We start from the raw sequence: 55,829 nt of genomic DNA, 5'->3' as shown, positions 1-55,829 counted from the left end.
ATTCATCAACAAAACATGGTTGCATTTCACCCTCCTGTTTGACTTGGCTCAAGGCTGGGCGCCCGCGAAGCATCTAATAGATTTGATATGGGAAAGTTATCTGCGTGATTTGCGTAGACCCGTTGTCGATGCTCCTCCCTCTTTGCAAAGCAACGGTCTTTTCCAAAAAGTTTGCTACCACCGTCCGGTAGCAAAGCCACGTCGGTCCTTGAGTCCCTCCTCTTCAATGCCGACGTCATAGCCCGCGTCGCCCCCGTCCGGTGGCGCGGGCCATTATCATCGCAATCTGCCCCTGAGATCTTTCAAAGCTGCGCACATCCTGTGTCGCCACATTTATTGTGACGCTGGGCTGCGTGTTGCTCGCATTCATGGCAACACCCAGACGACCATCGTTGCCGCGCTGCAAAGGCAGGATAGCCTCTGCCCCCGCCTCTCCCATCACCCCCAAGCCTGTATTGCCCGCCGCAAACATGGTTGGACTGGAAACCACACCACCTTTTGCAAAGGGCGTTACGCCAGCCACATTGCCAATGGCTGATGAGATTCCAGCAGAAAGCAGGTTTTCAAGCGGCTTTAAAGCACTGTTGAGAGCAGAGCTGGACATGTTGAGCCCGACTTGTGAGAGGATCGATTGCAGGTCTTTGCCAGAGGTGACTGCACTTTGCAGACCTTTGCCAAGCTCTGAAGAGAATTCTTTGGCAAGGGTGTTGACCTCCTGCATGGTTGTTTCCAGCTCACGCGCGTCTTCTACGTTCAGCGGTTCATTAAAACTATCGGTCATGGTGTTTGTTGATCCTCTTTGTCTGGGAACTGGGCCAGCAGCCCTTCCAGTACACCTCGTGTGATCGTGCGGGCATTACGGTTTCCCGGTGGGGTGAAAGCCATTTCCAGCTCAACCAGTGTTGATTGCCAGAAGGTGCGCGGTGACCAGCCAAGCTCCCGGCAGGCTTTGTGCATCAGGTCATGCCAAGGCACAGGCTGGTTTTCAGATTGCCCGGGCTTCACGATTGAGACTGCTGAGGTGGAGAGAACGTGGCGACCAGCAGTTCCCCTGCCAGCTTGGCAAGGGCTGCAACGCCGCCTTCATGGGAGAGCTCTGCAACCTCTTCGTTCTCAATGATAAGTCCACCCCCGCGAAGGCCTGCACCGAGCACTTTGATGATGTCGGCAGCACTCAGCTTCCCAGAGGAAAACCGCTCGGTCAGCTGCTGTAATGTGCTGCAGCTGAGCGCGTCTTCCAGCTCTGCCAGAGCCCCGAGTGTGAGCACAAGAATGTGCTTTTGACCGCCAAGGTCTGCGAGGACTTCACCGCGCCTGCGATTAACACCTCTGCCATAGGTTTTAGGTGGCATCCTGTACTCCTCAGGTTAGCGGGGTGAACGTGAGAGCACCGGCGGATTCCAGCGAGATCTCAAAGGTAACTTCAGATCGGTAGTCGCCGGAGTATTCCAATGCAGACAGGTGAAACGGGCCTTCCAGTGTTCCAAAGCCGGGCAGGATGACCTGCCATGTACGCAGCTCTCCAGCAAAGAAGGCGGTGCGGACTTTTTCTGCGGAGGCTTTGTCGCGAAACAGGCCACTGCCAGAGAGCGAGGCGTGGCGTGTGGAGGCTCCTGCCAGCAGCTCTCGCCAGCGGCCAGTGCTTTCGGCATCGGTGATATCAATGGGTGTGGCGTTGAGGGCGAGGCGTCTTGAGCGCAGGCCTGCCACGCTTTCAAAGGTGCCATCTCCCACTGTATCCAGTTTCAACAGCAGGTCTTTTCCGGCCTGAGCGACCATCTGTTTTCCTCTCAAAGGTTGGTGTTAAGCAGTCTTTTGCAGCAGGACGGAGAATTTGATGCGTCCGTACCATGTGCGACCATCGCCCAGACGGCGGCAGCTTGTTTCAGTCATGGTCAGGCCTGAGGTTTCAAGTCCGGCAGGTGGCGTGACACCCATCTCCAGCAGTTCGTTGAAGATCTGCAGGATTTCCTGGGTTTGAGCCCGGTCCGCATGGCGGGAGTAGATGCCGATTGAGCCTGTGAGCCTGCCGCCGTCATCCAGATGACCTGTCAGCAACTGTGTGGTGACAGCCTCCAGTGTTGCATAGGGCAAGGGTGCTCCCCTTGGCACGCCGTCAAACACCCGTATTGGATCTCCCAGATAGGGTTTTAGCGATGCCTTGGCGTGGATTGCCTGAAACAGGGCTTTGCGGAATTCAAGCTCCCCCATCATCGCCCTCCTCCTGTTCACAAAGGATTTGCATGAAGGGCGCCTGCTCTGAGTGCGGGAGAACTGCTTTTACCCTGAGGCTCTGTCCATCCCGCTCCACCCGCCAACCCTCCGCCACATCTGTGCGGCGGCGGAGGGTGAGCGTGAGCGGGTAAGCGCTGGCAATGCGGCCTGCCGCAGTGCTCTGTGAGCCAGTGGATACCTCTACCAGCCCCCAGACCATGGCGACTTGCTGATAGCTTTTGGTGATAGAGCCATCCGTGCCGTTGGTGATCTCAGGTCTAAGCAGCAGCAGTGGCTCGTTGAGAGTGCCCGCCGCCCTCATATTCTGAGCACCTTGTAAGGGGAGAGTGCTGCCTCAAAGCCGTGGGGCATGAGGCCTGTGAGGCGGTCTTCTTCCAGCATGGTGCGGCGCTCGTACCAAAAGCCGACCAGCATCAGGATGGCGGTTTGCAGACCAGCGGGAACCGAGGTTGCCGCTGAGCCATAGCCAGCTTTGAAGTCAACCTCGATGCCGTTGAGGTCTCGCAATGGCCCAACCGCACCTGCCTTGAAGCGCAGGCGGGCGGGATTTCCGGCCAAATCCACCTGATAGTTCGACGCTGGTACCAGATGCTGGTTGCCTTCCCTGTCATAGGTGTAGACCTGCAGGACTTGTGCGACCGGTGCGACAGGCAGGCGGATCAGGCGGTCTGGTGACAGATCATCCAGAAGAAGTCGCCATTCCTGTTCTATGAGAGCCCGCCGTGTGAGGGTCTCCACCTGTTCCCGCGCAGCTTTGATCAGACGCTCGATCAGATCATCCTCGTGGGTGTGGGAGACCCTGAGCTGCGCATGCGCCTGGGCGAGCGAAACCGGCTCCAGAGCCGGTGGCACTGTGAGTATAGCCGTCACGGCGGCTCCTCCTCGATTGTTGATGAAGATGATTAGGCGCTGAAGTTCAGCAGTTTGTAGGCGTCGAAATCCATGATGCCGCCGCCGACGCGCTTGGTGATGTAAAACAGCACGTTTGGTTTGCTGGTGTACGGATCACGCAGAACAGAGATGCCGACGCGGTCCACCACCATGTAACCACGGTGGAAGTCACCAAACGCGATGGCGTATGGATCAGAACCTGCGGTCATGTCCGGCATGTGTTCAGCTTCAGTGACCGGGAAGCCCATGAGGCTTGGGTCTGCGCCTGCAGCTGCAGGTGGTTGCCAGATGTAGTTGCCCTGCCCGTCCTTCAGCTTGCGGATGGCAGCTTGCGTTCTGCGATTGAAGAGGAAGCGGGCGTTGCGGCGGATGGCGGTTTTGACCCCGTAAATCAGCGAGATCAGCAGATCGCTTCCGTTGGAAGAGGGAAACGCCCCTGCCTGTCCTGTCTTGATGGACCCGATGGAAAGGCCCGTATCATCCAGCGAGCCGTGAATTGTGCCTTTGAGCAGTCCTTGCGGCTGACTGGTGCCGTTGCCATTGAGGAAGGCGGCGGATTCCTTTTCTGCAAAGACCGTTTCCACCTCTTCCGCCAAAATTTCCCCGATGTTGACCGCTGCGTCGTCCAACAAGGTTTGGGTGACGGCTGGCAGAGCAGAAAGCTCGAAGATCTTTACCTCCCGCATCTCAAATTTCATTGCGTTTGTGGGCGTGCTGCGGACATCGGTTTCGCCTTCCCAGTCCGCATCCGGGTTCACCGTCACAACGGGACGGCGGTAGGATGCGCCTGAGATTTTGCGGTTGGACGCGATAGAGCGGATGGGGGACAGGGCCGTGATGCGGCGCAGGATGTCCGTTTCCAGCTGCTCCGGCACCAGATATCCGCCATCGCCAGCAGTGCCGGAGGACATGGCCTTTTGCTCCAGCGTTTTAAGGCGGGTCTCCTGCCCGTCACGCATGTAGGTCTCAAACGCAGATTTGTGCTCCACCTCAGCTGATGGGCCGCCGGTGGTTTCTGGCGTTGAGCGCGGCAAGCGCTGGGATTTGAGTTGAAGCTCATTCAGGTGGCGCAGCTGACCGTCGATAATCTCGTCCAGACGGGCCAGTTTTTCGTCCAGGAGCACATCCGAGCCGGATTTTTGCTCCAGCTCAGCCAAACGCATTTCGTTGGTCTGGGTGTACTCAGAATAAGCGTGGTTCAGCTGGTTAAAGCTGCCAGAGGCCTCCATTCCGGACACAAACTGCCCTGTTGCCGGGCCAGAAAGTGCGGGATGAGCTGATTTTCCTGCAGCTTCCCTCGCGAAGTCTTTGGTCTCTAATGCTGGATTACATGTATTTTTCATAGGATTGTTTTCCTCGTAAAACATATAAAAAAACTGCGGCGCCGATTGGAACCACAGATCGTAGTTTCAAATAATCAGGAGCTTCAGGAGACCACAGTCAGCCGTGCTGATGGCAGCAACGGGAACGTGACCAGCGAGATCTCCCAGAGATCTACCGCCAGCACATCCCGTCTGCCCGTTTTGTTGTTGCGCTGGGCGCGGCGGGTTTTGAAGCCGATGGACAGTCCGTCCAGAATACCCGTTTGCACCATGGCGATGGCTTGCCGGCCCTGTGTGATACCTGGATAAAGCAAGCCCTTTACAAAGAGGCCGATGCTGTCTTCCTGAATGTGCAGCCACTTGCCGATGGGGTGAGATGGATCGTGCTGCCAGAGCATTTTTACATCCGTGAGTTTTTGCTTTTGCAGCGTGTTTTGAAATGCACCTTTGCGCATCACGTCGCCGCCCTGATCGCTTAGTTCAAACCGGCTGGCGTAGCCCTCAATGGCGATGGGGTGATCTGTGTTCAAATTGATTGCCTCCCTTAGCGAGCTTTCAATTGTTTTTTCTGCCGGAGTTTGCTCCCTCCGACTTTGCCGCGCGTCGTTCCACCAATGCTCCGGCGAGTGCCTTGGTGAAGTTGGCGAAGGTCTGTACGGGGGCTTCATTGCCGCGCTGAGTTGGCTGTTGTTTTTGCTCAACGGGCACGGCTTGTGCTTTGTGTTTTTGGATCAAGGTTTCACCTTCAACCTTTCAAATTATCTCAATAGTCTGAGTGCGCAATTTTCAAAGATCCATGCGGAGCAGCTGGTTGAGTTTTTCCAGTTCACTCATGAACTCCTCGAACCTGCGATTGAACCGGATGACTTGCTTTAATGCCCACAAGAGCAGTGATGTGGAGGTGCCTGCCCATGCGCTAAGCGCCACATGGGCGAGGTCCCCTTTTGCAGCGAGCGCTGCCAGCAGCTCATTCATCTTTGCCCTCCGCCCCATATCCAACGGCGATGCGTTTTTCATCGCGGGAGAGGAAGTCCGCTGCGGTGATGCGATCCCACAGTGCTTTGCGTTCCAGCGCCAGCGCTTCGACAGCATCGAGATCCAGCTCCAGCGTAACCTGCTCATCGTAAGCAGCTGAGAGCCAATTGGAGAGCTCGGAGAGAACCCGCGCGGCGAGCGGCACAACCGTCAGGCGCCAGAAGGCGCGGTTGGCTTCCTGATAGTTGGCGTAGGTGTTGTCTCCCGGAATACCGAGCAGCATGGGCGGCACGCCGAAGGCCAATGCGATTTCGCGGGCAGCGACATTCTTCAGCTCAATAAAGTCCATATCCTTGGGCGACATACCCATCTGCTTCCAGTCGAGCCCACCTTCCAGCAACATGGGGCGGCCTGCATTTTTCGCACCCTGATAGGAGCTTTCCAGCTCTTCTTTGAGGCGGTGGAACTGGTCGTCCGTCATGTTCATCGCATCGCCTGCACCATAGACCAGCGCACCGGTTGGACAGGCGGCATTATCGAGCAGAGACTTGTTCCACTCTCCGGCTGCGTTATGAATGTCGAGGGCAATTTGTGCGGCTTCAATGGGGGCGAAGCCGTAATGGTCGTTGAGCGGGTTGAAGAGCTTGATGTGCAGGACGGGTTGGACCTTGTCACCGGGGGCTTTGCGCAGTTCTACTTTGCGGCCTGCCACCTGATACTCGTAGGCCTCCACCCAGCCTACCTCATCCACCAGCACCTTCATGCGGTCGGGCCTGAGAGCGTGGAGCTCACGCGGTGCGCCTTCCAGCGAGACGGCCTCTATATACGCGTTACCGGAGACCAGCAGGAAGCCGTAGACTTCTTCCAGAAACGAGCGCCGTGTTTGCATGGGGGTGGGCTTGTTCAGAAGTTCCATCAGGGGATGGGCTTCCAGCTCTTCATCGCCCACTTTCACAGTGAGGGACACGTTTGCGGCGGCTTCGGAGATGAGGCGTACGCATCTGTAGGCGATAGGATTTCGTAAATACCCTTGGTTTATAAGTGATTCATAGTTGCGCGGGGTCCAGACGGCCCCTTCACCAAACCGCATGAAGGCGACTGATTTTGCCCGTGATGCCTTTTGCTCAGTTACTGGTGAAAAAACTGAATCAAGAAGTCTGCGTAACCCCATGAGATCAGAGTCCTTTTCGCTCTAACTTAATGTTTTGATTCATGTATTTGAGTGCACAAAGCTGTTTGCTTTTGGTCTGCCTTGATAAACAGCTTTAACTCATTTTCTCGCGTATCCTTATCCGAAAACCGGTTCCCACTTTTCGGCGATACACGGAGGGCTAATCCTCACAAACAGATTCAAGTTTGCGAGCTAACCCTTCAAATTATTGGTGTTTTTACAGTTTGCGCAGGCGTGGTTTGCCTGCCGGGCGTCGGTTGAGTTCTGTTATGGCCCAGACCAGTGCATCCAGCCGATCTGGTGATCTTCCGTTGCTCAGGCCACCAACCCCAAAGTCGGAGAGTTCATCTTCCAGCTCAGGAAAGACACCGCAATGATGAACTCGCCCCTGCTCATACAACAGGGCGACAGGCTCTGCTCTGCGGCGTTTGCTTTTGGTTGCGTGGACGGACTTTACCGGCACGCTGGCATCGACACTTTCAATGACCTCACGCACCATCTCGCCACCCTGATTGACCTCTGCCAATAAGCAGTCCGCCTCCAGCTCATGATAGAGTTTGATGGCTTGCTCAGCCCATGCAGCGGGGCGCAGGCCCTGGGCGGTTCTGTCTCGCAAGACATGCAGGTCACCTGCCTCTGTGATACCTGCAGCGACGATGCCACAGGAATCTGCAGTCCTGCCTGATGTGGCTGGCGGGTCCACGGCAACAACAATGCGCTTCAGTTCGGGAGCATCCCGCACCCGGCCCATCTCGAACCATTTGCGGGCGAACAAAGCGTCTTCCCGGTCTTCAATCAGTTCGCCGTCCAGCTCCTGCCTACCTAATCGCGTGCCACCATACCGCTCTGCCATTTGCAGCAGAAACACCTCTGCCAGAAAGGCGGCATTCGCTTTCGTTCCGGCCTTGGTCATCACGGTGCCTTTGTCTTGCAGCAGCAGTTTTAACAGCGGCGTGGACTTGGGTGTTGTGGTCACCAGTTGTTGTGGTTGCACCCCAAGACGCAGACCAAACTGGAGCATGTCGAAGGTTTCTGTCGCGTTGCTCCACTTGCCTGCTTCATCACACCAGGCGGCGTCAAATTGAGGACCGCGCAGAGCCTCAGGATCTTCTGATGAAAAGGCCCGCGCGACCGCGCCGTTCGCCCATTCCAAACGGCGCCGTGATGGGTTCCACTGAGGCTTGTGGCCTGCTGGGTGGACGGTGAGCAGACCGGAAATGCCCTCGATCATCACCTCCCGCACATCTGCATAGGTTTGCCCGACGAGCGCAATATTGCCAGCCGCCGGACCAGCCCATGCTTCTCCTGCAACCTTGCCTCTGACCCATTCTGCCCCTGCTCTGGTTTTGCCTGCACCGCGTCCGCCCATGAGCAACCATGTGGTCCAACGGCCCTCAGGCGGGCGTTGATGGGCGTGTGCGAACACCTGCCAGCTATATTGAATATAACTCAGTTCATGCGCATTCAAAGAGGCGACAAAATCATGAAGTTTGCCCTGCGCCACACAAGCTTTCAATGCGCTGCGAAAGCTGTTGCCGCATCTGGTCATCACTCACCTCTTCTGTGTTGTCCTCACCGTGTGCTTGCTGCAGGTCGATCAACATATCCAGCGTCTTGGCGAGGCTGGTGATGGCTTTTGCTGTGGCATCCATCTCTCCCGCTGCTGATTGCGGATCGCCGCTTAGCTTTTTCAGTTTGGCTTCCAGTGCGCTGACCTGCTTTTCAAAGGCAGCATAGAGACGGGCGATCAGGCGCCTGCGTTCTTCTGGCTGAGAGCTTGCAAGCTCCTGCGCCAGCTCCCACTTGCGTAGCCATCCTTCCCGTTTGATCTTGGTGGTGATGGTGCTGCTTGGCAGGCCAGTCTTGCGAGCGATATCAGCAATTGAGATGGCCTCTTCTTCCACCATGCGGCGGACGACCTGCCAGACCTCTAATGGCACACGCAGTCGTGCTGCCTGCTCATCCTCCTGTTGGGGCTCTTGCTCCTCCGCCATCGTTCCTCCTGTCGCTAAAGCTGTTTGTGCATCTTGATCCGAAAACCGGGTCCCACTTTTCCGCGATACGCTGTAGGCACAAAAAAAGCCGCCCATTGAAACAAGGAGCAGCTGGTCAATTCTCTAAAATGTAGTGCAGATAGAAAGAGTAAGACTGCCTCTGCAGGCACCGTCACACTTTCTCTAGCATGCCACAACCCTATCAAAACAGCGGTGCGCTGTCAAGATTATATTCCTAAGGAAAGTCGTCCAAAGAGGCATGGACACTTATCCCCGTTTCACGTTAGGATTGAAACTCGTTCAACTTTAAATAAAGAAAGCTGTAAGGCTTTGATGCGACATTCAAAAAAGCGCAGGCCCTGAGGCACTGCGCTGGCTTTACAATTGCTTTGAATTTTGACTTATACCCGCTTCTCACCTGTGGAGAAGTAATTGAAAATAAACATATTTTGCAGGATCAGTCTTTGGTGTATTCCTCATCCGGCCAGTCGACGAGATAGTTTTCGAACTCTTCTGGCTCCATTCCATCTTCGCTGATGGTTTTGTCTTGGACTGAGATTCCGGCGTCATGCACGCTTTGCGGATCTTTGGACACAAGCGGATGCCACCAGTACAGATCCCTGCCCTCACGGATTAGACGATACGCACATGTTGGCGGTAACCATTTCAAAGTTCTTACAGTTTCCGGCGAAAGCTGTACGCAATCGGGCACTGTGTCGAAGCGCTGTTCATAGTTTTTGCACCTACATGTGGTTCCATCCAGCAGAGTGCACGCGACGTTTGTCCAGTAGATTGCGCCTGTGTCCCAATCTTCAAGTTTGTTCAGGCAGCAGCGTCCACATCCATCACAGAGTGACTCCCATTCTTCATGGGTCATCTCATCAAGGGTTTTGGTCTGCCAGAAAGGGCGGTGACTCTCAGAGTTTACGGATACCATTTTTGTCGTTCTCATTGCAAAATTCCGATGGGAATATCGCGAGGATGTCGCTTAGCTAGTTCTTCGGTTTGGTTCATTGTCCCCCTTTGCGCATTCAGGGGTGTGACCGGTACTACGGGTAATCAGTTTGGAAGAGAACTCTGATAACAGCGAAAAGCAGAATGTCACGGAAAATTCTGCTGAAAATGTGAAAAAAAAGGGCAAGGAGCGATCTTTTACCCTTCAGGATCTATCTCAGCGGATGCTTGCAACCGATGCATGGCTGGATTCTGCGCTTTGGCACACCTCACAGTTTTTGGGGGTGTTCTTTCGTGAGTACTCGGCCTTCATGCGCCGGTTCTCCCTGCGCGGCCCCTCCAAGTTTATTGCTGGGCTTGCTTCCGAAGGGTTGACCTATTGCGCGTTCGGCTTTCTGATCGTGCTGACCTTTGCGCAGCCGGCCTTTAAAGCAACGGAACGTTCTGACTGGAAGACCACCTCCGACTTTTCCGTGAGCTTTTTTGATCGGTTCGGAAACCCGATCGGCAAACGCGGCATTTTGCTGAACGACAAAATTCCACTGGATGAAATTCCTGATCACGTGATCCAGGCCACCCTTGCTACCGAGGACAGACGGTTTTTTGATCACTTGGGAATCGACTTTGTTGGTACCTTCCGCGCCATGGTTGCCAACGTGAAAGCCCGCTCTGTTGTGCAGGGTGGCTCGTCGATTACACAGCAGCTGGCAAAAAACCTGTTCCTTTCAAACGAACGCACATTACAACGCAAAATCAAAGAGGCTTATCTCGCTTTATGGCTTGAGATGAACCTGACGAAGCAAGAAATCCTCAAATTGTACCTCGATCGCGCTTATATGGGCGCGGGGACATTTGGTGTTGCCGCTGCTTCTGAATTTTACTTCGGCAAAGACGTGCGCGAAATTTCGCTGGCAGAAGCTGCAATGTTAGCAGGGCTTTACAAGGCTCCTTCCAAATATGCGCCGCATAAAAACCTGCCTTCTGCCCGTGCTCGTGCCAACGAGGTGCTGACGAATATCGTGCAAGCGGGCTTCATGACTGAGGGACAAGTTATCGGCGCGCGGCGTAACCCGGCAGAAGCGATTGACCGGACCAAGAGCCGGGCACCAGATCATTTTCTCGACTGGGCGTTTGAACAGGTAAAAGACCTTGCCGAACAGTACCCAGAGCTCAGTAATGACAGGGTTATTTCTGTTCGCACCACGCTAGATCCGGGCATGCAACAGGAAGCCACCAACCAAATCGAGAGCACCTTGCGTCAATACGGTGACCGTTACGGCGTTGAAGAAGCGGCCATGACAGTTATCACCACCGAGGGCGCTGTGCGCTCCATGGTTGGTGGACGCGATTATGATGAAAGCCAATTCAACAGAGCCACTGATGCGCTTCGCCAACCAGGTTCCTCGTTCAAACCGTTTGTGTACATGACAGCCTTCCTGAATGGATATGAGAGCGAGAGTGTTGTCCCCGATCGTCCAATCAGTATTGGCGGCTGGAGTCCACGCAATTATACCCGCAGCTATGCAGGTGCTGTGACGCTCAAGACGGCGTTGACCAAGTCAATCAATACCATTCCCGTTCGTCTGGCACAGGCCATCGGGCGCGATAAGATTGCAACCACCGCCTACATGATGGGGATCAACAGCGAACTGCGTATTACCCGTGCTATGCCGCTTGGAGTCTCTGAAGTTACGGTTCTTGATATGACAAGTTCCTATGCGGCCTTCGCAGCTGGCGGGAAGAAAATTGACCCCTACGCCATATTAGAGTTGCGCAATTCAAAAGGTGAGTTGCTTTACAACCATGATCGTGACGCTGGCCCTTCTCTGCGGATTCTGCCGTTTGACAAGGTCTCGATGATGAATGATATCCTGGTGAATGTGGTGGAACGTGGCACTGGCCGACGTGCCCGGCTGGATGGGATTACTGCAGCCGGTAAGACTGGTACGACACAGGCTTATCGCGATGCCTGGTTCATTGGCTACACGGGCAACCTTGCGGCTGCGGTCTGGTACGGAAACGACAACTTCTCCTCCTCACGCCGCATGACCGGGGGTAGCTTGCCTGCGATGACCTGGGGCAACTTTATGAAGTATGCGCACCAGGGGTTGGAGCTGAAAGCTATGCCCGGTGTGGAGCCGCCTGAAGGAAAGGATGTTATTGCCGCGAATGGTCTCAGTGATGTTGAGGTGACTGGCCCGCCAGAACTGCTCAACAGAACATCACAGCAAGTTCTGGAAGCGCTTGGGAAGCGGCTGCGTGCGCTTCCATTCAACAGTATTTCTCAGTCAAACGTGCAGGCCCAACTGGGCTCTGGCGCAAAGGCGGATGTGACTTATACCCGATGACCCACACCCCTCACATGCCTTTGGTGGCGGTTCGCGAACCAGAAACCACCCAGATTTTTGATGGAGAAACCTCCTGGCAAAAGCCTTGGCCTCATATTTCGCCATTGCTTTTCAAAGCCCCGTTTTTCTCGTTCGGACCGTTTTTATTCTCCATCATGATTGCTTTGATTGTGGGGATAGGCAGTGCTTATCTGTCGCTCAACAGAGGCTCTCCGTTCAGCGCATTGGAAAGCGGCGTGTGGGTTGCGCACCCGCATGCAGGGACGATTGACAGTGATCCTTACAGTACAGCCATTTTTGCACGAACCGGGCGCGTGCCGCTTGGAAGCGGTGAAGGCATTGCATTTTACGCTGCCTTTGATGACAGCGGACGGGCGCTAGACCCTCAGTGCAATTACCGAATTGCCGGTAAAGTACCAACTACACGGCTTTGGACCATTACTGCTTTGAACAACGCCCTGGAGCTGCTTGCGACTGATGCTGGTCGCGCCTCCTTGCATAGCCATGGCATTTTAACGGATCACACAGGCGCGTTTGCAATACAGGTTGCTCCTGAAGCCCGGCCGGCGAACTGGTTGCCAACCGGGGGGAGTAACGGGTTGGTGTTTGCCATGCGTCTTTACGATATCCCCTACACCACAGGTGCCGGATTGAGTGCCCCAGTGATGCCTGCTGTTGAATTGGTGAGCTGCAAATGAATGATCTCCTCAAAAAACTGCAGGACCTTTACATTTCCCCCCGCTGGATCTTATGGGGTGTCGGCGGATTGCTCGTCGCGGGGATAATTCATGTGGCCATTGTTTTGAGCGTTCCTGCTTATGTTCCGCATTCCCCCTATGAACGCGTTGGCGGCTTTGGTGCGGATCGCAGTTTTCAGATGCTGCCACCGATCCTGCCACGCAGTGAGCCTTTGCCGGATCTTGATCCATCTATGCGCCATGCGATCTGTCGTTATTCCCTTGAGAACGGCCCATTGATAGTGAGCGCGGTTGCTCCCTCTCCGTTCTGGTCTCTTGGCCTGTTCAACGAAAAGGGACAGGTGACTTACAGTCTCAATGACAAGACATCTGAGGGTGAAGCTGTGCGCATGTTGGTGCTGACACCACAGCAGCTTTCGATCCTGCGTGAGAACCCGCCTGAAGACCTGGAAGAGATGATTGTGGTTGAGACGAATGAGCTGAGGGGGTTTGCGCTGTTCCGTGCCTTTGCACCGTCCAACGCGTATCTGCCACAGATCTCCGCCGCACTGCGATCTGCAACTTGCTCTGATCTGCCAAAGATTTAGAGCACCACTCGGCTATTTTTGCGGGACAGCGCTCTCCAAGCCCCATCCGGTAAAGATGCGGGACGGTTTCTCGACCTGTTCTGCCGGACGTTTGACCTCAGCATAACATTTGGAGGGCAGTTCTTCGTAGGTGCGACGCAGCTGCTCATAGCCTTTGCTCGCGTCCCAGATTTGCTGGGCAGACGGGGTTTCCACTTCCAGCGCGTTGATGGCGATCTGATAGGCCTGCAGGCGGCGGCCTGTGGCGCGGAGTACCCAATCCACAAAGGACTTATTCTCGCGGACCCTCGCCTTTACCCCCGTTGCAAACTGCGGGTTCACCTGAGTTTGGCGGCTCAGTGCGTCCAGACGCTCATGATCACTCACCAGAACCTGACGGGCAATTTTGCAAAACGGCAGGAGGAGCTTTTGATCAGACCTCATGTCGTCAATCAGACGGGTATAACGGGTTTCGCTGGAGCGGTACTTATCCGAGCGCAGATAAACGTAATAGTTTGACGGATTGATCGCAGCATATGGATCTTTCAAAAAACCCTGACGTTCCAACTGAGCCTTGTTAGCTCCAATCCAATCCTCAGAGGCCGGAGGAACAACCAGTGTCCATCCGCGATCGCGCAGTTCATTTTCCTGATCTGTCAAATTGAGGTTGGAAACGTCTTGCTTCTGGGAATAACGATAGAGCATGCCCAGATCTTCCGCGACGCGGTCATGGAGGAAATTTGGCTTTACTCGGCCAAAATCTCCAGTGGGTTTGGCGCAGGCAGACAACAGCAGGCTGGTTGAAGACACAAGTAGGAGACAAGTCGCAAAGGCCCGACCTTTGCTGATCAATTCTGTTTTCCCGAACTCGCCCATGACTCACAATCCCACTGCTTGCAGCAATGGAGATACAGGCAAAGAACGTAGGAAGCTAGTCCCTCTCGTATTCCGAGTGCTCTTCTACAACGCGAATAACGCCAACTCTGCTGCGGCAGCCTAATCCTGACGGCATTTTGTAGACACCCGGGAATATATGGATCTGGGCTGATGAAAGCTGACGATCAAAGCCTCTGCGTATCTCTAATGGTTGCCTGCGCGAGCGCTCAGTCACGAGATCATGAAGTGTACCCATCGTTTGTCCTCTGGCACATTTACCGGTCAATTCCGTGGTTCTTCCAAGCCTCAGTTAAGCGGAGTTTCAGTTAATGAGCTGTAAAGCATTTGCTTCTAAATTTAGCTAGTAATTATATTCGATGTCATATGTATCGCTGCGTATTTCTGGCGACTGCGAAAAGCATCGATAAATCATTGTTTTGCGTATACAGGTTCCTTCACTCATGGAAGACAGGTCTCAACTCCTAATTGCAGCAACAGAGGCTTTTGCTCAAACCGGCCATTCTCATGCAAGCTCTCATATGTATGAGGAGTTAGCGCTGCAGCACCTGTCATCAGCCACTGCGGCAAGTCGATTGAAGGTAGCGCACCTGTTGTGCCCGATCTCTCATGCTCCGGAGGCCGTGATGAAAGCTCTTGCAAATGACCATGACCAGATGATTGGAGAATACGTTGCTCTCAATTCCAGGAGTGCCGTTGCCCCTTCACATCCAGCCAGTTCCTCTGATGAGCTTGCAGAAGATCTGCTTGGTCTCTTCCTGCAGAGCGCGCCGATCTCATCATACAAAGACCTCTCAGCAAGCCTGTCAGATGCCTCTGCTTCAGATGACACGGTTGACGCTTTGACGGAAAATGAGGCGCAGGAACTAACACTTAGAGGGCTAAAATTTGGCCACACGAGCATGGTAGGCCAGCTGGCGCATGCCTGCCGCATGACTCCAGATCAGATCCATCAATGCTGTACGCATTCTTCTCCGGACGGATTCATTGTCATGCTCGTTGGTCTTGGGTTCTCTTCCCGTCTTGTCGACCAGCTGCTCGTCCGGTTTTGGGGCACACTCATTGAGACGGATCGCATGAGAGACCTGCAAAAGTCTGCTGCTGGTGTTAGCAAGAAGATTGCGCGACAGTTGCTCTGCAGCTGGAGTGGAGAGATTTCTCCTCCTCGCTATAACACGATTTTTGAGGCAACCGAGACAGTTGTGCGGGAACTCAAAGCCCAGGGCACATCTTTAACGCGGCCCTCACATTACCATTCAGAACTTGCGACCCTTAAAGCCTGAAAATAAATCTTCAGGCCCCGGCTCTTTTGGTAGTGACAGGAAGCTTCTGGCTTCCTTATCTTCAACTTCGACAACCCAGAAGTCAGGGTCCATGCGCTCTTCGCGTGTGAGTTTGGCTTCAATTTCCTCTCGTGAAGTCTTTTCCATCAAACATTCAAACTCGCGATCGAGTGTTTTTTCCTCTTCAAAGAAAGACTGCGGGACAGGACCGTAAAAGTCGTAGGTCGTGTCCAACCGATCAACAATAATGAAGATGGCCCCTGCTTCCAGCGCGCCTTTGCGGCGTATGCCTGCGAAAGCACCTTCCCCGAAGCACCGGCGTGTGTAAGCAGCGACCCAAAATTCAGAGGTTACTCGCATCAAGTTGTCTTTCTTATTGAAGAAGTCGCGCTATCAGATCCGCGTGCCACTGACGGTAGCAAGCTTAGAGAAGAGAGCTTCGCTCATTTGCCCGTCTATCTGCAAAGCATTATCGCGTTGGAATGCGGCAATTGCAGAAGCGGTCTGGCCACCCGGAATACCATCAATTGTAAGCGGGCCGTACCCTAGATCTGCCAATGTTTTTTGCAGGCGCTTGATACGCTCAGTCATTGCATCCGTTTGACCCGAGACTTGTGTCAGATTGGAGCCACTTTGCGTCAATGCTTCAATTTCCTCAGGACTTGCCCGAGGAATAGGAATCTCAGCCCCTTCAGCAGACGCGGTGTTTGGAGACGGCGCAAACGCGGCAAAGTCCATTGTCAGCCGTGCGAGCAGCGCTTCGGTCACCTGCCCGTTTTCACTCATTGCGCGTTGTCTTTGATAAGCACGGACTGCCCGTTCTGTCGCGGGACCGAACTGGCCATCCAAACTGCCCGGATACACCCCTAAACGGCGCAGTTCTTTTTGCACTTCAGCAACCAGCTCTTGTTGTCTCAATCTCTGAGTTGCTCTTACAAGTTCTGAGCTATCTAACTGGCTTTGAGAAACCCGAGTGGCGACTATTGGAGAGGGATGCTTGGCATCTTGCAAAAAGGCAGCGTTCACCGCGATCAGCGATGCCATGCCAACGAAGCCTAACAGCACCAATGTAGAGAGCTTGTTCATGCCTGGAGACTTTTTGGAGGCAGCGTTAGCAACGGCAGCATGATCGACTTCGCCATTTTCATAGAAAACACCGTCTTCGTCATAGTCCACATGCATTTGGTAATCACCATCAGGCTGCGTATGTGCAGAACCCCTACGGGCTCCACCTTTGCTCGCTTTTTTGCCGTTTGGCTTTCGCCCCACCATCAAGCACTACCTCTTTCAACGCAATTTGTGTGTTACCCGAGTACTCGGTCACTGCTAATTTAAACTGGTGTCTTCCTGAGAGGTTAGAGATATCGCCCTCACCTCAGCAAGTCCACTTTGAATAGCTCTCTGCCCACCGAGAACCACCATAAAACCTTGGGTTAAATTGGGCTGTATTCTGGTTTTCCAGTCCTACTGTTTCTATCAAGTTTTGCTTAAAAAAACTCTTATGTGCACTTTTGAGTTTTAATTGTGAGCCTCTTCTGGTGGCATTTCAGTTCAATAAGATACCGCTAGGATACTTTTTCTACACCTTTTATTAATCATAGATACGCTTCGCCAACTTTTCGAAAGACGAAAAATAGCCATAAATTTCAGTAGTTTTCAAATTTACATAAAATTTGATTCAATTTTATTGAGAACAATATATGTTATATTTGAGAGTAAACCCTATAGTTTCAACAAGTTAAACGACTATCTAAAAATTGTCAGCCTATTCGGCGCACTTGAAACCCACGGGCGAAGCCAATGTTCTTTTTGCTTAGAACTACATTTTGGATCGGACTTGTACTGCTTCTGCTTCCAATTGGAACTGGCAGTGATGAGGACGCACCATCTATTGGGATCGTTCAGGTTTACCTTGCTGCTCAATCCACCGTGAAGGACCTTGGCGGTTTTTGTGATCGTAATCCCAATGCTTGCGAGATGGGCGGCTCTGTCATCACACTCGTCGGTTTAAAGGCAAAAGAAGCTGCTCGCTTGACCTACAATTACCTCAGCGACAGTGAGGCAGAAGATCTGCAACCCACCAAGTTTGCTGCTCTGCCTTCAGCCCAGGATGCTATCGAGGCAATACCATTTGATGAAGTTGCAGCTGGCCAGTTGCTGCCGAGCCTTACAAGCCCATCAGACGAGCCTGCACATTCCGGTACACTTAGTTCAGCTGATCGGGACATTCCATGGCAACTCGATCAAGACCAGCAACAGAACAGCTCTGCGCAAGCAGATCCATCTGAACAAGGTCTGTTTGCTGAAGTTCAGCCAATCTATGCAACTCCAGTTGCTGCTGTTCCGTTACCGCGTCCTAATCCGCTGTATTACGGTCGGAATTAAGGTCAATTTCCATAAATCTGAGCTATTTATGGCCTATACTCTCATCTGGAGTGTGGGCCGTTATACATTTTGAATCCAATCGTATTGCCCCTAACCGGTTGGCGCGGTAGAAACGCCCTCAAAACCCTGAGTGAGAGAATAGTATTATGACCACTGCGATCGCTGATATTCTGGAAGGCTTTGAGTTCCTCGAAGACTGGGAAGACCGCTATCGCTATGTCATCGAGCTGGGTCGAGAACTTGAGCCCCTGACAGATGATGAACGCAGTGAGGAAAACCGCGTTCATGGCTGTGTTTCTCAGGTCTGGCTTTCGAAGAACATTCAGGAAGATACCGATAAAGGCCCGATCCTGTTCTATAAGGGCGACAGCGATGCACACATTGTTCGCGGTCTTGTTGCTATCGTTCTTGCGCAATATTCCGGTGTTTCAGCAAAGGAAATCCTTGCAACGGACATCGAGAGTATATTTGGCAAGATTGGCCTCAAAGAACACCTGACGCCTCAGCGTTCCAATGGCTTGAGTTCCATGGTTCAGCGTATCAAGGATGATGCGTCCGCTGCTCTAACTCCGAATTAGACGCTGCCCAACTCGCCATCCGAGCGTTTTCGGGACCGATCGCACGACTGCGAGACGCACCGTAATGTGTAGCAAGTCGGTCTAGCGCCAACCCCAGAACAATCTTGGCTGTTCGTTGTGGCCATTGACGCTCGCTCTCAACCTGTTTCAAAGGCTTCAAGAAACAACACACATCCATGAGAACGCCGGAGAGCTCTGGTCCGACAGTTGAGAGAGCTCTTTGAAGGCGATCTCTGGCATCGTAAACGCTGTCGGATACATCATCTACCTTAGTACTCGATCTTAATGATTGCTCACTGCGCCAGTTCGATCTAACGGTTCCCCAAAGTTGCGCGTAGGTGAAATCTTCTCTTAATCGCTCACCTGCTTCAAACTGGAGCTCCGAGAGGTATCCTCTCCCCGTTTTGTCTTTTCTACTCCTTAGCCAGGCCAGTGGGCTTTCTGAGTTGATGGTATTGATTTGAGATTGCTCCGTATTAGATTGAGTTTCCAACCCTCCATAGCTCAATTTTCGCCGCAACCAGCTTTTGCCCTTTTTGGTCAGCTGGTAGCCCTGCGCACAGGAAGCAACCAGCGACAGGGCTATTGCACGCGATAAGACAGCTTTAGCTTCCCCCTCAGGTTCCGCATGCTGCTTTGCAACTGCGAGCCCTTTGCATAATTTGATGAGCTGCATTTCAGATACTGCTTCCTCAGGCTGGGTAGGCATCAGACTGACCTCCGGAGCTTAGGGAAGAATGCATGCGCGCACTGGCAATAGACGCAGACAGCTGCCCCTCAATCTCGGAGAGGACAGCATCAAATTTCGGATCTTCTCTTAAATCTTCAACCACCTTGCAGGCATGGGCTGCTGTTGTTCTGTCACGTCCAAAGACTGCACCTGCTTGGGACAGGGTCATGCCCATTGAGACGTGAAGAATATACATAGAGACTTGGCGGGCCTGTGCAGCTTTTGCATAACCGCGGGAGGCAGAATGAAGCTCCTCTGGCTTCAATCCAAATGCAAGCGCGACACGGCCTGTCGCCATCCAGTCCACCGCTGACAGAGGCTTTTGGGACAGTCCAGAATGAACCGAAGACTCCGAACACGGACTCTTGGACATTTCATTTTTCTCCCCCTCAGAAAATCTTGGCATTTAATTACTCCAATGAACTGATTGGTTATCGTCAAAGAACAATTGATTGTTGCCCTAGCGATACTCGGGGGGGATAAGATTGGTACCTCGCGGTCTCAAAGCATAAATTTTTCTAAACGACTGGCAGACTTAAGCGATTTTTGAGTCCAGCTTCGAAGTTTCGAAAGCTGCCCTTAAAACCTTATCGAATTATTTTTTTGAATTAACTCTTGAGACTTGCAGGTGTTTTGAGATCACAACTTAGTAAAGCACAAGAAAATTAGAACTTAAGCTCTAGTGTCAGATGAACTAATTTTACCTTTACGGAAGGTCGAAGAAGGCGTGCCAGGGCACTATGCACAACACGTGCACCCTTAAGGGAAATTCATCAATAATGGGGGGATAAGAAACAGCAGAAGGGGAATAAAAAAAACCAGCCCCGATTGAGGCTGGTTTTCTGTCAGGATATGTCCTGAAATTACTTAGCGCGTTTACGCTGCTGGCCGAGACCCATTTTCTTAGCAAGCTCAGAACGAGCTGCCGCGTAATGAGGAGCAACCATTGGGTAGTCTGAAGGCAGACCCCATTTTTCACGATATTCTTCAGGTGTCATATCGTAATGCGTGCGTAGGTGACGCTTCAGGGACTTAAACTTCTTACCATCTTCAAGACAGATGATGTAATCGTTCGTAACAGACTTCTTCACCGGCACAGCTGGCTTGAGTGGCTCAGGCTCTGGCTCGGAAAGATCACCACTGGTTTTCTGCAAAGCGACGTAAACGTCGTTGATCAGCACAGGCAAATCGGCAGAGGCCACAGTGTTATTACCAACATAGGCTGACACGATATCAGCAGTCAGTTCCATCAAATTATTATCTGCAGGGATCTCGCTCATCTCTAACCTGTCATCTTGTGGATCTAAATTTCGTAGGTGTGCTTACTTACTACAGAACTAATACTTCAATCCGAAGATTAAACGTTAGATCCGTACTTATCTCAGCTAAGCTTCGACTCTAAACAAGCAAAAACCATAGGAGGCTTTTATAGAGACAGGAAATAAGGATAACAAGTTAAATTCGGTATGAAAAAGCAGATTTACTATGGTTTTTTGTGCATTGTGATTTAGAAGGACCTTACAGACTTCCAACAAACTTGAGAAATCATAGAAGTAAACTAGATAAACTGCTTGCCCTAATGTACAGGTAAAAGAATGAGACTTTGCTGTGTAATTGGCTGTTGGCAAGGCGATGCCGGTGAAACTCACGTTTCTAGTCAACCGCCTTCCCAAAGGGCATTGTCGATTATTTCTGGTGATTTGGCTGCACTAAACCCCAGAAACTGTGATCGAAGCTGACATATTATTGCGGTGTTTCAGGCTCCGCAGACTTCTTCGTCACACTCAGCTCGTCCAATTTGGTTTCCTTACAAGGTTTGTAGCCCACGACATAGGCTGCGCGCGCGATGAGGTGTGCAGAAACCGGAGCCGTCAACAGAAAGAAGCAGACGGTCGCGACAGCGCGCATGAAATCATCCCACTGCTGCGAATAGAGGCCAAGCGCCAGCACCATCAAGCCAGACCCCAAAGTTCCCGCCTTGGACGCTGCGTGCATGCGTGTATAGACGTCTGGCAGACGATTGATGCCAAGCGCTGCGCCAGCTGCAAAGATTGCTCCTATAATGAGCATAATCCCAGTCAGGATGGAGATAACTGCTGACATCATTTCTGCTCCTCCTGCTTTTCGGAATCTTTGATTTCCTGCATGATAATAAAGTCTTTGGCCTGCCCTCGATTTAAGATGAAGCGGGCGAAGGCAACGGTTGCCAGAAAGCCGACAAGACCGAGTGCAAGCGAGATATCGATATAGAGCGTGTATGATGACCCAACACCCACAGTCGCTATCAGGCCGATGGCGACAACCACCAATAGATCCAGTCCAACAATGCGATCAGGCAAGGTTGGGCCTTTGATGATGCGATAGACAATCAGCAAGAATGTCAGGCCGAGAATAAAGAGCGCGATGCTCACACAGGCATACAGAAAATCTGATGCGAAAGCCTCAAATCCGTTCATCGAAACGCCTCCAAGATCTGACGTTCAAAACCATTCTTGATGCCATCAATTGTTTCTTCCGGATCTGGCACGTTGAGGCAATGCACAAACAAGACCTTTCGATCTTCCGAAACATCGACGGAGAGCGTTCCCGGTGTCAACGTGACCATGTTTGCCAGCAATGTGATCTCAAAGTCTTCGCTGACTGAGAGCGGCACTGCGATGATGCCTGGGTGGAGATTGATCTTCGGTTTGATAACAATCATCAGCACCCGCCAAGAGGACAGCACCAACTCTTTGAAGAAGCTGCCAGCAAGAATGAGAATCTTCCCACCACGCTGAAAGTAGTCTCGAAATGCGATCTGTTCCCGGATCAGGAACAACGCAATACTGGACAAGATAAAACCGAAAATCAGATTCAGCGGTGTGAATGAGCCGGTAACAGCGCCCCATGCTGCTGCAAGCAGCAGGTTCATGAGAAAGACCGTGTTGTTCATCGGATGCCTCCAAATACGGAACCGATATAGGCTGTCGGATCAATCAGCGTTTTTGCTCCATTCTCAGTTATGGACATCATGGTTTCCGGCAAGATTCCAATTATGAAGATCAGCGCGGTCAACACGACGAGTGGCAACCAGATGCTCCACGATATCTCAGAGGCATCAGAGCTACCGGCAATGGGGAGAGCTTGAATGCCATCCACCGTGTGCTCGTTCCCGCCTCGCCAGAATGCGAAGATCCAAAGACGTCCTACAGCAATGGTCGTAAACAGCCCAGAGACCAGAATACCAGCTGCGACCCAGCCACGACCAGCTTCTAGCGCACCAGCTACGAGCAACAGTTTTGCCCAGAAACCAGAGAAAGGTGGCAAGCCTGCGACTGCGAGCAAGAGGATCAAGCCTATTCCAGCGCCCAGAGGCGTGCGGATGTAGAGACCTCCGATTTCCCGCAGGGAAAATGTACCGCTCATCTGGAACATAAAGGCGACCAAGAGATAAAGCGCAGTCATGATGAGAACGGAATGCATGGAGTAGAAGATCGCACCAGATACAGCAACTTCATTGCCGACTGCGATACCAGCCATCATGGCACCGATACCAGCGATGACGAGATAGGCCATCAGGCGTCGGATATCTGTTTGAGCCAGCGCACCAAGTGAGCCGGTCAGCATCGTTGCGATGGCGACTATTCCAATTAGAGAGGCGAGCCAGTCACGACCTTCCGGCATCAGCAGAAGCATCACTCTGAGCAGCGCATAGACACCGACTTTGGTGAGCAAGCCTGCAAAGATTGCGGCCACTACCAAACGTGGTGTGTGATAAGAGGCCGGAAGCCAGAAATTGACTGGGAACGCTGCTGCCTTCATTGCAAACGCAAGGAAGTACAGGGTTGCCAAACCAAGCATTGGACCAGAGCTATCAAAGGCTTTTAGCTTGCCAGCAATATCCGCCATGTTCAACGTACCAACCAGACCGTAAAGCAGGCCAGTCGCGGCAAGGAATAGCGTTGTCGCAATCAGGTTCAGCACTGCATATTTTACAGCACCGTCGATCTGCACCTTTTCATTTCCAAGGATCTGCATACCGAAGGACGAGATCAACAGGACTTCGAACCAAACATAAAGGTTGAAGATGTCTCCTGTCAGAAATGATCCAGTGACACCGCAGAGCAGCATCAGGAGGAACGGATAGAAACCGTAGCGTCTTTCGTTTTCAGCAATTGAGTTCATTGCGAAGACGGCGACACACATGGTTGCTACAGAGGCTGTCAGCGCCAGCAATGCGCCGAGCGGATCAGCTGTAAAAGCGATACCGAAAGGCGGGAGCCAACTGCCCATCACCATTGTCACAACACCATTGGTGAGAACGTGGTTGAGCAAGCCGATGTTTGAAAGGATCACCAGTGCGATTGTTGTGATCGCGATCCAAGGTTGAGTAGCCGATTTCTTTCGAAAAATAATTGAAATTGCACCGCCTGCCATGGTGAGCAGGACAGGAGCAACCAATAGCCAGTCGGCAAGAGGCACCGCCTCCGTCACCATTGCCGCTGTAATATCAACCGTCGTTTTCGTTGCAGCCATCTACTTAGTACCCCAGCGGCGGTTCAGAATGTTCTTTGGGTTCTGCGACGCGCATATCAAGCAAGTCATCTGTTCCCAGCTCCTGATAGGCCCGGTACCCGAGGACCAGGAAGAATGCCAGGAAGGAGAACGAGATCACAATTGCGGTCAGCACCAATGCCTGAGGCAGAGGGTTCGCTGTTGCTTCTACGGGGAGATAGCTTTGAAGCGGAATAATTGGCGGTACATCCCGTGTCAGGCGTCCTGCCGTGAAGATCAAGAGGTTCACGGCATTTCCAAGAATGGCAATGCCCAGCAGGATCCGCACGAGTTTTCGAGACAGAAGCAGATAAATGGAACCTGCAAAAAGGATCCCGACCAGAACAGAGAAAAGCGTTTCCATTAGTCTGCCCTTTCTTCCAGAGAAAGAGCGATCGAAGAAATCGCTCCTACCACCACCAGATACACTCCAATATCAAAGAACAGCGGTGTTGATAGATCAATCACCGTGCCCAAAAACGGGAGTGCAAGCCACTGACTTGTCATTGCTGGCTGACTGAAGAACAGGCTCGGCAACACAGAGACAACCGCGAGGAGCAGGCCTGACGCAGCAATGGACATAGGATGAAACTTCATTGCCCGGCGAACTGCAGAGACACCGCAGGCAATGCCATAAATTGCGAAGGCGGAAACGGCAATCAGCCCGCCGATGAAACCTCCACCGGGCTCGTTGTGCCCACGGAGCAATACGAAGACGGAAAAAAGCATCATCAGGGCAGAGAGATACGGAGCGACCGTTCTGAATATAAGCGTATTCATTAGCGATTTTTCTCCGAGTTCGAGTTTCCGTTTGATTTAGGTCGCACTCGGATAAGTGCAAGGACCGCCAGACCCGTTACCATCACAACGGAGATCTCTCCGATCGTATCGAAGCCGCGGAAATCAACGAGAATAACGTTCACGATGTTCCGACCGTGCGCAATCGTCCGACTGTACTGTGTGAAGAACTCAGAGAGTGTTGGGTCAAACGGCAGTTGAATAATGGACATCAGCAACATGCTGATACCCGCACCGCAAAGCACTGACAGGCTGATATCAAAGGCTTTGCCACGCGATGACCGGGCATCGGTTGGCTTCAGATTCAGACGTGTCATTACCAATGCAAGGATCACAACCGAGAGTGTCTCGACCATAAACTGCGTGAAGGCCAGATCCGGCGCTCCAAAGAGCAGGTAGATCAGTGCCACTGCAAAGCCTTGAATACCAAGCAGGACAATCGCCGTTACTCGGTAGCGTGCTGTCAGCACAGCATAAACGCCAATCACCGCAATCGCGGCAATAAACCACTCATAAGCGTAGAAGCTGCCTATACCTTGCAGTTTTGGCCAATTGCCTGTGAGGATCATTGGTACAAACAGCACCAGCGCGATTACGGTAAACGTTGCGCGCATATAGGTGACCATACTGCCAGTTTGAACTGTTTGTGTCAGCGTGGTTGCAAAACGAATGATGATTTCCAGGGCCTGGTCGAAGCCTTTATCCGGTCCCCACCCAATGGTTCGCAGAGCATCTGCAACAATCACACGGAGCTTATCCATGTACATGAAGATGATAATACCAAGGGCAATTGTCGCTAAAGACAGGTAGAGCGCTGGTGACAGGTATGTGGGGAATAGATGCAACTCTTCATCAATTGGTGTTCCCAGAATTGCAGAGGTCATTGGTGACAAGAGCTGATGACCAACTGATGCGATGAATGCACCGGCTGCCAAGCCCAGAACCGCAAGAGTGATTGATCCTGCAACAAGTAGGACAGTTCCTTCATGAGCAACTTTTGGTGTTTTCACCTTGGCGCCGAAGAACGGTTTAATGGCAACGGTCGCGGCCAGAGCAAACATCATCGCGTTGCCCAGTACGGCAAAGCCAGTCCAAAGCCCACCGTTCACAGCGTGCCATGTTCCGTCATAAAGAACTTCTTTCGCAACAAAGCCGACCAGAGGTGGCAAACCTGCCATTGACAACGCAGAGAGGACCGCAGCTGTACCGGTGATCGGCATCAGTGAGAACAAGCCCCCTACTCTGTTCAGATCGCGTGTACCTGATTCATGGTCGACTGTTCCGACCACCATAAACAAAGAGCCCTTAAAGAGTGAGTGCGCGAAAAGGTATATAACGGCGCCTTGGATCGCCACCGGGTCAGATGTGCCTGTTAGCATCACCAGCAACCCGAGAGACGCAACTGTTGTGTAGGCCAGAACAAGTTTGAGGTCTGTCTGCCGAATGCCGAGAATGGTGCCAACGAGCAGTGTGATGCCACCAAAGATCGGAAGTACGGTCATCCAGAGTTCTGTATCTCCCAGAACCGGATGCATGCGCATGAGCAGGTAAACACCGGCTTTCACCATGGTGGCAGAGTGCAAGTATGCAGAAACAGGTGTCGGAGCTTCCATTGCGTTTGGAAGCCAGAAATGGAACGGAAATTGAGCTGACTTTGTGAAAGCGCCCAGCACCACCAAAATGAAGATCGCGGTGTAATATGGGCTTTCGCGTAAAGCGTCACCAGAATTGAGCAACTCACTTAACTCAAAACTGCCAGCCTGGTAGCCAGCCAGGATCAAACCAGCCATCAGAGCCAGACCACCGCCGCCAGTTACAACAAGCGCTTGCACAGCAGAGCGGCGAGAGGCGCGGCGCAGGTGGTCAAACCCGATCAACAGGAAGGACGTGATAGACGTCAACTCCCAGTAGACGAAGAGTGTGATGACGTTGTCAGCAACAACAACACCCAGCATGGCTCCCATGAAGAGGAACAGGTAGGACAGAAACTGCCCAAGGTTCTCATGGCCTTTCAGGTATCCACCTGCATAAAGCGTAATGAGCGTTCCTATTCCCGAAATCAGAAGCGCAAATAAGACAGACAGGCCATCCAGATAAATCGAGAAATTTACGTTGAAGGTGGGAACCCACTCCAAGCTCGCCTTGAATGTTTGCCCCTCGGCAATGCCTGGCACAAATGAAAGAAACTGTAGGAACGCCAATGCAGGAATAACAGCGAGAAGCCACGCAGCATTGTGTTTCAGAGTCTTTGCCAGAAAGGGACTAAGCGCAGCGGCAACAAACGGGCCTAATAACGCCCAGAACGTTGCCTCGACACCGAATAAAGGCATGTAGCACTCCGTAAATTTATTAGTGTGGTTAACCTATAAGACCGAGTCGAATTTGCCAAACACGCTCCCCCGACCACTCCAAAGACATAATCTGCCCACCCATGCAGGGCAAGTTCATCACATTCTAGTTTTGTCAGGATCCAATAAACTTTAACCTCACCTAATTGTAACTTGCCTTATAGGCATTGGCTGTTTGTTTATGTCTTGGTAAACTTAACATGGCCCTACCATTGAGCCCGGTGAATAAGGATTTCTATCATGTTTAACAAAAAATCACCTAAGGACATGACCGAGTCGGAATGGCGGGAACAACTGACCCCTGAGCAATATCGTATCCTTAGAGAAAAAGGTACCGAACGAGCCTTTACAAGCCCTTATTGGAATACCTTTGAAACAGGCACCTACAGCTGCACAGCATGTGGCTCTAAGCTATTCAAATCAGACACAAAATTTGATGCAGGTTGCGGCTGGCCAAGTTTCTTTGAGGCGGTCTCTCCCAATGCTGTGACAGAACATAAAGACGCTACGCTTGGCATGGTGCGCACAGAGATTTGCTGTGCAAGTTGTGGAGGACATCTCGGACACGTTTTCCCTGACGGTCCACCACCAACAGGACTTCGCTACTGCATGAATGGTACTTCGATGACATTCACACCTGACACGTAGTTTTGATCAAATCCAAGATAGGTGTTATCGCGAGGCAAAAGAGCGACGTTTTGAAGCTGTGGAAGAACAACTCTAATTACATTGAAATAATATTATCTGCTCTCTTCGAAAGACATATGAGCATGAAAATTATCGGTGTAAAAAGCTTCAGGTTCAAATTTATACCTTCGATTCAGCGCATATCTTCTCAGGGATAAGTTTTAATCGGGAACTGGCTTTATGCCCGTTCCCGATTAAAATGCTGAAGAATAGAATTCAGATTTCAAAATCATAAGCGTAAACTCAGTCAGGTATAATGAAAAAGTCAGCTCCACCACGCGCGCAGATGCGCACTCATGAAACCAGCCATCATGGTTTTACTCGCAACGAGCCTTATGCCTGGCTGCGCGCAGACAATTGGCAGGAGGTAATGCGAGACCCCACTCTGCTTGATCCTGAAATCCGTGCCTATCTTGAAGCAGAAAATGCTTATACCGAAAACGAGATGGAAGACACTGAAGAGCTGCAAAAAGCACTTTTTGCAGAGCTTAAGGGTCGTATCAAAGAAGACGACAGTTCAGTTCCTTCTCCTGATGGTGAGTACGCCTATGCGATGAAGTTTGTTGAAGGTGGCCAACATCCCAAATTTGTGCGCAGCAAGCGTGATGGAAGCGACCCCATAGTTCTTGTCGATGGAGACCTTGAAGCTGATGGCAAAGCATACTTCAAATTTGGCGGTGCATCTCACAGCGATGATCATAGGTATCTGGCCTGGGCCTACGACGACAAAGGCTCCGAGTACTACACACTGAAAGTGCGCGACACGACGACAGGACAGGATCTGGAAGACACCATACCAGACACTGGTGCAGGCGGTGTTTGGTCTACGGACGGTCAGTATCTGTTTTATGTTCAGGTAGACGCAAACCATCGCCCTTCCAAGCTCTTCCGCCACAAGCTCGGTACAGCACCGTCTGAAGATGTTCTTGTTTATGAAGAGCAAGATACAAGCTTCTTTGTTGGGCTTGGCAGAACACAATCCGGACGCTTCATTTGTATTGGTTCAGGCGACCATGAAACCACCGAGGTTTGGCTTATTCCTGCAGATGAACCTTTGGCAGCCCCTACGTTGGTTGCCAAGCGTGAGACTGGCGTGGAGTATTCCGTTGAAGACAATGGTGACCGCCTACTGATCTTAACCAACGCTGGTGAGGCTGAAGATTTCAAGATTGTCAGCGTACCGCTCGTCGCTCAGCTTGCTCTTCCGGGTAAGTCACACTGGGTTGATCTGATTGCTCATAAGCCTGGCCGTCTGATCCTATCGCACGATGTTTACAAGGATTATATGGTGTGGCTTGAGCGCGTTGATGGCTTGCCGCGCATTGTCGTCCATCGTTTCATCGATGGTATTTCACACAGCATTGAATTTGATGAAGAAGCCTATAGCCTCGGTATAGCCGCAGGGTTTGAATATAACACCACAACCATCCGGTTCACGTATTCTTCCATGACAACACCAAGCGAGGTATATGACTATGACCTTGCTACGCGCGATAGAGTGCTGCGCAAGCGGCAGGAAGTGCCATCTGGTCACGATGCTTCTGAGTACATTACGCGCCGCCTGATGGCTCCTTCACATGATGGCACACTGGTTCCGGTTTCTCTGCTCTATAAACGCTCGACAGTTCTGGATGGAAGTGCTCCTTGCCTGCTTTACGGTTATGGGTCCTATGGCCTTTCAATTCCTGCCAGCTTCTCCACCAATGCCCTGTCGCTTGTTGATCGCGGATTTGTTTATGCGATTGCGCACATTCGTGGTGGCAAAGACAAAGGCTATGCCTGGTACAAGAACGGGCGTCGTGAATTCAAGAAGAACACCTTTTATGACTTCATCGCAGCCTCGAAGTTTCTGGCTAGCGAAGGCTTCACCGCTCACGACAGGATCGTTGCGCACGGTGGCTCTGCCGGTGGCATGCTGATGGGTGCATGTGCAAACATGGCACCTGAGGCTTTTGCTGCAATGATTGCTGAAGTGCCATTTGTGGACGTGCTAACCACCATGCTCGACGACACGTTGCCGCTGACACCGATTGAATGGCCGGAATGGGGTGATCCGATCCGCGATAAGAGCGCATATGGATATATCGCCTCCTATTCTCCCATCGACAATGTGGAAGCGAAAGACTATCCAGCGATCTTCGCACTTGGCGGCCTGACTGATCCGCGCGTTACCTATTGGGAGCCTGCCAAATGGGTTGCAACACTGCGTGAGAAGAAGGCCAATGATAGTCTGGTGATGCTACGCACCAACATGGATGCCGGCCACGGTGGCGCATCTGGTCGTTTCGATCGCCTGAAAGAGGTCGCCTTGGTCTATGCCTTTGCCTTAAAGCAGACCGGCAAGGCCTAATCTAACTTCACTAAGTAATGTAAAAAGGCGCCTCAAACGGGCGCCTTTTTTAATTAATATAGCTGCAAGTTTGCCTTAACCTTATTCTCAGTTCAAAAACTCCGTTAAGAATACTGGAACCAACATAGGACTAAGATTATTTGGTCGAATGAGGAGCTTTAACTCCTCTTGGCGCTCAATGTTAAAGACATAAACAACAAAAAAGTCTGGAACATCCTGTGCGTGCCATTCTGGTTATCTTGCTTCTTATCCTTATGCTTCCTGCGTCTACAGTCGCTCAGGTCAACAATAAGCTTTATCCGTTCAATCATCTGATCCCGAATGACTTGCGGTCGGCGCCGCGGATTTATGGGTCGCAGTATGATTGTCGGATCAGGGTGAAAGAGGATGGGGCGGAGAATGTTTATCAGGCGTTTGTAACTGGGTATTTCAGCGATCCCAGCCGCAATATCTCCAGCGTTGCCTGTTTTCGGACAATGAAGAAGTGTCAGGCTTATCTGAACTTCATGCGTGGGTACTTAGAGCTTACCCGTAGTGCCAGTTGCCAGCACGGGTATTACAAAGGACTTTTTGGCTGGTTTTAAAATACACTTTTGACAGAAGAGGCCGATAAGGCCCGAAAGCGTTGATTAAATGAAGACAATTGCCCCACTCGCCTGCTTTGCAGCGGCGTCTCTGTTTCTAGTCAGCTGCAGTCAACCACCAAGCACCAATTACCTGGAACGGCAACTGATACCTCGTACAGGGCCAATCATGCCGCGTGTGAAAGGCACTCAGTATGATTGTTCCATTGCGACTGCTGAACATGGCGCGTCCAATATCTGGCAAGCAAATGTTGGCGGGCGCGTCTTGAGCGATAATCAGCCCTATAACGTCTCAACCGAGGCTTGCTTCACAACTCAGAGCGAGTGCGAAGCATTCCTCTATCTGATGAACGGGGTCTTAGACCAGATCATCACATCCCGTTGCCAGCTTGGATATGAAAAAGGCTTCTTCGCCAAACTGTTCGGATCTTGAACTACTTAAAGCTGATCGATAGTTCTGCGGTTTTTGCATAGGATTGGCAGGTCAGAATTGCCCCTTTGGCGACTTCAGAGTCTTCCAAAGCCATTCTGGCCTTCATGTTCACCGCACCGCTCTTGATCTGCGCCCGGCATGCTCCGCAGATTCCTGACTGGCAGGAATAAGGTGGCTCCAAGCCCGCTGCCCGGACAGCATTCATAATCGACTGCCCTTTTGCAACTTCCAGCTCAATGGCCTCGCCGTAGTAGTCGAGCTTCAGCAGAGCTGACACGCTGGCCACGTCTTTGGGCGTATCAAGGTTCCCGCCAAAACTCTCCGCATGGATACGATCTGTTGGAACATCGCAGTTTCGAAGAGCCTCGCGCACATCTGCGTTCATGGTACCGGGACCGCAAATAAAGTATTGCGTATTCTGAGCAACCGGGCGGCATTCAGACAAATACTCCAAGGCCACATCTTTGGTTATCCGGCCAGATTTCCATGGTGAGAACATAGACCACAAGGATGGTTTGGATAGAATATGCCTGATTTCCAGTTGAGACGGGAAGCGCTCTGCCAACAGCTCCAATTGTTCCTTAAAGATGATGTCATCAGCTGTCCGGTTCGCATAGAGCAAGAACAGTTTTGAACGTGGTTCTCTTTGCAATGCAGCTTCAATCATTGCGACAGCCGGCGTAATTCCGCTGCCACCGGCAAAGAAGTAGAGCGTTCTTTGCCGGTCTTTTAAAGGCTCAAGCGTGAAACCTCCGAAGGGTGGCATCACATTTAGCTGCTGACCTGCCTTCACCTTTGTACAGAGGAACTTGGAGACGATGCCATCTGGATTGGATTTGACCGTGATCTGTAGTGCGTTGCCGTGACTGGGGGTCGCTGAAATCGTGAAGGGACGACGCACTCTCTCGCCGTTTACATCCAGCTCAATCGTGATGTGTTGTCCTGGCTTCCAGAAAAACTCCTCCTTCAGCTCTGCAGGGACGTCAAATCGGATGGTTTTCACGTGCTTTGTTTCAGTGATAACCTCTGAAACCCTTAGCGAATAAACAATATTTCTCACGGTTTGCGCTCCACCCATTCAGCCACGACACGCTGATGATCGCGAACGGGCTTTTCACCGTGTTTGGAGGATGGGCCGTGTTCAAAGAAGGGACTCTGCAGGGACTTCTGCTGCTGTTCGCAGGCGTAAATATCTTCCTGCATAAAGTCACCAGACGACATCGGATCTACTTTGGGGTCTTCGTTGTATTTGGCACCTAAATGTTTATCCCAGAAGGAGGCTGATGCCATGGCCGCTTTTGTGAAGGCCCAAGTGGATTCATTCGCCACACGGGTCCGTATCTCAACTACGGATCTGTCCGGGGCGATTGGCGTTATATGGAAGGTGGACCATGAATTCTCAGATTCACCCAATCCAATCCCCGGAAACAACATTGGCACCCAGGCTCCCATCTTGTCTTTCGGGATGCCCGGAATGAGTGGCATTGGTGTGACCTTTTCCACTTCAGCTGCATAGAAGTCTGCAAGAGGCTCCCAGAAGGCGAAGTGCGGGCCGATGAACTCGCACTCAATCTTTGAGTGGTCATACATGTTGAGCGTATGAGAATGCAGGTGTGACAGATGATACCCGTCGATGTAGTTCTCGACGATAATCTTCCAATTGGCCTTGATTTCGTGCTTTGAGTAGCCCTCTTCCGTCTCAATTAGTCCAGCTGGATCATATGGCGCAAGATATGGCTCTACCTCTCCAAACCAATTGATGATGGATGGAGCGTTTTCATTAGGGTGCACCCAGAGCATTCCGCGCCAGATATCGACAGATGCCTTTTTCAAACCATTGCAGGACAAATCTATCCCGGGAAACTCTTTTTCTTGTTCCGGGACAGAAATCAGGTTGCCTTCAAGATCATATGTCCAATCATGATAAGGGCATGTGATCGCCTTTTGCGTCTTGCCTTCAGCTCGCAAAAGCTGGGTGCCTCTGTGGCGGCAGATGTTGTGAAACGCACGCAAGCGATGATCACGACCCACTACGATAAAGATATTGTTCAAACCAGCCTGAACGGAAATGTACTGGCCAGGTTCAGTGATATCTTCCTGAAAGCCTGCGAGTGACCAGGTTTTGGAGAAGATTTCGGCCTGCTCTCGATCAAACCATTCTTGTGAGGTGTAGGCCTCTTTGGGGAGAACGGGCATACCGTTGCTATGAGTAGACATAGGGAACGCCTCCTAGCTTCATTATTAGATCTGCGAGGATGAGATAGAGCGAAAGCGTCGCCCACAGGATGATTGTGATCCAGAACAGGAAGGGGTTATCACCGCGAGTGAGAGTTTCGACAACATAGACGGATTGACTCCGCCACGCTCTAACTGTCCAGAGGAGGAAAAGCGCACCCCAGACCCACTGCCAGCCGTAGTAAAGCGAGGCAGCAATCAGGATCAGAGCAAAAATGGTTCGCCACTTGCCGTAGCTGATTATCTTTCTAAGGAGCTCTTTGAGTACCTGCATTATCTTCCAAGGACCTCAGCAGCAGCAATGCTGCATTTTTTGCATAACGCCTCCACGCGTGTGGCGGCTTGAGGGGAGCCAAGGAATCAACGTTGAAGTAGAGTGCCACGATGCCATGGGCAACGGTTTCGGCGGCTTCACTCTCCACTTCAGGAAAGTCTCGTTTAATTGCCTCGACGACAACTGCTGTAAAATCACCAACCCATTTCAGAAGAGCTTCTGCCTCAGCAGGAAACCTGTCTGCTGCTGCAACAATGGATTGGAACACCATCATCTCAGCTGGATCAGAGTGGCCGTGATCATCAAACAGATGATCAACGGCAGTGTAGGAACCACGTTTTGCTGGCAATGCGTTTGCGAACATTGTCGTCAACTCACCAAAGCCTGACAGAACATGGGTTACAACAGCGTTTATTATCTCTTCCCGATTACCGGCATGGTGCCTGATAAGCGGTCGTTTCAGTCCGGTTTCTTCAGCAATGCGTTCCAGCGTCACGCCTTCCAAACCATATTGAGCAACGCATTTCGCAGCAGCTTCAACAATTTCATTTAGTCTGGCGGATTGAACACTAGGACGCGGCATGGGTATGTGCTTTCACTCATCGGACACGAGTAGAGATAGGCTTCAAATAATTAACTGTCAATAGTGACAATTTAAAAAATCAAAGCCATCGAGACAAAAAAGGCGGCACGAGGCCGCCTTGATTATAATCTGTCTTTGGGATTAAACAGCTGCAGAGTACAGCTCTTCCACGTATTCCCAGTTGATCAGGTTATCAACGAACGCTTCCAGGTACTTAGGACGCGCGTTGCGGTAGTCGATGTAGTAGGAATGTTCCCATACGTCGCAGCCAAGAATTGGGGTTGCGCCGTGTACGATTGGGTTTTCACCGTTAGGTGTTTTCATCACTACGAGCTTGCCGTCTTTAACAGCCAGCCATGCCCAACCGGAACCAAACTGGGTTACACCAGCGTTGATGAAGTCAGCGCGGAACTTGTCGAAACCACCGAGGTCTTCGTCAAACTTCTTAGCCAGAACGCCCGGCAGAGAAGAACCGCCGCCATTTGGTTTCATCCATTTCCAGAAGTGCAGGTGGTTAAGGTGCTGACCAGCGTTGTTGAACAGGCCTGCATTTGTGCCGTAGCTTTCCTTGACGATCTCTTCAAGGCTTTTGCCTTCAAGACCAGAACCTTCGAGCAGCTTGTTGCCATTGGTTACATAAGCCATATGGTGCTTGTCATGGTGGAACTCGAGAGTTTCAGCAGACATATAAGGGGCCAGAGCGTCGTATGCGTATGGCAGGTCTTCAAGAGCAAAAGACATGGTATACCTCCATGGGAAAGGAAATTTTGGGCGCAGTACTTTTCAGTTTTACAACCGAGCAGCGCTGCAACTCATGGTGCAAAATAGTGATGTTTTTCCGTATGAGCAACGGGTGAAGAGCATAATTTGCAAATATTTTTCTTGTTTTTTTGTAAGTAGAACTTCTAAGTTGGAAATTACAGGAGCTGTGAGGTCACATTATTGGCTGTATTCTGCGGCTTGTAAGGAATCAATTTGTGTCAGATGCCTCCGAAAAACTCATGAAAACATCCACTACGACCGAAAAAGACCAGTTTGCAGTCCTTTCTGCGGTGGGTGGCTGCCTTGCTATGGCTGCAGTCATGGGTATCGGAAGATTTGTCTATACTCCGGTTCTGCCGTTCATGTTGCAGGACGGAACTTTGAATGAAGTCAACGCAGGATTTGTCGCCTCCTCTAATTATCTTGGTTATCTGCTCGGAGCACTGCTGGCAGCTCGCGCTCCCCTGCCCGGCGGTCCCTATCGTATCTTCATGATCGCGTTGATCACGAGCACTGTAGTCACTTTTTTCATGGCGTTTAGTCTTGGCGTCTACTGGTTTGTTGTCATTCGCTTTCTAGCTGGGCTGGCAAGCGCTTATGCATTTGTTTTGGTCGCAAATATAGTCATGCAGCGGCTGGCAGAGACCCGTAGCCTTCATCTCTTTCCGATCCATTTCACTGGTGTTGGCATCGGCATTGCAGGTTCGTCCCTTATGATTGAATGGCTCGGCACAAGCTTAGAAAGTTCATCACAACTTTGGATCGCAAGCGGTGCGCTCAGCCTGTTGCTTTCGTTGTGCGTGCCGTTTCTTCTACCCCCAAGAAAAGAGCTTGCTCCTCAAGCAGCTTCTCACGCCACCCAAACGAAGACCACGACCAAGCCACTGAACCTGAGCGCGTGGCGGTTGATCTTTGCTTACGGTTGCTTCGGTTTTGGCTATGTCATCACCGCCACATTCCTCGGCGCATTGGCTAGTTCGACGCCTGAACTGGCTCCAATGAAATCCCTTGGCTGGCTGCTGGTTGGACTTGCGATCATCCCTTCCGTTTTCTTTTGGGAGAAGCTGGCAGTTCGTATCGGGTATGGCCGTGCAATTGCAGTCGCATGCACACTTGAAGCCATTGGCGTGGCTTTGAGTGTTCTGACACCGACTATCGCCGGGCTTTCCGCGGCTGCGATCCTATTGGGTGGCACATTTGTTGGTATTACATCGATCGGACTTGTTGAGGCGCGTCGTCTTGCAAGTTCTAACCCTCGCCAAATTGTCGGCCTGATGACCGCTGCCTTCGGTTTAGGCCAGATGTTTGGCCCGAGCTTTGCCGGTTATCTCTATGAGCTGAACGGCGACTTTTTGCTTGCCTCGCTTGTGGCTGCAGGTGCTCTCATTCTTGCTGCTTTGCTCACGATCAAGCGTTTCACACCGGCATAAAAAAGGGAGGCGACAGCCTCCCTTTAAAACAAACAATCCCTATGGGGTTATGCAGGCACTTTAGCGTGTGCAAACTCCCAATAGAGTTCTCTTGCTTTTGCAGCAACAGGACCATGGTCCATTGTACGATCTTCCAGTTTGTGGACTGGAACCACCTTGCCATAGTTGCCGGTTGAGAAGATCTCATCTGCCTCAAGGAAGTCCTTAAAGGTCAGCGTTGTTTCATGCACATTATAGCCAGCGCTGCTGAGCAGTTTGATAATGCGCTGGCGGGTGATGCCATTCAGGAAGGTGCCGTTCCAGTAAGGGGTGAGCACCTCACCATCCTTGACCATGAAGATGTTGGCTGAGGTCAGCTCTGCAACATTGCCCAGAGCATCCAGCATGATCGCATTGTCAAAGCCACGGGACTTTGCTTCACGCGATGCCCGCGCATTGTTTGGGTACAAGCAGCCAGCTTTCGCATTCACTGGCATGGATTCCATTGTTGGTCGGCGGAATGGAGACAATGTCAGGCTGTTGGAAGCACCTTTGGGCGGCATTGGAGCTTCAAACAGGCACATGCAGAAACGAGTAGATTCCGGATCACCGTCAATGATGCCAGGACCATCGTGTTCAGCCCAGTACATCGGACGGATGTAAACTGCTTCGTCCGCTTCAAACTTGGTCATACCTTCTGTCGCGAGTTCAACCATCTCTTCAAAGCGCATGGTTGGTTTCATACCAAGGTTTACGGCAGACCGGTTTAGACGTTCACAATGCAAGTCAAGGTCAGGCATAACGCCTTCAAATCCACGGGCACCATCAAATACGTTCGAACCCAACCAAAAAGAATGCGTACGCGGACCGATCAGTGGCGGATTGCCCTCGTACCATTTGCCTTCAACCCATGTCCGAGTCTTCGACATTTCGGCCATAATTAATCTCTCCTCAAAAGTCGGCTTATGAGCCTGAAAGGCCCCGCCCAATTATCTATTGTCAGTCGACCTGAGAATTCAAATGGGGTCAACCATACTCTCGACAAAGAAGACAAAGCACCAAGGTGCGGTCATCACGCCCAACACAAACGTGCTCAAAGTTATATCCCGCAGCTATTTTAGCTCTGAAGCGCAACTAAATGTCACTGCACGCGAATAAATAGTGAGAAAACGCAATTAGATTGCGGCTTGTGACTTGCGTGTAGTTTTCAGGCTTGACGCCTCTTCTTTGTTCTTTTGCACAGTTTTAACGCAATCATGTTTTGAGGACTTTTGAGATTGCCGCAACCTTCGTGAGAGCTGGCTAAAGATTCTGGCCGTGTTTTGTGCGTGTACGAGCAATTTTGGAGTGAAATGTTGTTTTCATGGAACAATTGTTAAATTTTTGCGTCCAAAGCATAGGGGGCACGTATTTACCATGCCTTGACGAACACGCATGACATCGCTTTCTTAGAGGTATTGGAATTTGCCAATCTTGACGCTTGGTGCAAAGCCGGAGAGCAGAGATGAGCCACTCAGTTTATGTTTTTGATGCCTATGGAACTCTTTTTGACGTGCATGCTGCCGCCAGAAAACACATGGGTGCTGTGGGTCCTGAAGGCAAAAAGCTCTCATCCATCTGGCGTGAGAAGCAGCTGGAATACTCCTGGGTTCGTTCTCTTATGGGGCAGTATGTAGATTTCTGGGAGCTGACAGTTCAGGCTCTGGACACTGCATTTGCGCTTGTACCAGAAGCAAACAAGAGCGCACGCGATGAGCTGTTGGCCGCCTATTGGGAATTAGATTGCTATCCGGAAGTTCCTCAGCTGCTGAAAGATCTGCGCGAACGCGGTTCCAAGCTTGCGATCCTGTCAAACGCTCCTATGAAAATGATGGATGGCGCTCTTAAAAACGCTGGTATCACGGATTCCTTTGACGAGGTCTTCTCGGTTGATCCGGTGCAAACCTACAAGCCGCATCCAGATGTTTATGATCTTGTGACTACTCATTTCCGTATGTATCCGGAAGCGATTTCATTCCAGTCCAGCAACCGCTGGGATATCGCAGGTGCAACAAAGTACGGTATGCGGACGGTCTGGATCAATCGCTCTCAGATGCCAGATGAATATACAGACCTGGCGCCATCTGCTGTTTTGAAAGACCTGAGCGGGCTTCCTGCACTGGGTTGAACCTTGAGTGCACCTGACCCGAATTGGCATAAACCTCATTACAGGCCTATTTTCTGTGGCCATCTGAGCTCAAACTCAGCTGGCTCAGCGAATAAACTTGCTCTTAGTCCGTGCAGGTTTCATATTTGTGGCGGCTTTGAGGCCAGAACCTATTTCAGAGTAGAAGCAATCGGCGTTACTTAGACTTCATGTTTCATGGATTTAAAAGTGGAGGCAAAGGCCACAAGCTTGTGAGCCTGATTGCATTGGGTTTGGGCGCCGTCTGCTTCGGAAGCATCCCGTATTTTGCAAAGATTGGTTTTGAGGCCGGCATTTCACCTGGTGCCGCAGTTCTCTTGCGTTACATTCTGCCAGCCGTGTTGCTTGCTCCGTACCTGCCACAAGCGCTTAAATCCGGCCCAAGCAGCCGACATTATGTGCTGTTCGGAATGATTATGGGTCTTGGGGCATGGAGCTATTTTTATGCTCTGAGCATGCTACCGATCTATCTGGCAGCTAGTCTGTTCTTCTCCTATCCTGCGCTTCTGGTGACCCTGAGAGCTCTTGGCGGCGAAAAATTGAGAAGCAGTGACAAGCTCACGCTTGGACTGGTGTTTGGCGCACTGCTGATCATCATTGCCTCAACACCTTTGCCTGATGTGGATTTTGTCGCCGTTGCAATCGGGTTGATTGGGCCATTGTGCTATGGCGGTTTGCAGATGGTTAGCCGTAAAACGCCGAGTTACCTGCCTTCTTTATCCATTGCTGCCTGTATTTTTGCCGGGGCAATTTTGACAGCAATTCCCTTTGCTCTTGTCGAACTCAAGGTGTGGCACGGTGAAGGTTCCATGCCGAGTACCCTGCCAATTCTAGGGCTGGCACTGATTGCAGGATTGTTACCGCAGCTTTTGCTTGCCTATGGAAGTTCTGACAAGTCTGGCAGGAAGACAGCCTATACCACCGGTTTCATTGAGTTCGGACTGGCAATCATGACAGGGTATTGGGTTTTTGCTGAATCTTTAGGTATTGGGCAGGCCGTTGGCTTCGTCTTTTTGCTGGCTGCGCTTTACCTGACAAACGAACCTTCACGCCTTCCACGGTATCTGCAGGACTAGAGCACGTTGCGCTTATTTTCATTCGCACATCATGCTTTAATCAAGTGATATTCAGTCCTGCAGAGTGTCAAACCGTCAAGTTTCAGCGCGCGTGATCCACTTATGGCCGATCGGGGCCTGATAGTTTTCAATCTGATCCAGCAGCTGGGTCGGATTGTCACCAACCAACAGCATCTCACGGTGTGTTTTCTTCATGAACGCTTCTTCTTCCATGAAGTCCAGAAATGCCAGCATGCGCCCGTAAAAACCGTTTGCGTTGTATAGACCACATGGCTTGTTGTGGTAGCCGAGCTGCCCCCATGTCCAAACCTCAAAGAGCTCTTCCATGGTGCCGATGCCGCCTGGTAGTGCCACAAACGCATCAGACAGATCAGCCATCATCGCTTTACGCTCGTGCATAGAGCCGACAATGTGGAGATCCGTCAGGGATCTGTGTGCCAGTTCTTTTGCTGCAAGTGCTTCTGGCAAAACGCCAACGACTTCACCGCCAGCTTCCAGCGCTGCATTTGCAACGACACCCATCAATCCAACTTCAGCACCGCCATAAACGAGACGATTGCCACGCTTTGCAATTTCGGTGCCCAAAACGCGGGCAGCAGCTTCATATTCCGGACGTTTCCCGATTGATGATCCGCAAAACACGCAGATAGATGCCATTTCAATTCTCCAGTCGGCTGAGCCCAAAATACAACTTCAATTCAAACATGCTGGCTCTGAACTAGACAGTCCAGAGCCAGAAATTTTCAATGGCTGATTACTTCGCCAGCTCTTCCAGAACACGCGCCCAGGAACGGATGCCTTTGTGGAAGCTCTTCAGCTCGTACTTTTCGTTTGGTGAGTGAATCTGGTCTTCATCCAGACCGAAGCCGATCAGCAGGCTGTCCATGTCGAGCGTACGCTTGAAGCTGCCAACAATCGGAATGGAACCACCGCAGCCAACCAAAGCCGCTGGCTTGTCCCATTCAGCAGTGAGCGCAGCGCGGCCTTTGGCCAGAGCTGGTGCATCAAAGTCCATGCGCAGCGCACGATCGCCGCCATGCGGGTGCAATTCCAGCTCAAAATCCGCTGGAGTTTTGGACTTGAGGTAAGAGTGGAATGCAGCTCTGATTTTCTCAGGATCCTGATCGCCCACCAGACGGAAGGAGATTTTTGCGTGTGCTTCTGCAGGGATAACTGTTTTGAAGCCGGCACCAGTGTACCCGCCCCACAAGCCGTTTACCTCACAGGTTGGGCGTGCCCAGATCTGCTCCAAGCCAGAGCGGTCTTTTTCCCCGCCAAGATCTTTCAGGCCGATACCCCCGAGGAACTCCTCAGTAGAGAAGCCAAGATTGTCCCACATCTCTTTGACGTCTTCCGGCAGTTCCAGAACACCATCGTAGAACCCAGGAAGCGTGATGCGTCCGTTTTCATCGCGCAGACCAGCAACCATATCAGAGAGGACATGAAGCGGGTTGCGTGCTGCGCCCCCATACATACCAGAGTGAAGGTCTTTGCTTGGGCCCTTCAGGGTGATTTCTTCACCAACCAAACCACGCAGCATGACGGAGATTGCAGGAGTATCTTTGTCCCACATGGAGGTATCACAAACGAGTGCCAGATCTTTAGACAACTCTTCTTTGTTTGCATCCAGGAATGGCTGAAGGGATGGAGAACCGCTTTCTTCCTCACCTTCGAGCAGAACAGAGATGTTGATCGGAACATCACCAGATTCTTCAACCCAGGCGCGGACAGCTTCAACAAAGGTCATCAACTGGCCTTTGTCATCATTTGCCCCACGAGCGACGATCATTTTGGAGCCGTCTTCACGGGTAACAATCTGCGGATCAAACGGGTCTGCGTTCCAAAGCTCAATCGGATCGACTGGCTGCACATCATAGTGACCATAAAACAGAACGTGTGGGCCCGGCTTTCCATCAGCAACACGATGCCCAACAACCATTGGATGGCCAGTGGTGTCTCTGACCTCTGAAGGAATGCCAATTGCAGTCAGTTCTTTAGCCATCCATTCCGCTGCTTCGCGGCAATCCCCTTTATATTCAGGATCAGTAGAAATGCTTTTGATGCGCAGGAGGTCAAACAACCGATCGAGACTTTGATCCAAATTTTGGTCAATACGATCAAGGACTTTGTCGAGATTCGACATGGTTCATTCCTTTGTAGTGCAGGCTCGTGTGTATCACCTGTAAGATGGGATAGGACGCAGGTCACTGCGTAGATATGAGGCTGTTAGAAGCTCTAACATAATTTCCAAAGTCAAAGCTACGGCTTTGCCTTGGTAACCACTTGTAATTCCGCTGCACTGTTTAAGCGGGTCGGTTAAACTCTTTTAAGAGTGCGTGAGCGATACTTTGTACAACGAAGGCACGTAAGAGGCCATGCGATGCGGAATTTGAAGGAAACACACGGGATTAGGCCTGTTTTTTAGTGATGGAAACACAGAGTTGCCCTGCGCCTTTTTCGTTGTCTCTAACATTGCACCTAATGATCACTATATTAGATTCATTAGGGGACAGGAGATTACAATGCACGTACTTGTTGATCGCATTACCGAAAGAACCGGGCTGGATCCTGAGAAGGCTCAACCAGCTGTTGGGATTATGCTGAATTTCATCGCCAAAAACAGCAGTAAAGAAGAAGTCGAGGCTTTGCTTGAGGCCTTCCCTGCTGCTGAGGGATTTCTTGCAATCGATGAAGCCACTGAGAACAAGGGGCTTCTGGGCGGCCTTGCCAGCAAAATGAATGCTAGTGTCGGCGTATTGGCTGCCTTGAATGAGATGACCAGTCTTGGGCTCTCAGTTGAAGAAATTCAACAGGTTGCGAAAGAAACCGTTCAATATACTCGCGAAAAAGTCGGTCCAGAAATGACAGATGAAATCGTCGCTCGTGTGCCAGGACTTGCTGAAATTACATAGAAGCCTCTTGTGAGGTTCATCAGCCCTCACAAGTATGCGCCTTTGCATATAATTCAATCACGCAAAAAGCAGACGCATTTGAAATGAGCCTGCTTTTCACCAGTACTGAGAGAACGTTTTGGTCAGATTTTGATCTGTCCGTAACGCAATGCCTCAACCACAGTGTGAGTCTTATTTGATGCATTGAGCTTGGCACTTGCGTTTTGCAGGTGCGCATGAACCGTTCTTTGTGAAATCTCCAGAAGTTCCGCAATCTCATGGGCAGTTTTGCCCAGCGCAGTCAGTTCCAGAACACGACGTTCGCGTGCAGACAGATCTCCCGGTCTTTGATCAGAGATCACACCCAGCTCAAACAAGCGCCGGAACGCTGCCGAGCATACAATTTCCAGCGATGCCAGATCATACGGTTCAGCGGCGATTTGATGCCCTGCACCAACCACCATCGCCTGGAACGGATGAAGAGCATCCACCGGTATCACCATGACCCGCGCACCTTCACCAATTGCAGCAAAGAGCTCGGAGTTACCCGTGTCCGAGCTGGACACCGACCAGACGACCGGACGATTGCCGGATAGTCCTAACATCAACGCGCTGTCACCAGCGCTCAGCGTTGTCCGCTCGACACCGCCGTTTCTTTCATCAGGCCATCTGAACCTATGGACCAAACTGTCAATTGTCCTGTTTGGCATAGGTAGACCTGTGATAAGGATATGGGACGCACCCAGTCGCCTTAAATAGGACTCCACAATATCCAGAACCGGTTTCGCTGCCCGTGCTTCTGAAATCGCTTTTACCTTTGCTTCGATATCTGAAGTATCGTTCATTTGCCCTGCCTTCCCGTTTCTATCCGCCTGGCACTCGCTCGTGTGCTGCTGGATTGAAGACGCACTTGCCCACCTGACATACCGAAGGCATGCCAACTAACTTTCGCAAACCGATGGTTTGCGCAGGTAAATTCGAAAACTCTTCATTTTGAATGGTTATTCAGCGCAGGACTGCATCATCGCGGAGTTATGGCAGTTGCCTTATCTCATGCTCAGAAAATAAATTGCACGCCTGTTAATCGCTGTATTTTGTAGTTTGCTGGCAATTCTTTGAGTTGCCTCGCGTCTACAAGATGTAACCATCTCTTGTATTTTGCATTACTCTTAGACCACTTGTTATTACAGCAATCTCGGCAATACCGTCATTCTCATTTTCGGAGGTAGATCAACTGACCTCCAAGTATTCAGAGTACTTGTAAATAGTGGCCCCACTGTTGCCCCAGAAACGCATTACCCCAACAGTTTAACTAGGAGCTATTTCGCAGAAACTCCGAAATATCTATAGTAAGAGTACGAAACTACTGCTTAGCTCTCGGCAATAGTAACAGCGTTACATGCCCTAGGGTCAATTGCGACAAGTTTAGGATAAATTAAGCTAATGCGAAAACTATCTAACCATTGTCACATCGGTAGTTCTGCAATTTACGCAGTGTTTGAGGCAGTTGTTTTCCAATCTCGTCCTAACGCATAGCTTGAAACCATCAAAGGTTCCTTCGTATAAAGTTATCAGAAGGACATGGGATGGACATGCAAAACATTGATTTTCCAAGCAATTTCCTAGAAGCGACGCACAGCGACTGGGAAGCATCTGCTCTGCGTGCCCTCAAAGGCGCGGCACTGGATGCCTTAAACACACCAATTGCCGGTGGCCTTGAGAACAAGCCATTATACCAAGGGCGCACGGACAGTGCTCCATTGCAATTGAGGGAGTGCTCTCACCCTTGGAAGATCGTTCAGCGAAGTGATCATCCCATCATTTCCGAGGCCAACGCCCAGATGCTTGAAGACCTTGAAGGAGGCACTGACAGCATTGAGCTGGTTCTTCCCGCCTCCCCACGTGTTCTGAGTGGTGGGCTGAGTGTTCAGCGTATAGACGATATGCTGAGCCTCCTTGAGGGGGTCAAACCTGACCTGATCGATTTCCGTCTTGAATGTGGTTATGAGGGCAGCGCAACACTTGCGCTTCTCGTTGAAGCCTGCAAGCGTCTGGGTATCGAGCCAAACCAGCTGACGGTTCATGGTGTCTCCGATCCGTTGAGTGTGTTTGTCAACTCCGGGCGGGTTCGTAATTCTTTTGAGCGGCTCGAACTGCGTGCTCAGGATCTTGCGGGATACGCCCGCAACAACGGCCTTCAGGGCAGTCTTTTGCGCAGTGATGGGCGTTGCTACCACGATGCAGGCGCTAACAGCGTTCAAGAGCTTGGCCTCATCCTTTCCAGCCTGCTCTATTATATGCGCACGCTGGAAAAAGGCGGTGTGTCTGCCGGGGATCTTCCAAGACATGTATCGGCCTGCCTAAGTGCGAGTGCTGACCAGTTCGGCACCATCATCAAAGCGCGTGCGATGCGCCAGCTCTGGTCTCGTTTGCTAAATGCTGCTCAGCAGCCAACCCAACCGCTCCATCTTCATATGGAAACCAGCTGGCGTATGATGACCAAGCGCGATCCTTGGGTAAATATGCTGCGCACCACAGTTGCTGCATTTGCAGCCGGGATTGGTGGTGCTGACAGTGTAAGCGTTCTTCCCTTCACAAGTCCTCTTGGTTTGCCGAATGCATTTGCACGGCGCATAGCCCGAAACACCCAACTCATTTTAATCGAAGAAAGCAATCTGGCGCAGGTCAGTGATCCTGCTGCCGGAAGTGGTTTGGTTGAAGAGCGCACTGAGGACCTTGCCAATGCGGCATGGTTGTACTTCCAGAAGATAGAGGAGGAAGGCGGCGTGCTTGGAGCACTGGCGTCTGGCGTGATCTATTCTGATGTTACGACGGCCAGACGTGAAGAGGACAAGTTGGTCGCGACGGGTCGTCATCCACTGACTGGCACAAGCGCTTTCCCGAATCTGGGCGAGCTTGATGTTGACGTGCTGAAAGCAGATGCCGACCAGATTGGTGAGATTGCAACACGCATGGATTTGCCAGAGCCAAGCGCAGACGGGCAGTTGATTGAGGCTGTTGCCAAAGCCCTGACTGAGGGTGCTGGTCTTGTTGACATTCAGGCCAGCCGTAAACAACTGGGCGATAATGATTGTCAGGCTCTGAAGCTGTCTCGTCTGGCTGCACCATTTGAGAGTCTCCGCGACAAAGCCGAGGCCTTCCAGGAAGCTCAGGGCAACCCGCCGAAAGTCTTTTTGGCAACGCTTGGGCCGGTTGCTCAGCATACAGCCCGTGCAACATTTGCCAGCAACTTTTATGCAACTGGCGGGTTTGTGAGTGGTGGTGGCAAGCAGTTTGACAGCCTGGATGACATGATCTCCTGTTTCCGCATCAGCGATGCCAAGGTTGTGTGTTTGTGCTCCTCTGACAAGGTTTACGAAGAACAGGCTGTGGCCGTTTTGAAACAACTGAAAGCAGCTGGGGCTAAACGCATTACGCTAGCCGGGCGTCCGAAGGACCTTCTTCCTGAACTGATCGAGAATGGCCTTGATGAGACCATATACCAAGGCTGTGATATGCTTGCTGAACTGAAGTCATGTTTTGAAGTGGTTGGCGTTTCGCTGGCTGATGAAGTGGAGGCAATTTGATGAGCTTGTTTCCTGACTACACCCAGATTGATTACAAAGACTGCGCCGTTTCTGCCTCCACTGACGCGCAAGCCACATGGAACACGCCGGAAGGTATTGCTGTTAAGCCTGCCTATGGGCCTCAGGATCTTGATGGTCTGACACACCTGAACACATGGCCGGGTCTGCCGCCGTATATGCGCGGGCCATACCCAACCATGTATGTGCAGCAACCATGGACTGTGCGCCAGTATGCCGGGTTCTCGACTGCGGAAGATTCCAACGCCTTTTATCGTCGCAATCTGGCGGCTGGGCAAAAAGGTCTTTCCATCGCGTTCGATCTGGCAACGCACCGCGGTTATGACAGTGATCACCCCCGTGTTGCTGGTGATGTGGGTATGGCGGGTGTTGCCATTGACTCCATCTATGACATGCGTACTCTCTTCTCCGGCATTCCACTGGACAAGATGAGTGTGTCCATGACCATGAACGGTGCAGTTTTGCCCGTTATGGCGCTTTATGTGGTGGCTGCTGAAGAGCAAGGTGTCCCTTCTGAAAAGCTTTCTGGGACCATTCAGAATGACATTCTGAAAGAGTTCATGGTGCGGAATACCTATATCTATCCGCCTGTACCTTCCATGCGCATCATCTCCGACATTTTTGCATATACATCGGAGAATATGCCGAAGTTCAACTCGATCTCCATTTCCGGTTATCATATGCAGGAAGCGGGGGCGACGGCTGATCTGGAGCTGGCCTTTACCATTGCGGATGGCATTGAGTATGCCCGCGCTGGTGTGGCTGCAGGCATGGATATTGATGCCTTTGCTCCGCGCCTGTCCTTCTTCTGGGCGATTGGTATGAACTTCTTCATGGAAGTTGCCAAACTGCGCGCTGCGCGCCTGATCTGGGCGAAGCTGATGCAGGAGAACTTCCAGCCAAAGAACCCAAAGAGTTTGTCGCTGCGAACACACTCCCAGACCTCTGGCTGGTCTTTGACGGCGCAGGATGTGTTCAACAACGTTATCCGTACGACTGTTGAGGCAATGGCGGCGACACAGGGGCATACACAGTCTCTACATACCAACGCTCTGGATGAAGCGTTGGCGTTGCCGACTGATTTTTCTGCCCGCATCGCCCGTAATACTCAGCTGTTCCTGCAGCAGGAGAGCGGCACCACCAAAACCATCGATCCATGGGGTGGTTCTTATTACGTTGAGCGATTGACCGCTGATCTGGCTGCGAAAGCCTTGAAGCATATCGAAGAGATTGAAAGCCTTGGCGGCATGGCGAAAGCCATTGAGAAAGGCATTCCGAAGCTTCGCATTGAGGAAGCCGCTGCAAAGACACAAGCGCGTATCGACAGTGGTCATCAGACTGTTGTTGGCGTGAACAAGTTCCGCCCTGATCGCGAAGAAGAACTTGAAGTTCTGAAAGTGGACAACGAAGAGGTTCGTGCCAAGCAAATTGAGAAGCTGAATCGTTTGCGCGAAGAGCGCAACGAAGAGGATACTCAGGCAGCGCTTAAAGCACTTGAAGACGCAGCACGCTCTGGTGAAGGTAACCTGCTGGACCTTTGCGTAAAAGCCGCTCGTGTGAAGGCATCTGTTGGCGAAATGTCTTTGGCAATGGAAAACGCATTTGGTCGCCACAAAGCTGAAATCAAGTCCATTGCTGGCGTTTATAAGCGCGAGGTTGGTGAAATGTCTGAGAGCATCTCCAGAATTGAGCAACTAGTTGAGGCGTTTGAAGAAAACGACGGTCGTCGCCCGCGTATTCTTGTTGCTAAAATGGGGCAGGATGGTCATGATCGTGGGCAGAAGGTGATCGCCTCTGCCTTTGCAGACCTTGGCTTTGACGTGGACATCGGACCATTGTTCGCCACACCTGAGGAAGCTGCCCGTCAGGCGGTTGAAAACGACGTGCATATCGTTGGCGTTTCCTCCCTTGCCGCGGGTCACCTCACCCTTGTACCCGCGCTGAAAAAGGCACTGGCTGATGAAGACCGCGAAGACATCATGATCGTAGTAGGCGGCGTTGTGCCTCCTCAAGATTATGATGAGCTCTATGCGTCTGGCGCATCCGCGATCTTCCCTCCAGGGACTGTGATCTCCGAGGCCGCTGAAGGCCTCATCCACGAACTCAACGGTAAGCTTGGCTACGAGCCGCAAAAAGCGGCTGAGTGATAACTGATCGGCACTCCCCCAGTTGATGACTGCTTTTAACCCAGCATAAAGGCGAGACTTTTGTTTTCGCCTTCATGCTCTTTACCTTCGCTGGACTCTATCCGCGGATGGCAAGTCAGCTTGCCTCGATATCCTCCCACAAAATTAAATATCTCCTGCTGCGCCAGATGTTCGTGACAGACTGGCTCTCAGATGCGCGCGATCTGTGCTGCAATGAACCCTTAATGAATAAAGCTCATACAGGTGGGGTAGAAAGAGCAGGTCTCCTTCCATAATAGAACTTCCAGTCATCAGGCGAATAACAATGTTTAAAGAAGCTCTTGAACTCGGTGGTTTAGCGGTCGTTACCGGTGCAGCGAGTGGTGTCGGCAAAGCATCTGCCCTTCGGTTTGCCCAACAGGGGTTAGGCGTAGTTCTGGCAGATCTGCCCGGACCGCGACTTGAGCAAGCTGTAAAAGACGTTCGCGCGGTTGCTTCCAGTTCTGCGAGCGTGTTTGGTGTTCCTACAGATGTCTCTGATGAGAGCCAGGTGAAAACGTTGGCCGACAAAGCCTTTGAGGCTGGTGATGTGGCCGTTCTTATGAACAATGCCGGGATTGAAATTCCATCTTCAAGCTGGGGTGAGATGGAGAACTGGCGGCAGCTCATCTCGGTCAATCTGTTTGGTGTAATCCACGGCGTTCATGCTTTCCTGCCGCGCATGATGGACGCAAACCGCCCGGCTGTAGTGGTCAACACAGGCTCGAAACAAGGGATCACGACACCTCCCGGCAATCCTGCCTACAACACGACCAAGGCAGGTATTAAAGTCATAAGTGAGCAGCTTTGCCATGAGCTCAGAGAGGCAAATGCACCAATTTCAGTACATCTCTTTGTACCAGGCTTTACTCACACGGGTATAAACATGGCCCAATACCCGGATAAGCCGAAGGATGCGTGGACCAGCGAGCAAACGGTTGACTACTTCCTCCAGCGTATGGCTGAGGGTGTCTTTTATATTCTGTGCCCTGATAACGCTGTAGACTCCAACACCGATAAGCTACGGATCGCCTGGGCAGCTGGTGATATTATCGAAAACCGTCCGGCTCTTTCACGTTGGCATCCAGACTATTGCGAAAAGTTTGCCAGTTTCCAGAAAGCTGGGAAGATCAGGTAGTCTTTGATAGCTGGTGCATTGTAGACACCAGCAACTATTAATTGCATAAACCTCGATGTTGAGTAGGAAATATTAGCACCAGATCTGTCGGATTGATTTTTTCAATTCCAATGGGATAGCGTTGAAATTTAACTTTAGGTATTTTCTGTAATGAACCAGCGTTCCTTGCAAACGGCACCTCATCTTTTTGATTTGTTTATTGTCGTCCTGTCAATATATGTAATCGCTGCACTGCTTATCCAGGAAGCAATGCAGCTTGACGCGGATACCATTACTCTACTGATTTACGCAGATACTGTAATTTGCGGTGTCTTCTTCATTGATTTTCTTGCCCGTTTCATAAAGGCAGAACGGAAAGGCGATTTTATGAAATGGGGCTGGATCGACCTCATTTCGAGCATCCCATTGGTAGACCCTCTACGATACGGACGCATTATCAGGCTCTTCAGAATAATTCGCGCAATCCGTGCTTCCCATACCATTGTACGGCACATCTTTAACAAGAGAACAAACAGCATTCTTACTCTTGTGTTCATCAGTTCCATCCTGATGGTCATCCTTGCTGCAGTTGCTATTCTCCAAGTAGAGAAAAACATGGAAGGTGCAAATATTCTCAGTCTGAGAGATGCCATCTGGTGGGCATTCGTTACCATCACAACAGTGGGCTATGGAGATTTCTTTCCTGTTTCACCCTTAGGTCGTGTGATCGCGGCTTTTTTGATGACTGTTGGTGTTGGTATGTTTGCCTCCTTGACAGGTACAATCGTTGCTAATCTCTTCATCAGTGAGAGCGAAGACGCGGGCAACAAAGATTTACAAGTTCTGGAGGCAAAACTTGACGCGCTTCACGCTGAATTGACCGAGATGAGACGTGAGGTAAGCAAGCAAAAGAAAATTCACGTCCCAGACTAATTTGGCTACCACTGGATTTTGTAAGATCCTTTCTTACATGAGATAAGCGCCCATACGTTTTATGGGCTCGGGCACTTCGATCATAGCTTGTTGGTTTTGATTGAACGGATTGATGTGTGTCTGGCTGAGGGCCATGGCACGGATTTGAGGATGACATATGCTTACTACGACCACTAACACTCTCGATGGCAAAGAGATTTCCGACTACAAGGGAATTGTTCATGGTGAAGCAATTCTGGGTGCGAACGTCTTTAAGGACCTGTTCGCCGGTATTCGCGATATCGTCGGTGGTCGTTCCGGCGCCTATGAGGGGGAGTTGAAGAAAGCCCGTCAGATTGCGCTGCATGAGATGACTGAGGAAGCGGCTCGCTATGGCGCAAATGCTGTGATTGGCATCGACATCGATTATGAGACTGTTGGCAGCAACGGTTCTATGCTGATGGTGACCGCAACCGGTACTGCTGTCACCTACCGCTAACGCATTTTTCTTCGCGTATCCTTCCTGAAGAACTGGCGCAGGGTTCTGCTCTGCCCCACAACTTCTCCAAGTCGCTGACTTGCAAAGGGGCGTCATCTGTTCAAGGTTGGCAGGAGAGATTCTTCTGACCGGATTTATTTGAATGAATGCACGCCTCGCTTCTTCCAGAGACAACATTGATGATCTTGCCGAGCGGCTGCTGAATGGGCAGCGTGCTGCGCTTGCTCGTGGCATAACGCTTGTTGAATCCAAGAAGCCAGCGCATCGTGAGCAAGCCGAAGCGCTGCTGACCAAGGTGATGGGCTCCACCGGAAATGCATTCCGCATTGGCGTGACGGGCGTTCCGGGCGTTGGCAAGTCCACCACCATTGACACCTTTGGCTCCAATCTCACAGCAGCCGGGCACAAGGTTGCCGTGCTGGCTGTTGATCCGTCTTCTACGCGAACTGGTGGTTCCATTTTGGGTGACAAGACCCGTATGGCGCAGTTGGCTATAGATCGTAATGCCTTCATCCGTCCTTCTCCTTCAGCCGGTACACTTGGCGGTGTTGCTGCCAAAACCCGTGAGAGCATGCTTTTGTGTGAGGCGGCTGGGTTTGATGTGATCCTTGTTGAGACGGTGGGCATCGGGCAGTCCGAGACCACCGTTGCGCAGATGGTTGATTTCTTTCTCGTGCTGATGCTGCCGGGTGCTGGGGATGAGCTGCAGGGGATCAAGAAAGGCGTGCTGGAGATTGCCGACCTTATCGCCGTGAACAAGGCAGAAGGTGACGGGCTGCTGCGGGCGCGGTCTGCGGCATCTGAGTATCGTGCCGCCCTCAATATTCTTGCGCCACGTTCCAAGCACTGGTCTCCCCCTGTTCTGACGGTTTCCGGCCTTGCCAATGAGGGCCTTGATGAGGTGTGGGGACAGCTCGGCATCTTCAAAGAACGGATGCAGGCGAGCGGTGACTGGGACAGCAAACGTGCAGAGCAACAACTTGCATGGATGTGGGGCTTGCTGAACGAGAAGCTTCAGGCAGCTTTGAAGGCGAACCCGGACATTCAAGCGGCGCTGCCTGATGTTGAAAGCGCGGTGAAATCCGGCAATCTGCCAGCAACGGCTGCGGCGAGTAAGCTGGCGAGCTTGTTCGGCATTTAAACCAGCGTTGGGGGACAAGATGACTGAGGATCCAGAGAGACTTTCACGTCGTGCCCTGCTTGGTGCTGGTGTCATTGCCGGAGCTGGAACGCTTGTGGCTGCTCAGGACGCGCAGGCGGCGACGCCTTTGAGACCGGTGATCGCGGAGTTTCCTGCACCTCCTTTGCAGCAAGATGTCTCTGATGCGCTGCAAGCCGCAATGAATGAGACCGCAGCGCAAGGGCAGATCCTTCAGCTTGGTGCGGGCAATTTCTTCTGTTCAAACCTCTCTCTGCCCAGTGGGCTGAGCTTGCGCGGCGTGCCCGGACATACACGTCTGGTGCTTAATGGAAGTGGCCCTCTTCTGCAGGGTATTCAGGGTGATCGTGTTTGCTTGAGCAATCTTATTTTTGATGGCAATGCCTTCTCTCTTTCTGAAGAGGCTTCGGCGCTGCTGTGGTTTTCTCAGTGTGAACGGCTTGATCTCAGTTCCTGTGAGATAACCAAGAGCAGCAAGTCTGGTCTGGTGCTGGAGCAGTGTTCAGGCTCTGTTATTGGTAACCACATACATGCAATCGGAGATGTTGCTCTTCTCAGCTACAATGCTAGTGCACTTCGGATTGAGGGGAATATCGTTTCTGATTGTGGCAATGGCGGTATTCTGGTGCATCGGTGGTCAGAAGGGCATGATGGCTCGATCATTGCGGGCAACCAAATCTCCAACATCGCGGCACAAAGTGGCGGGACCGGCCAGAATGGCAATGGCATCAATGTGTTTCGGGCGGATAATGTCACCATCTCCAACAACAAGGTGAGTGACTGCAAGTTCTCAGCAATCAGAGCCAATGCTGCGTCTAATGTTCAGGTGCTTGGCAACACCTGCCATCGTTCTGGCGAGGTGGCTTTGTTTGTCGAGTTCGGTTTTCAGGGCGCTATTGTCAGCAGTAATCTGATTGAAGCAGCGGCTAACGGGATTTCCATTACCAACTTCCGTGAGGGTGGACGTCTTGCCGTATGTTCCAACAATGTACTTCGGGACATCACTAGCACGGGGCCTTATGAGAAGGACAATCCTACCTTTGGGGTTGGTATTGCGGTTGAGGCGGACACCAGCGTGACTGGCAATGTTATCGAGGATGCACGGATCATTGGCATCAATCTGGGTTGGGGGCCGTATATGCGGAACCTTATTGCAGCTCAAAACAGTGTACGCTCTGCCCCTGTGGGCATTGCCGTCAGCTTTGCGGCTGACAAGCAGAGTGCGCTTATTTCCCAGAATATCATTGCGGGCTGCCCCGTGAATATCGCTGGCTTCAAGTGGGATGAGCAGGTGAGCGGGGATCTGGCGATTTCAACGGAGGATCTGCCACACTTCATTCGCGTGACAGACAATCTTGTCAGTGCAGCTTAGGTGAGACGGCAGGAAGTGGACTTCCTGCCCTCCATCATCACATGGCGTTCAACAGACGCTTGAAGTCTGCAACAGGGCGCACTTCGCCGACGAGAACATCGCGACGGTTCTTCAGCTGCTGGTGTTCCCAGGCGTTCAGGCCTTTTTCCTCATCATCGGAAATATCCAGAAGCGATCTGATGGTGGATGCCATCATCACTTCTGCACCGCGTACGGAACCGTCTTCGCATTTCAGCGTTACGCCGAAGCCTAGTTCTGGCAGGGCTGCACAGAAGACGCCTTCTGCACCCACTTTCACGAAGACACGACCTTTGAAGATATCCATGATCTCGGTACAGAAGCGGTTTTTACCTGCGACCATGTAAGGTTCGTTAACGCACGCCTCGTAGAGCGTTTCCGCTGCACTGGCGCGGACCGGGTCAAGACCAACACCTGTTGCGAAGCGGGCAAAGGCCAGCGCTGTTTTCTGTTGGTCCATGGCGTAGGTCGGGATGGAACAACCATCTGTGCCACATACATCACGGGCCAGAATACCACCGCTCATCTGTTCCAGAACGTTGCGGATTTCCATCTGAACAGGATGGTCAAAATCGATATAGTTTTCGGTTGGAATGCCGAGGGTCTTGGCCATGGCCAGGAAACCGGCATGCTTGCCAGAACAGTTGTTGTGCAGCTGGCATGGGCTGTCATCGGTCTTCACAAGGCCGACGCAATCATCCATGTGCTTTGGCCATTGTGGGCCACACAGCAGGTCTTCTTCTGTCAGGCCAGCTTTGAAGAGCATGATGCGTGCGGAGTTGGCATGGGTCTCTTCGCCGTTATGGGAGGCGCAGGCCAGAGCCAGTTCTGCATCGTCAAAATCAAGAGCTTCAGCCGCGCCGGATTCCACCATTGGAATTGCCTGAAGAGCTTTAATTGCGGAGCGCGCAAAGATGCCCTGCTCCACGTCACCTGCGCTGAATGCCAGCTTACCATCGGCATCAACAATAGCGATTGAACCACGGTGACGGCTCTCGACAGTGGTGCCACGTGTCACTTCAACGAGTACGGGATTATCCATTCACTCAAACTTCCAAGGGTTGGATTACAGGCTAATTGATTGTTTGCGGAAGGCTGTCAGTCGTCCTTGCCTGACCAAGCAGCTCCGGTTTGTTGTCGTCTGCATACTCTATTTTTGAGCGCAGAGCTACTTTTGCGAATTTGTCTTTATTTTTACGCGTTTTCCCAAGAACCAGAACTGCTTATCAGAGAAGCGACGTCTTCAGTTTGGTGCGAGCCCTTATGAAACCGCCAGTTCTCCCATCCAGACGCGCAATCGACCCAGAGCTTCGTGCAGGACTTCATCCTTTTTGCAGAAACAGAATCGGACGAAGGTTTGCGGGCCTTTGGTGCCGTAAAATGCTGAGATCGGAACGGCGGCAACGCCTGCCTGTTCCACCATTTTCTGGCAAAACTCCACATCATTGCCTTTGAAGCCAAGTGGGGAGAAGTCGCAGGTGACAAAGTAGGTGCCTTCGCACGGCAGCACCTTAAAGCCCATGTCTTCAAGTGGTTTGGAAATCAGGTCACGCTTTGCTCTCAGGTCGTCTTCCAACGAGGTGTAGTAGTCATCTTCTTTGCTCAGGCCGTAGGCGACTGCTTTTTGCAGGTTTGGCGGTGTGGTGAAGGTGATGAACTGGTGCGCTTTGGCAATTGGCTCCAACAGGTTTGGAGCGGCTGTGATGTAGCCGACTTTCCAGCCTGTCAGTGAAAACGTCTTGCCCGCAGAGCCGATGCGGATGCAGCGATCACGCATCCCCGGAAGGGTCATGAGTGGTTTGTGCTTGTCGTCGGAAAAGACGATGTGCTCGTAGACTTCATCGCAGATCGCATAGCAATCAAACTCCAGACACAGGTCTGCAATGAGTTGCAGTTCCTGCGTGGAGAAAACCTTCGCACTTGGGTTCATTGGGTTGTTGAGCAGAATGGCCTTTGTTTTGCTGGAGAACGCTTGGCGCAGTGTCTCTTCGCGCAGCTCCCAGTTTGGTGGCGTTACCTGCACGAAGACCGGAGTGGCGCCTGCCCGTTTGACCAGCGAGAGATAGCAGTCGTAAAGCGGCTCAATCAGGATGACTTCATCGCCCGGCTCAACCAGCGCACAGATGCTGTCTGCCAGCGCTTCAGTGGCACCTGAGGTGACGAGTACTTCGCTCTGCCAGTCTACATCCAGATCATAGAAGCGCTTGTTGTTGTCCGCAACGGCCTGTCGCAACGCCGGGACGCCCAACATGGGCGGGTACTGGTTAGGCCCTTCCATCAAGGTGTCAGCAGCAACCTGTCTCACATCCTGCGGGCCGTCTACATCCGGGAAGCCCTGCCCCAGATTGATGGCCTGATGTTCCATAGCCAGACGCGACATGCGCTCAAATACCGTTGTTTCTATTCCGGTAAATACTGAGTTTGTCGGTTTCATCCGGGGTGCTCCTTGCCTGACACGCTTCTTCGCAGGACGACAAGCTAACGATTAGGCGGCATCCTGCAAAGTCTGCATTAGATGCATTTCCTGCGTATTTCCACATAAAGCGGTTTCATCTATTGCGGATTTTTGTGCCCAAACCGTTTCTCAGGTTTCAGCGATACGCTTTGGAAATGTAGAAGCACCACATGACCTCTCATGCAGTGTTGAACCAGAATTCCCGATAGTCGGGGTGAGCAAGGCGGCAGGCAATACCTGCGCTATTTGTTAGTAATGAGTCTTCGGCATTGGCTACACGCCTTGCCCGGGCTTTCTTGGGATGAACAACGTCGCCTCTTTTGCCTATAAGGCACGATAGCCGGTTTCCCGGAAA

The 55,829-nt window shown here is 51.6% G+C and carries 61 protein-coding genes (1 of these 61 running past the window's edge); 21 read left to right on the top strand and 40 right to left on the bottom strand.

The features are described from left to right. From PsW64_RS11140 to PsW64_RS11065, 16 genes are all read right to left on the bottom strand, one after another. On the bottom strand, positions 1-25 hold the beginning of the coding sequence (locus PsW64_RS11140; protein ID WP_082831095.1) for a DUF2460 domain-containing protein. Its footprint begins 620 nt before the window's first position; only the first 25 of its 645 coding nucleotides appear in the window; its start codon is at positions 23-25; its stop codon lies beyond the left edge, outside the window. A 210-nt stretch (positions 26-235) separates the two neighbouring features. Beyond that, positions 236-781: a phage tail tape measure protein gene (locus tag PsW64_RS11135; RefSeq protein ID WP_063303637.1), complete on the bottom strand. Its 546-nt coding sequence runs from the start codon at positions 779-781 to the stop codon at positions 236-238. Then, positions 778-1,005 carry a phage tail assembly chaperone gene (locus PsW64_RS11130; RefSeq protein WP_063303636.1) on the bottom strand — a complete coding sequence of 76 codons (228 nt, stop codon included), beginning with the start codon at positions 1,003-1,005 and terminating at the stop codon, positions 778-780. The genes PsW64_RS11135 and PsW64_RS11130 overlap by 4 nt, the downstream gene beginning before the upstream one ends. Next, a complete protein-coding gene (locus tag PsW64_RS11125) occupies positions 1,002-1,352 on the bottom strand; it encodes a gene transfer agent family protein (protein ID WP_063303635.1) in 351 nt (116 codons plus the stop codon). The genes PsW64_RS11130 and PsW64_RS11125 overlap by 4 nt, the downstream gene beginning before the upstream one ends. 10 nt (positions 1,353-1,362) lie before the next feature. Further along, a complete protein-coding gene (locus PsW64_RS11120; protein ID WP_063303634.1) occupies positions 1,363-1,779 on the bottom strand; it encodes a phage major tail protein, TP901-1 family in 417 nt (138 codons plus the stop codon). Between the two features lie 24 nt (positions 1,780-1,803). Then, positions 1,804-2,211 carry a DUF3168 domain-containing protein gene (locus PsW64_RS11115; RefSeq protein ID WP_208980732.1) on the bottom strand — a complete coding sequence of 136 codons (408 nt, stop codon included), beginning with the start codon at positions 2,209-2,211 and terminating at the stop codon, positions 1,804-1,806. After that, entirely contained in the window at positions 2,198-2,536 is a 339-nt protein-coding gene (locus PsW64_RS11110; RefSeq protein WP_063303632.1) for a phage head closure protein, read from the bottom strand. The genes PsW64_RS11115 and PsW64_RS11110 overlap by 14 nt, the downstream gene beginning before the upstream one ends. Beyond that, positions 2,533-3,105 (bottom strand): head-tail connector protein, encoded by a 573-nt coding sequence (locus tag PsW64_RS11105; RefSeq protein ID WP_082831085.1) that lies wholly within the window; start codon positions 3,103-3,105, stop codon positions 2,533-2,535. Before PsW64_RS11105 ends, PsW64_RS11110 begins: the two co-directional genes overlap by 4 nt. Positions 3,106-3,137: 32 nt before the next feature. Further along, on the bottom strand, positions 3,138-4,469 hold the full coding sequence (locus PsW64_RS11100) for a phage major capsid protein (protein WP_063303630.1): 1,332 nt from the start codon (positions 4,467-4,469) through the stop codon (positions 3,138-3,140). Positions 4,470-4,552: 83 nt separating this feature from the next. Next, the gene (locus tag PsW64_RS11095) at positions 4,553-4,978 is read right to left on the bottom strand and encodes an HK97 family phage prohead protease (RefSeq protein ID WP_063296280.1); all 426 of its coding nucleotides are present in this window, start codon (positions 4,976-4,978) and stop codon (positions 4,553-4,555) included. Between the two features lie 25 nt (positions 4,979-5,003). Then, positions 5,004-5,183, bottom strand: coding sequence for a hypothetical protein (locus PsW64_RS11090; protein ID WP_063303629.1), 180 nt, complete (start codon positions 5,181-5,183; stop codon positions 5,004-5,006). Positions 5,184-5,234: 51 nt separating this feature from the next. Continuing rightward, positions 5,235-5,423, bottom strand: a complete 189-nt coding sequence (locus PsW64_RS11085) for a hypothetical protein (protein ID WP_063303628.1) — start codon at positions 5,421-5,423, stop codon at positions 5,235-5,237. Then, the gene (locus PsW64_RS11080) at positions 5,416-6,594 is read right to left on the bottom strand and encodes a phage portal protein (RefSeq protein ID WP_063293238.1); all 1,179 of its coding nucleotides are present in this window, start codon (positions 6,592-6,594) and stop codon (positions 5,416-5,418) included. Before PsW64_RS11080 ends, PsW64_RS11085 begins: the two co-directional genes overlap by 8 nt. Positions 6,595-6,811: 217 nt before the next feature. Further along, positions 6,812-8,143 carry a DNA-packaging protein gene (locus PsW64_RS11075; protein WP_193757785.1) on the bottom strand — a complete coding sequence of 444 codons (1,332 nt, stop codon included), beginning with the start codon at positions 8,141-8,143 and terminating at the stop codon, positions 6,812-6,814. Next, positions 8,076-8,588 carry a hypothetical protein gene (locus PsW64_RS11070; RefSeq protein WP_063293240.1) on the bottom strand — a complete coding sequence of 171 codons (513 nt, stop codon included), beginning with the start codon at positions 8,586-8,588 and terminating at the stop codon, positions 8,076-8,078. The genes PsW64_RS11075 and PsW64_RS11070 overlap by 68 nt, the downstream gene beginning before the upstream one ends. Before the next feature lie 457 nt (positions 8,589-9,045). Next, entirely contained in the window at positions 9,046-9,540 is a 495-nt protein-coding gene (locus tag PsW64_RS11065; protein WP_208980731.1) for a YcgN family cysteine cluster protein, read from the bottom strand. 112 nt (positions 9,541-9,652) lie between these two features. Here PsW64_RS11065 and PsW64_RS11060 point away from each other — a divergent pair, with 112 nt between their 5' ends. The 3 genes from PsW64_RS11060 to PsW64_RS11050 are packed head-to-tail and all read left to right on the top strand — an operon-like array spanning position 9,653 to position 13,175. After that, positions 9,653-11,890, top strand: coding sequence for a transglycosylase domain-containing protein (locus tag PsW64_RS11060; protein ID WP_063303626.1), 2,238 nt, complete (start codon positions 9,653-9,655; stop codon positions 11,888-11,890). After that, positions 11,887-12,588 (top strand): DUF1214 domain-containing protein, encoded by a 702-nt coding sequence (locus tag PsW64_RS11055; RefSeq protein WP_063303625.1) that lies wholly within the window; start codon positions 11,887-11,889, stop codon positions 12,586-12,588. Before PsW64_RS11060 ends, PsW64_RS11055 begins: the two co-directional genes overlap by 4 nt. Next, entirely contained in the window at positions 12,585-13,175 is a 591-nt protein-coding gene (locus tag PsW64_RS11050; protein WP_063303624.1) for a DUF1254 domain-containing protein, read from the top strand. Before PsW64_RS11055 ends, PsW64_RS11050 begins: the two co-directional genes overlap by 4 nt. A gap of 12 nt (positions 13,176-13,187) precedes the next feature. Here the strand turns inward: PsW64_RS11050 and PsW64_RS11045 are convergent, their stop codons facing one another. Further along, positions 13,188-14,030 carry a hypothetical protein gene (locus PsW64_RS11045; protein WP_063303623.1) on the bottom strand — a complete coding sequence of 281 codons (843 nt, stop codon included), beginning with the start codon at positions 14,028-14,030 and terminating at the stop codon, positions 13,188-13,190. A gap of 644 nt (positions 14,031-14,674) precedes the next feature. Here PsW64_RS11045 and PsW64_RS11040 point away from each other — a divergent pair. Continuing rightward, positions 14,675-15,331: a hypothetical protein gene (locus PsW64_RS11040; RefSeq protein WP_208980730.1), complete on the top strand. Its 657-nt coding sequence runs from the start codon at positions 14,675-14,677 to the stop codon at positions 15,329-15,331. Here the strand turns inward: PsW64_RS11040 and PsW64_RS11035 are convergent. Then, positions 15,305-15,691, bottom strand: coding sequence for a DUF1491 family protein (locus tag PsW64_RS11035; RefSeq protein WP_063303622.1), 387 nt, complete (start codon positions 15,689-15,691; stop codon positions 15,305-15,307). The two genes, PsW64_RS11040 and PsW64_RS11035, sit on opposite strands and share 27 nt — an antisense overlap. A 33-nt stretch (positions 15,692-15,724) precedes the next feature. Next, positions 15,725-16,603 (bottom strand): peptidoglycan-binding domain-containing protein, encoded by an 879-nt coding sequence (locus tag PsW64_RS11030; protein ID WP_063303621.1) that lies wholly within the window; start codon positions 16,601-16,603, stop codon positions 15,725-15,727. 528 nt (positions 16,604-17,131) lie between these two features. On the opposite strand from PsW64_RS11030, the gene PsW64_RS11025 reads away from it, so the two are divergent. Both PsW64_RS11025 and PsW64_RS11020 read left to right on the top strand, forming a co-directional pair. Continuing rightward, positions 17,132-17,716 carry a DUF5330 domain-containing protein gene (locus PsW64_RS11025; RefSeq protein WP_063303620.1) on the top strand — a complete coding sequence of 195 codons (585 nt, stop codon included), beginning with the start codon at positions 17,132-17,134 and terminating at the stop codon, positions 17,714-17,716. 146 nt (positions 17,717-17,862) lie between these two features. Further along, the gene (locus tag PsW64_RS11020) at positions 17,863-18,294 is read left to right on the top strand and encodes a SufE family protein (protein WP_057465873.1); all 432 of its coding nucleotides are present in this window, start codon (positions 17,863-17,865) and stop codon (positions 18,292-18,294) included. Here PsW64_RS11020 and PsW64_RS11015 read toward each other — a convergent pair. The 10 genes from PsW64_RS11015 to PsW64_RS10970 form a co-directional block, all read right to left on the bottom strand. After that, a complete protein-coding gene (locus PsW64_RS11015; RefSeq protein ID WP_063303619.1) occupies positions 18,257-19,003 on the bottom strand; it encodes a DUF6456 domain-containing protein in 747 nt (248 codons plus the stop codon). The two genes, PsW64_RS11020 and PsW64_RS11015, sit on opposite strands and share 38 nt — an antisense overlap. After that, positions 18,987-19,397, bottom strand: a complete 411-nt coding sequence (locus tag PsW64_RS11010; RefSeq protein WP_193757784.1) for a helix-turn-helix domain-containing protein — start codon at positions 19,395-19,397, stop codon at positions 18,987-18,989. Before PsW64_RS11010 ends, PsW64_RS11015 begins: the two co-directional genes overlap by 17 nt. 490 nt (positions 19,398-19,887) lie before the next feature. Then, positions 19,888-20,304: a MucR family transcriptional regulator gene (locus PsW64_RS11005; protein ID WP_008549808.1), complete on the bottom strand. Its 417-nt coding sequence runs from the start codon at positions 20,302-20,304 to the stop codon at positions 19,888-19,890. A gap of 463 nt (positions 20,305-20,767) precedes the next feature. Continuing rightward, positions 20,768-21,130 carry a monovalent cation/H(+) antiporter subunit G gene (gene mnhG, locus PsW64_RS11000; protein WP_063293249.1) on the bottom strand — a complete coding sequence of 121 codons (363 nt, stop codon included), beginning with the start codon at positions 21,128-21,130 and terminating at the stop codon, positions 20,768-20,770. After that, the gene (locus tag PsW64_RS10995; protein WP_057465869.1) at positions 21,127-21,480 is read right to left on the bottom strand and encodes a cation:proton antiporter; all 354 of its coding nucleotides are present in this window, start codon (positions 21,478-21,480) and stop codon (positions 21,127-21,129) included. The genes mnhG and PsW64_RS10995 overlap by 4 nt, the downstream gene beginning before the upstream one ends. Then, a complete protein-coding gene (locus PsW64_RS10990) occupies positions 21,477-21,956 on the bottom strand; it encodes a Na+/H+ antiporter subunit E (protein WP_057465868.1) in 480 nt (159 codons plus the stop codon). Before PsW64_RS10990 ends, PsW64_RS10995 begins: the two co-directional genes overlap by 4 nt. Beyond that, the gene (locus PsW64_RS10985) at positions 21,953-23,539 is read right to left on the bottom strand and encodes a Na+/H+ antiporter subunit D (protein WP_063288157.1); all 1,587 of its coding nucleotides are present in this window, start codon (positions 23,537-23,539) and stop codon (positions 21,953-21,955) included. Before PsW64_RS10985 ends, PsW64_RS10990 begins: the two co-directional genes overlap by 4 nt. Before the next feature lie 4 nt (positions 23,540-23,543). Beyond that, positions 23,544-23,921 (bottom strand): Na+/H+ antiporter subunit C, encoded by a 378-nt coding sequence (locus PsW64_RS10980; RefSeq protein WP_057465866.1) that lies wholly within the window; start codon positions 23,919-23,921, stop codon positions 23,544-23,546. Then, positions 23,921-24,337, bottom strand: coding sequence for a Na+/H+ antiporter subunit B (locus tag PsW64_RS10975; protein ID WP_057465865.1), 417 nt, complete (start codon positions 24,335-24,337; stop codon positions 23,921-23,923). Before PsW64_RS10975 ends, PsW64_RS10980 begins: the two co-directional genes overlap by 1 nt. Continuing rightward, positions 24,337-26,685: a putative monovalent cation/H+ antiporter subunit A gene (locus tag PsW64_RS10970; protein ID WP_063303617.1), complete on the bottom strand. Its 2,349-nt coding sequence runs from the start codon at positions 26,683-26,685 to the stop codon at positions 24,337-24,339. The genes PsW64_RS10975 and PsW64_RS10970 overlap by 1 nt, the downstream gene beginning before the upstream one ends. Positions 26,686-26,943: 258 nt before the next feature. Between PsW64_RS10970 and msrB the strand changes: the two genes are divergently transcribed. From msrB to PsW64_RS10945, 4 genes are all read left to right on the top strand, one after another. Beyond that, a complete protein-coding gene (msrB, locus tag PsW64_RS10965; RefSeq protein WP_063303616.1) occupies positions 26,944-27,351 on the top strand; it encodes a peptide-methionine (R)-S-oxide reductase MsrB in 408 nt (135 codons plus the stop codon). A 295-nt stretch (positions 27,352-27,646) separates the two neighbouring features. Beyond that, entirely contained in the window at positions 27,647-29,740 is a 2,094-nt protein-coding gene (locus PsW64_RS10955) for a S9 family peptidase (RefSeq protein ID WP_063303615.1), read from the top strand. A gap of 218 nt (positions 29,741-29,958) precedes the next feature. Then, the gene (locus PsW64_RS27890; protein WP_208980729.1) at positions 29,959-30,324 is read left to right on the top strand and encodes a hypothetical protein; all 366 of its coding nucleotides are present in this window, start codon (positions 29,959-29,961) and stop codon (positions 30,322-30,324) included. 49 nt (positions 30,325-30,373) lie between these two features. Next, the gene (locus PsW64_RS10945) at positions 30,374-30,757 is read left to right on the top strand and encodes a hypothetical protein (RefSeq protein ID WP_057465863.1); all 384 of its coding nucleotides are present in this window, start codon (positions 30,374-30,376) and stop codon (positions 30,755-30,757) included. Between the two features lies 1 nt (position 30,758). Here PsW64_RS10945 and PsW64_RS10940 read toward each other — a convergent pair whose 3' ends face one another. The 5 genes from PsW64_RS10940 to PsW64_RS10920 form a co-directional block, all read right to left on the bottom strand. Further along, positions 30,759-31,817 carry a ferredoxin--NADP reductase gene (locus tag PsW64_RS10940; RefSeq protein WP_063303817.1) on the bottom strand — a complete coding sequence of 353 codons (1,059 nt, stop codon included), beginning with the start codon at positions 31,815-31,817 and terminating at the stop codon, positions 30,759-30,761. Beyond that, positions 31,814-32,974: an aromatic ring-hydroxylating oxygenase subunit alpha gene (locus tag PsW64_RS10935; RefSeq protein ID WP_082831083.1), complete on the bottom strand. Its 1,161-nt coding sequence runs from the start codon at positions 32,972-32,974 to the stop codon at positions 31,814-31,816. The genes PsW64_RS10940 and PsW64_RS10935 overlap by 4 nt, the downstream gene beginning before the upstream one ends. Further along, complete coding sequence (locus PsW64_RS10930; RefSeq protein WP_063296262.1) at positions 32,961-33,266, bottom strand: hypothetical protein; 306 nt, start codon at positions 33,264-33,266, stop codon at positions 32,961-32,963. Before PsW64_RS10930 ends, PsW64_RS10935 begins: the two co-directional genes overlap by 14 nt. Continuing rightward, complete coding sequence (locus PsW64_RS10925) at positions 33,241-33,849, bottom strand: TetR/AcrR family transcriptional regulator (protein WP_063288153.1); 609 nt, start codon at positions 33,847-33,849, stop codon at positions 33,241-33,243. Before PsW64_RS10925 ends, PsW64_RS10930 begins: the two co-directional genes overlap by 26 nt. Positions 33,850-33,990: 141 nt before the next feature. Then, positions 33,991-34,590 carry a superoxide dismutase gene (locus PsW64_RS10920; RefSeq protein WP_057465860.1) on the bottom strand — a complete coding sequence of 200 codons (600 nt, stop codon included), beginning with the start codon at positions 34,588-34,590 and terminating at the stop codon, positions 33,991-33,993. 260 nt (positions 34,591-34,850) lie between these two features. Here PsW64_RS10920 and PsW64_RS10915 point away from each other — a divergent pair, with 260 nt between their 5' ends. Beyond that, positions 34,851-36,041, top strand: coding sequence for a YbfB/YjiJ family MFS transporter (locus PsW64_RS10915; protein ID WP_208980728.1), 1,191 nt, complete (start codon positions 34,851-34,853; stop codon positions 36,039-36,041). A 47-nt stretch (positions 36,042-36,088) separates the two neighbouring features. Here the strand turns inward: PsW64_RS10915 and PsW64_RS10910 are convergent, their stop codons facing one another. Further along, positions 36,089-36,958: a branched-chain amino acid aminotransferase gene (locus tag PsW64_RS10910; protein WP_057465858.1), complete on the bottom strand. Its 870-nt coding sequence runs from the start codon at positions 36,956-36,958 to the stop codon at positions 36,089-36,091. A 566-nt stretch (positions 36,959-37,524) separates the two neighbouring features. Here PsW64_RS10910 and PsW64_RS10905 point away from each other — a divergent pair. After that, positions 37,525-38,187, top strand: a complete 663-nt coding sequence (locus tag PsW64_RS10905; protein ID WP_063303613.1) for a haloacid dehalogenase type II — start codon at positions 37,525-37,527, stop codon at positions 38,185-38,187. A 188-nt stretch (positions 38,188-38,375) separates the two neighbouring features. Beyond that, positions 38,376-39,281, top strand: a complete 906-nt coding sequence (locus PsW64_RS10900; RefSeq protein ID WP_063303612.1) for a DMT family transporter — start codon at positions 38,376-38,378, stop codon at positions 39,279-39,281. 75 nt (positions 39,282-39,356) lie between these two features. Here PsW64_RS10900 and PsW64_RS10895 read toward each other — a convergent pair whose 3' ends face one another. Then, positions 39,357-39,938 carry an LOG family protein gene (locus tag PsW64_RS10895; protein ID WP_063288149.1) on the bottom strand — a complete coding sequence of 194 codons (582 nt, stop codon included), beginning with the start codon at positions 39,936-39,938 and terminating at the stop codon, positions 39,357-39,359. A gap of 97 nt (positions 39,939-40,035) precedes the next feature. Beyond that, positions 40,036-41,424: a dipeptidase gene (locus PsW64_RS10890; protein ID WP_063303611.1), complete on the bottom strand. Its 1,389-nt coding sequence runs from the start codon at positions 41,422-41,424 to the stop codon at positions 40,036-40,038. Between the two features lie 379 nt (positions 41,425-41,803). Between PsW64_RS10890 and PsW64_RS10885 the strand changes: the two genes are divergently transcribed. Beyond that, positions 41,804-42,193, top strand: a complete 390-nt coding sequence (locus tag PsW64_RS10885) for a DUF2780 domain-containing protein (protein WP_082597153.1) — start codon at positions 41,804-41,806, stop codon at positions 42,191-42,193. 122 nt (positions 42,194-42,315) lie between these two features. Here the strand turns inward: PsW64_RS10885 and PsW64_RS28185 are convergent, their stop codons facing one another. After that, a complete protein-coding gene (locus tag PsW64_RS28185; protein ID WP_063303610.1) occupies positions 42,316-43,017 on the bottom strand; it encodes a LuxR C-terminal-related transcriptional regulator in 702 nt (233 codons plus the stop codon). A 747-nt stretch (positions 43,018-43,764) separates the two neighbouring features. Here PsW64_RS28185 and PsW64_RS10875 point away from each other — a divergent pair. The 7 genes from PsW64_RS10875 to PsW64_RS10845 all read left to right on the top strand — a co-directional run bounded on the left by PsW64_RS10875 (position 43,765) and on the right by PsW64_RS10845 (position 53,001). Beyond that, positions 43,765-45,759, top strand: a complete 1,995-nt coding sequence (locus PsW64_RS10875) for a methylmalonyl-CoA mutase family protein (protein ID WP_208980727.1) — start codon at positions 43,765-43,767, stop codon at positions 45,757-45,759. Further along, positions 45,759-47,924: a methylmalonyl-CoA mutase gene (gene scpA, locus PsW64_RS10870; RefSeq protein WP_063296253.1), complete on the top strand. Its 2,166-nt coding sequence runs from the start codon at positions 45,759-45,761 to the stop codon at positions 47,922-47,924. Before PsW64_RS10875 ends, scpA begins: the two co-directional genes overlap by 1 nt. A gap of 304 nt (positions 47,925-48,228) precedes the next feature. Continuing rightward, on the top strand, positions 48,229-49,080 hold the full coding sequence (locus tag PsW64_RS10865; protein WP_063303608.1) for an SDR family NAD(P)-dependent oxidoreductase: 852 nt from the start codon (positions 48,229-48,231) through the stop codon (positions 49,078-49,080). Positions 49,081-49,230: 150 nt separating this feature from the next. Further along, a complete protein-coding gene (locus PsW64_RS10860) occupies positions 49,231-49,992 on the top strand; it encodes a potassium channel family protein (RefSeq protein ID WP_082831082.1) in 762 nt (253 codons plus the stop codon). A gap of 157 nt (positions 49,993-50,149) precedes the next feature. Then, on the top strand, positions 50,150-50,470 hold the full coding sequence (locus PsW64_RS10855) for a heavy metal-binding domain-containing protein (RefSeq protein WP_057465850.1): 321 nt from the start codon (positions 50,150-50,152) through the stop codon (positions 50,468-50,470). 142 nt (positions 50,471-50,612) lie between these two features. Continuing rightward, the gene (gene meaB, locus PsW64_RS10850; RefSeq protein WP_063303607.1) at positions 50,613-51,611 is read left to right on the top strand and encodes a methylmalonyl Co-A mutase-associated GTPase MeaB; all 999 of its coding nucleotides are present in this window, start codon (positions 50,613-50,615) and stop codon (positions 51,609-51,611) included. A gap of 19 nt (positions 51,612-51,630) precedes the next feature. Beyond that, on the top strand, positions 51,631-53,001 hold the full coding sequence (locus PsW64_RS10845) for a TIGR03808 family TAT-translocated repetitive protein (protein ID WP_063303606.1): 1,371 nt from the start codon (positions 51,631-51,633) through the stop codon (positions 52,999-53,001). A gap of 37 nt (positions 53,002-53,038) precedes the next feature. Here PsW64_RS10845 and PsW64_RS10840 read toward each other — a convergent pair whose 3' ends face one another. Beyond that, positions 53,039-54,061 carry an asparaginase gene (locus tag PsW64_RS10840; RefSeq protein WP_057465847.1) on the bottom strand — a complete coding sequence of 341 codons (1,023 nt, stop codon included), beginning with the start codon at positions 54,059-54,061 and terminating at the stop codon, positions 53,039-53,041. Positions 54,062-54,280: 219 nt separating this feature from the next. Continuing rightward, positions 54,281-55,453: an aminotransferase gene (locus PsW64_RS10835; RefSeq protein ID WP_063303605.1), complete on the bottom strand. Its 1,173-nt coding sequence runs from the start codon at positions 55,451-55,453 to the stop codon at positions 54,281-54,283. Between the last annotated feature and the right edge of the window lie 376 nt (positions 55,454-55,829).

It is taken from the genome of Pseudovibrio sp. W64, from assembly GCF_001623145.1.
In the GTDB taxonomy this organism is placed as follows: Bacteria; Pseudomonadota; Alphaproteobacteria; order Rhizobiales; family Stappiaceae; genus Pseudovibrio.
This window is presented reverse-complemented; position numbering and strand designations above follow the sequence as displayed.

Bases quoted from the DNA above. Each gene is read 5' to 3' on its own strand.
- PsW64_RS11075 (WP_193757785.1), bottom strand. From the start codon at position 8,143: ATGACCAGATGCGGCAACAGCTTTCGCAGCGCATTGAAAGCTTGTGTG.
- PsW64_RS11080 (WP_063293238.1), bottom strand. From the start codon at position 6,594: ATGGGGTTACGCAGACTTCTTGATTCAGTTTTTTCACCAGTAACTGAG.
- PsW64_RS10935 (WP_082831083.1), bottom strand. From the start codon at position 32,974: ATGTCTACTCATAGCAACGGTATGCCCGTTCTCCCCAAAGAGGCCTAC.
- PsW64_RS11005 (WP_008549808.1), bottom strand. From the start codon at position 20,304: ATGAGCGAGATCCCTGCAGATAATAATTTGATGGAACTGACTGCTGAT.
- PsW64_RS28185 (WP_063303610.1), bottom strand. From the start codon at position 43,017: ATGAACGATACTTCAGATATCGAAGCAAAGGTAAAAGCGATTTCAGAA.
- PsW64_RS10865 (WP_063303608.1), top strand. From the start codon at position 48,229: ATGTTTAAAGAAGCTCTTGAACTCGGTGGTTTAGCGGTCGTTACCGGT.
- PsW64_RS10890 (WP_063303611.1), bottom strand. From the start codon at position 41,424: ATGTCGAATCTCGACAAAGTCCTTGATCGTATTGACCAAAATTTGGAT.
- msrB (WP_063303616.1), top strand. From the start codon at position 26,944: ATGTTTAACAAAAAATCACCTAAGGACATGACCGAGTCGGAATGGCGG.
- PsW64_RS10920 (WP_057465860.1), bottom strand. From the start codon at position 34,590: ATGTCTTTTGCTCTTGAAGACCTGCCATACGCATACGACGCTCTGGCC.
- PsW64_RS11015 (WP_063303619.1), bottom strand. From the start codon at position 19,003: ATGCCTACCCAGCCTGAGGAAGCAGTATCTGAAATGCAGCTCATCAAA.
- PsW64_RS11120 (WP_063303634.1), bottom strand. From the start codon at position 1,779: ATGGTCGCTCAGGCCGGAAAAGACCTGCTGTTGAAACTGGATACAGTG.
- PsW64_RS10905 (WP_063303613.1), top strand. From the start codon at position 37,525: ATGAGCCACTCAGTTTATGTTTTTGATGCCTATGGAACTCTTTTTGAC.
- PsW64_RS11035 (WP_063303622.1), bottom strand. From the start codon at position 15,691: ATGCGAGTAACCTCTGAATTTTGGGTCGCTGCTTACACACGCCGGTGC.
- PsW64_RS11010 (WP_193757784.1), bottom strand. From the start codon at position 19,397: ATGTCCAAGAGTCCGTGTTCGGAGTCTTCGGTTCATTCTGGACTGTCC.
- PsW64_RS10985 (WP_063288157.1), bottom strand. From the start codon at position 23,539: ATGGCTGCAACGAAAACGACGGTTGATATTACAGCGGCAATGGTGACG.
- scpA (WP_063296253.1), top strand. From the start codon at position 45,759: ATGAGCTTGTTTCCTGACTACACCCAGATTGATTACAAAGACTGCGCC.
- PsW64_RS11045 (WP_063303623.1), bottom strand. From the start codon at position 14,030: ATGGGCGAGTTCGGGAAAACAGAATTGATCAGCAAAGGTCGGGCCTTT.
- PsW64_RS11025 (WP_063303620.1), top strand. From the start codon at position 17,132: ATGTTCTTTTTGCTTAGAACTACATTTTGGATCGGACTTGTACTGCTT.
- PsW64_RS10925 (WP_063288153.1), bottom strand. From the start codon at position 33,849: ATGCCGCGTCCTAGTGTTCAATCCGCCAGACTAAATGAAATTGTTGAA.
- PsW64_RS11100 (WP_063303630.1), bottom strand. From the start codon at position 4,469: ATGAAAAATACATGTAATCCAGCATTAGAGACCAAAGACTTCGCGAGG.
- PsW64_RS10975 (WP_057465865.1), bottom strand. From the start codon at position 24,337: ATGAATACGCTTATATTCAGAACGGTCGCTCCGTATCTCTCTGCCCTG.
- PsW64_RS11065 (WP_208980731.1), bottom strand. From the start codon at position 9,540: ATGAGAACGACAAAAATGGTATCCGTAAACTCTGAGAGTCACCGCCCT.
- PsW64_RS11040 (WP_208980730.1), top strand. From the start codon at position 14,675: ATGAAAGCTCTTGCAAATGACCATGACCAGATGATTGGAGAATACGTT.
- PsW64_RS10990 (WP_057465868.1), bottom strand. From the start codon at position 21,956: ATGAACAACACGGTCTTTCTCATGAACCTGCTGCTTGCAGCAGCATGG.
- PsW64_RS10915 (WP_208980728.1), top strand. From the start codon at position 34,851: ATGAAAACATCCACTACGACCGAAAAAGACCAGTTTGCAGTCCTTTCT.
- PsW64_RS10845 (WP_063303606.1), top strand. From the start codon at position 51,631: ATGACTGAGGATCCAGAGAGACTTTCACGTCGTGCCCTGCTTGGTGCT.
- PsW64_RS10910 (WP_057465858.1), bottom strand. From the start codon at position 36,958: ATGGCCGAAATGTCGAAGACTCGGACATGGGTTGAAGGCAAATGGTAC.
- PsW64_RS10980 (WP_057465866.1), bottom strand. From the start codon at position 23,921: ATGGAAACGCTTTTCTCTGTTCTGGTCGGGATCCTTTTTGCAGGTTCC.
- PsW64_RS10875 (WP_208980727.1), top strand. From the start codon at position 43,765: ATGCAAAACATTGATTTTCCAAGCAATTTCCTAGAAGCGACGCACAGC.
- PsW64_RS11055 (WP_063303625.1), top strand. From the start codon at position 11,887: ATGACCCACACCCCTCACATGCCTTTGGTGGCGGTTCGCGAACCAGAA.
- PsW64_RS10995 (WP_057465869.1), bottom strand. From the start codon at position 21,480: ATGAACGGATTTGAGGCTTTCGCATCAGATTTTCTGTATGCCTGTGTG.
- PsW64_RS10970 (WP_063303617.1), bottom strand. From the start codon at position 26,685: ATGCCTTTATTCGGTGTCGAGGCAACGTTCTGGGCGTTATTAGGCCCG.
- PsW64_RS10900 (WP_063303612.1), top strand. From the start codon at position 38,376: ATGTTTCATGGATTTAAAAGTGGAGGCAAAGGCCACAAGCTTGTGAGC.
- PsW64_RS10885 (WP_082597153.1), top strand. From the start codon at position 41,804: ATGCACGTACTTGTTGATCGCATTACCGAAAGAACCGGGCTGGATCCT.
- PsW64_RS10835 (WP_063303605.1), bottom strand. From the start codon at position 55,453: ATGAAACCGACAAACTCAGTATTTACCGGAATAGAAACAACGGTATTT.
- PsW64_RS10955 (WP_063303615.1), top strand. From the start codon at position 27,647: ATGAAAAAGTCAGCTCCACCACGCGCGCAGATGCGCACTCATGAAACC.
- PsW64_RS10855 (WP_057465850.1), top strand. From the start codon at position 50,150: ATGCTTACTACGACCACTAACACTCTCGATGGCAAAGAGATTTCCGAC.
- PsW64_RS11070 (WP_063293240.1), bottom strand. From the start codon at position 8,588: ATGGCGGAGGAGCAAGAGCCCCAACAGGAGGATGAGCAGGCAGCACGA.
- PsW64_RS11030 (WP_063303621.1), bottom strand. From the start codon at position 16,603: ATGGTGGGGCGAAAGCCAAACGGCAAAAAAGCGAGCAAAGGTGGAGCC.
- meaB (WP_063303607.1), top strand. From the start codon at position 50,613: ATGAATGCACGCCTCGCTTCTTCCAGAGACAACATTGATGATCTTGCC.
- PsW64_RS11110 (WP_063303632.1), bottom strand. From the start codon at position 2,536: ATGAGGGCGGCGGGCACTCTCAACGAGCCACTGCTGCTGCTTAGACCT.
- PsW64_RS10930 (WP_063296262.1), bottom strand. From the start codon at position 33,266: ATGCAGGTACTCAAAGAGCTCCTTAGAAAGATAATCAGCTACGGCAAG.
- mnhG (WP_063293249.1), bottom strand. From the start codon at position 21,130: ATGATGTCAGCAGTTATCTCCATCCTGACTGGGATTATGCTCATTATA.
- PsW64_RS10840 (WP_057465847.1), bottom strand. From the start codon at position 54,061: ATGGATAATCCCGTACTCGTTGAAGTGACACGTGGCACCACTGTCGAG.
- PsW64_RS10860 (WP_082831082.1), top strand. From the start codon at position 49,231: ATGAACCAGCGTTCCTTGCAAACGGCACCTCATCTTTTTGATTTGTTT.
- PsW64_RS11115 (WP_208980732.1), bottom strand. From the start codon at position 2,211: ATGGGGGAGCTTGAATTCCGCAAAGCCCTGTTTCAGGCAATCCACGCC.
- PsW64_RS11085 (WP_063303628.1), bottom strand. From the start codon at position 5,423: ATGAATGAGCTGCTGGCAGCGCTCGCTGCAAAAGGGGACCTCGCCCAT.
- PsW64_RS11020 (WP_057465873.1), top strand. From the start codon at position 17,863: ATGACCACTGCGATCGCTGATATTCTGGAAGGCTTTGAGTTCCTCGAA.
- PsW64_RS10895 (WP_063288149.1), bottom strand. From the start codon at position 39,938: ATGGCATCTATCTGCGTGTTTTGCGGATCATCAATCGGGAAACGTCCG.
- PsW64_RS10945 (WP_057465863.1), top strand. From the start codon at position 30,374: ATGAAGACAATTGCCCCACTCGCCTGCTTTGCAGCGGCGTCTCTGTTT.
- PsW64_RS11135 (WP_063303637.1), bottom strand. From the start codon at position 781: ATGACCGATAGTTTTAATGAACCGCTGAACGTAGAAGACGCGCGTGAG.
- PsW64_RS11050 (WP_063303624.1), top strand. From the start codon at position 12,585: ATGAATGATCTCCTCAAAAAACTGCAGGACCTTTACATTTCCCCCCGC.
- PsW64_RS11125 (WP_063303635.1), bottom strand. From the start codon at position 1,352: ATGCCACCTAAAACCTATGGCAGAGGTGTTAATCGCAGGCGCGGTGAA.